Below are 56,721 nucleotides of genomic sequence, written 5' to 3'. Positions count from 1 at the left end.
ACATGGACCTGCAATTTGGCAGCGTGACCCATTACCTGGACGTGGCGCAGTCCCACAGCCATCTGGAAGTGCTGCAGCAGATCGATGACATGGACAGCGTCGCGCTGCGGGGTTTTTGCAGCCACTTCAGCCCGACCCTGCACGTACTGGGTGGCCGGGCTGGCGAATTGTGCCTGCCCCAGGACGCCCAACCGGAACAGCTCGACGCCCTGTTGCAACTGGCCCGCGCCAGTTATGACTGGGTGGTGGTGGACCTGCCGCGGCAGATCGATCACCTCACCGGTTCGGTGCTGGAACAGGTGGACCGGGTGTACGTGGTGGTGCAACAGAGTGTCAGCCACCTGCGCGACGCCAGTGCCCTGGTGCGCATCCTTCGCGAAGACCTGGGCGTGCGCGGGGATCAGTTGCAGATCGTGATCAACCGCTATGACAAAAACGCCGCCGTCAGCCTCAAGGACATCGGCGAGGCCCTGCGTTGCACGAACCTGTCGAAATTGCCCAATGACTTCAACCTGGTCAGCCAGAGTCAGAACACTGGCGTGCCGTTGGGGCTGCATGCGCCGAAGGCGGCAATCACCGCCGCCCTGCGCGATTTGACCGAAGACCTGGTCGGTCACCAGATGGCCACAGACAAGGGCCTGCTTAAACGTGCCTTCAACCGTTTTTTCGGGGGATGACCCATGATCAGCGACTTTCGTAACCGCTTGCGCAAACAGCCCATCAAACCTGGCGCTTCAGCCGACGCCCAGCCCGGCGACGGCCAGCCGGACCCGACAGCCGCGTTGATGGCCTGGGAGCAGGCCATCCCTGACGTACTGTACGAAACCCGCAGCCAGGTCACGCCGGTGGAGGCCGAGTGGCGGGAAAAGATCTACCAGCAATTGCTCAAGGTCATGGACCTGTCGTTGCTCGATGCCCTGGAACAAGTCGAGGCCGCGCGGCAGATACGCGATATCTGCCAGCGTCTGCTCGAGGAACATTCGGCACCGGTGAGTACCGTCAGCCGTCAGCTGATCATCAAGCAGATCACCGACGAAGTGCTCGGCCTCGGGCCGCTGGAACCGCTGTTGGCCGACCATAGCGTGTCCGACATCCTGGTCAACGGGTTTGCCTCGGTCTATGTCGAGCGCTTCGGCAAGCTGCAGCGCACCGACGTGCGTTTTCGCGATGACCAGCATTTGCTGAACATCATCGACCGCATCGTTTCCAGCTTGGGGCGACGTATCGACGAGTCCTCGCCCTTGGTGGACGCCCGGCTCAAGGACGGTTCGCGGGTCAACGCGATCATTCCACCGCTGGCCATCGACGGTCCGAGCATGTCGATCCGGCGCTTCGCCGTGGACCTGCTCAACACCGACAGCCTGATCCAGGTCGGCACCATGACCCCGGCCATTGCCTTGCTGCTCAAGGCCATCGTTCGCGGGCGCCTGAACGTGCTGATCTCCGGCGGGACCGGCAGCGGCAAGACCACCATGCTCAACGTGCTGTCCAGTTTCATTCCCCACAACGAACGCATCGTCACCATCGAGGATTCGGCCGAGTTGCAACTGCAGCAACCCCACGTGGTACGCCTGGAAACCCGCCCTTCGAACATCGAGGGACGCGGCGAGGTGAGCCAGCGGGAGTTGGTGCGCAACAGCCTGCGGATGCGTCCGGACCGCATTGTCATTGGCGAGGTGCGCGGCGCCGAGGCGCTGGACATGCTCACGGCGATGAACACCGGCCACGACGGCTCCCTGACCACCATTCACGCCAACACCGCACGGGATGCGTTGGGGCGAATCGAGAACATGGTGTCGATGACCGGGGCGACGTTTCCGATCAAGGCCATGCGTCAACAAATTGCCTCGGCCATCGGTGTAGTGATCCAACTGGAGCGTCAAGAAGACGGCAAGCGACGCGTGGTGAGCATGCAAGAGATCAACGGGATGGAAGGGGAGATCATCACCATGACCGAGATTTTCTCCTTCGTGCGCCAGGGCATCGGCGAGCACGGCGAGGTGCTTGGGGAGTATCGGCCCAGTGGCATGATCCCGGCCTTCCGCGATGTGCTCGCCAAGCGCGGCATCGAATTACCGCTGGCCCTGTTTCGCCCTGAGTGGATGGAGGGCCGCACGTCATGAGCAATATCCCCAGTGAGTTCATTCTGATTTTCCTTGGCATGGTATTCATCGCCGTGTTCCTGCTGTCCCAAGGCGTGGTAGTGCCGGTGTTCGGCGAGGCCGGGAAAATGCGCAAGCGCATTCGCGGGCGCCTGCATGTGCTGGAGAAGGCCAACCACTTGCCCAACATGCAGACCGTGTTGCGGCAGAAATACCTGACGCGCCTGTCCCCCTTGGAAGCCCGCCTGGAACAGCTGCCGTTCATGGCCAACCTGACCCAACTGATCGAGCAGGCCGGGCACGAGTACCGGGCTTATCGGGTGATGCTGCTCGGTCTGATCCTGGGGGGGGCGGCCGGTGCCTTGGTACTGATGCTCTCGCAGGTCTGGTGGCTGGCGCTGCTGGCGGCATTTGCGCTGACCTGGCTGCCGGTGCTGAAAATCCTGCGTGACCGCAACAAGCGTTTCGCCGCGTTCGAGGAAGGTTTGCCAGATGCACTGGACGCCATGTGCCGGGCCTTGCGTGCCGGGCATCCGTTCAACGAAACCCTGCGTCTGGTCGCCGAGGAGCACAAGGGGCCGGTCGCCCAGGAGTTCGGCATGACGTTTTCCGACATCAACTATGGCAACGATGTGCGCCGGGCCATGCTCGGCCTGCTGGAGCGCATGCCGAGCATGACGGTGATGATGCTGGTGACCTCGATCCTGATCCACCGCGAGACCGGCGGCAACCTGACCGAAGTGCTGGAGCGCCTGAGTCGCTTGATTCGCGGGCGTTTCCGTTTCCAGCGCAAGATCAGGACGCTGTCGGCGGAAGGGCGCATGTCGGCCTGGGTGCTGGTGGCGATCCCGTTCGTGCTGGCGATCGCCATCGTACTCACCAGCCCTAGCTACATGCCGGTGCTGATCAATGACCCCATAGGGCACAAGCTGATCATCGGCGCGTTCTGCGCCATGTTGATCGGGATTTTCTGGATAAAAAAAATCATCCGGATCCAGGTATAAGCGCTGTTGCGCCGAGAGGTTTGAGTCATGGACTTTTTGCTCGGATTGTTGAGTCGGTTTACCGGCAACGAAGAGCTGGCACGCCTGTTGTTCGTCACCGTGGTCGGCGTCAGTACGGTGTTGGCGGTCGTCGCGCTCATGCTATTGATGCTGGGCCTGCAGGATCCGGTGCAGCGGCGCCTGGCGCTGATCAAGCGCGGTTACGCGGGCAACACTGTGGGACAGGAGGCGCCCAGTAACCTGCAGCTCTTGCTGGAACGGGTTGGTCAGCGCTTTGCCTCGACCGATCAGGCCCACACGTCCGCCACCCAGACCTTGCTGACCCATGCCGGTTACCGGTCTGCCTCGGCGGTGCAGATGTATTGGGCGGTGCGCCTGATGTTGCCGTTGTTGATGGTTGGCGTTGCGTTGTTGCTGCTGCCGATGGTCAAGGTTTCAGTGGCCATCGGCCTGCTGGCGGTGACCCTCGTGGCGGGCATTGGCTGGTTGCTGCCGGCGATCTACGTCGGCAAACGCAAGCAGGCACGGCAAGGCCGGCTGCGTGCCGCGTTCCCGGATGCACTGGACTTGATGGTGGTTTGCGTCGAGTCGGGCCTGGCCCTGCCCACGACGATCGAGCGGGTGGCCGAAGAGATGTCGGTCAGCCAGGTTGAACTGGCCGAGGAGCTGGCGCTGGTCAATGCGCAGATCCGGGCGGGCATCACCAGCACCGAAGCGCTCAAGCAACTGGCCGTGCGTACCGGACTGGAGGATATCCAGGGTTTGGTCAGCCTGCTGGCGCAGAGTATCCGTTTCGGTACCAGCGTGGCCGATACCCTGCGGATCTACGCCGATGAGTTTCGTGACCGGCGTACCCAGGCTGCGGAAGAAATGGGGGCCAAGATTGGCACCAAGCTGATCTTTCCGCTGATTTTCTGCCTGTGGCCGAGCTTCTTCCTGGTTGCCATTGGTCCGGCCATGATCGGTGTGTTCAGGGCTTTCGGGAATATGTAGATCGGTGGTCTTATGTTCACCACAGTCCCATTGTGGGAGCGAGCTTGCTCGCGATGGCGGCCTGACGGCTGGCCTTGCTCTTGTTGACCGGGGGCCGGGTACATATCCATTCCTGCGGTAACGGCTGCTTAGGGTTCCGCCCTGACGGCGGCTCACTTTTGAGAAGCCCGGAAGCCGGCCCAGTCAAAAGTAAGCAAAACGCTCTTGCCCCACCACTCGGCACCTCGCCTAGGCTCGGTGTGCCCTCTCTCCGGCATTGCTCCGTGGGCCGCCGCGAAGGGCCATCCATGGCCGCGGCTATCCCGGCATCCATGCCGGGATGCCCACTACGCAATGCCTACGTTCGGCGATCGTGGTTAACGGGGCGCCCGAGATCAACGTCCACCCCGAGGCGGCCTAGTAGCCGACCTGGCTCTCCCGGTCGTACACCCATCAGCTCTGTTTGAGCAGGACCTGTGGGAGCAAAGCTTGCTCGCGAGGCGGCCTGACAGCCGACCTGGCTCTCCCGGTCGTACCCCGATCCCATTGTGGGAGCGAGCCTGCTCGCGAAAGCGGTGGGTCAGTTTGCATGGATGTTGGAGATGAAGGCCGCTTCGCGAGCAAGCTCGCTCCCACAGGTGATCTTGGGTGTCCATGAGTCTTGTGTTCACCCCAGGTCCATTGTGGGAGCGAGCCTGCTCGCGATAGCAGTGGGTCAGTTGCATGAGTGTTGGGGGCCCCAGGTATTTCCGGCGGTCAGCCAAAAGACCGCAGCCCCCGGCAGTTCCTACATCGGATCAAATGTAGGCGCTGTCGAGGGCTGCGGTCTTTGCGTTTCCAGCATGCTTCATTTGCTGCTGGTGATTTCTCCTGCCGAGTCCTGGTCAAAGAATTCCGGGATCGGATAGTTGAAGCTGTTGAGCCAACGCTGCATGGCCATCTCGCGTTCGGCGGCCGAGGCGGTTTGCAGGTTGGTGGAGGCCACCACGCCGCGAATCTGCAGTTGCATCCAGCTCTCGGTGCCTTGCTGTGCGGGCGAAGAGGGGCCTGGGTCAATGGCCCAGGCGCTGCTGGAAAGGCTCACCATGCAGGCGATCATCAATTGTTTGGTCATCATTTCTTGGACTCCTCGTAACGCTCTACTTGACCGCGCCGGTTGAGGCGTCGACAACCTCGGTCAGGCGGTTGGCTTGTGACGTCACTGCGTTAGCGGCCGAACCCCTGATTTTTTCCGCACGGGCTTGGGCATCTGCCACTTGTTGGGGGCTCAGCTTGGCCATGTTCGCGAGCTCGGCGGCCTGCTTCCAGTTGTCCTGGTAGATCAGCAGGGTCACCATGTTGAGCGCTGCCAGCGTGTCTGACTGCTGGAGCTCCATCGCGGTCATGAACTCGAAGCGGGCTTCTGAAATGCGTCGTTGATTGAGGTAGACGACCCCCAGATCGTTGCGGATCTTGCCTTCGGTCGGAGCCATTTTCGCTGCGCGCTCGAGGTATTGCGTAGCGGTCGCATTGTCATTTCTTGCGGCCGCCAACTGGCCAAGGCCATGTTCGCCGTCTGCGGCCAGGCATGTCCCGAGCAGGCTTTTGTACAACGGTTCGGCCTCGTTGCGGCCCATCAGGCGCAGCACCCGAGCCTTGCGCAGGCGGACCTGGACCAAGTCCTCGGGCAAGCGTTCGAGGTTCGCCAGGCTGGCGTACAAACGACCTTCGTTGGCCATGTCTTCAGCCATGTTCAGAGCCAGTTCCTGATCGGATTCGGGCTTGGCGCACTGAGTCGAGCGTGAAGCCACTACGCCGTTGCTGGCACAACCGGCGAGCATCAAGGTCGCCGCTATTGCGATCACTGCTTTCATTGAATGCCCCTTGGCAAGCCGTTGGACAATAGGTGCTTCGCACATCTGGCGCCGGCTCATTGGGAAAGCCCGCTGCGGTTGTCGAACTCGCCATGTTCGAGGAAGTACATACGGTAGAAATTCGGGTCGTAATTACGCAGTTGCTCGCCCGGCAACGTCGGCAGTTGCGCGTCGGCGGCCAACGGTTGGACCAGGTGCGGCGTGACGATCATCAGCAGCTCGCGCTCTTCGCGGTTGATGGAGTTGTCGCGAAAGAACGCGCCGAGAATCGGTATATCGCCCAGTCCTGGAAACTTGTTCACCTGGGAGCTGTTGCGGGTGCTGATCAGGCCGCTGATGACGAAGCTTTCTCCATCGGCCAGGGCGATGCTGGTGTCGGTACGACGTACCGTGAGCGCTGGCACCAGTGTCCCGGCGATGTTCACCGCGTTGGTGAAGTCCAGCTCACTGACTTCCGGTGCCACCTTCAGTGCGATGCGATTCTTGCCGATGACGGTGGGGGTCAGGGTCAGGCGAATACCGAATTCCTTGTACTCGATGGACACGTTGTCGCTGCCGGCACTGGGCACCGGTATCGGTACTTCGCCGCCGGCCAGGAAGCTCGCGCTCTGCCCGCTGAGGGCCACCAGGCTCGGCCGCGCCAGGGTATAGGCGAAACCGCTGCCTTCCAGTGCGTTGATCATCAACAGCGTTTTACCGGTGGCAAAAGACAGGTTGAACATGTCGTTATTGACCGGCAATGAAGGCCGGACAATACCGCCGACGGTGGGCAAGGTCCTCGGCGAACCGAACAGGAAGTTGCCACGGGTGCCGAAAATCGAAGTCGAGGCTTCCTTGAGTTTGGTCCGGCTGACTTCAACGAAACGAATGTCGGTCTGCACCTGGGCGAGCAGCATCGGATCTTCGGACGGTATGCTCGCAGCGCCGGTCAGCGCCTCGGTGGCCCGGCCTTTGACAAAGACCATGCTCTGGCGCGGTATCTTCGAACAGTCGGTCCAGACCATCAGGCTGGTGGCGCCTGGCGCCAGGCCCGTGAGAATAAACGCATCGTTGCCACTGGGCTGCACATCGGCAATTTTCGGGTCGCCGACTGCCAACTTCGTCACGGGGGCGAGGATGCGCAGTTCGCTCTGGAGCCCTTGGCCGACCTCGAAGGTTGCCGGCAAATTGTCCAGTTGCGAACAATTTGCCGCTGCGGCCTGGGCCGCATCCAAGCCAAGACCCATCCAGAACAGGCCATGAATGAAATGTTTTAGAACGGGAGCAGTACGATGGGTCATGAAGTGATCCTCGATGAAGAGACCATCCCTAGGCTTAACTATTTGCCTCGGATCACTTAAGAGGCCCGGGCTACCCCTTTCCATCTCACCTGACGGTCCATTGGGTCCGGTTTCAGGCCTCGTTGCTACCAGCAAACGGGCGCATTTCACCGGCCTGACTGAACGACAGGCTGCTTGCAAACGACTTTTCGGTACCCGGGGGCTCCGGGATTTTCGAAGGCAACGACGGTGTCGATCAAATCGCTTCAGGAGCGTTTTGCCGACCCTGTCATCGCTTCTGTTTGACGGTAGTTCAAGCATGGCAAAGCGCCACGCCTTGAATAAAAAAAATGACTAAAAAGTGACGGAAGGGAAAAACTCGCGCAAGCGTGCGTCAATAATCTGTCTTTTTGTGTTGTGAAGGAGATTTGCAGGAGCCAGATCCGACAGGGGGAGGCGAGGCCTGCGAGCCATTGCTGGTCGCAGGGGCTGGCGGATATCAGGCCACGTGGTAGTGCACTGACAGTGTTCCTTTCTTCTGCGAAAGCGAGGCGATGGTGACTGTTCCCAGGTCTTGCAGGCGCTGCACGTGAGTGCCGCCGCAACCGTAGGCGGCAAGCTCACCGAAACCGACTTCGCGCAGGCCTTCGCGTAACGTGATCAGGCGCGGCAGGTCGTTGGCAATCCATTCGTCGATGCCTTGCTGAATGATCGAGATGTCCAGTTCCTGAGGATTTCCCCCCGGCTGGAACTGCACGCGGCTTTCACCGGGCCAATGGTGGGCCTTGATCGGTGTCCAGCCACGGGTTTCGGCGAAATGGCCGATCAGATGCCCAGCCGAGTGCAGGCGCGCATTCAGCTGCCGACGCTGCGCATCCACGCTGATCGCAGCCGTGCCCAAGGCCACCGGACGGTCGACGTAATGGACGATCTGTGGCCCTTCCTGGACCACGCGCAGCACCTGGCTTTCACCGATCCATCCGGTGTCGCAGGGCTGACCGCCACCCTGGGGGTGGAACAGCGTGGCGTGCAGCACCACGGCAAACTCATGGTCCCGGGGGCTGCAATCCAGGACTTCCGCGTTGGCCTTGAGGTCATCGCTATGGAAAAAGAGGCGAAGCGTCATGTGCCATACCCACATCAGAAATTGTGACGGGATTATAGATAGAGCGTAAAAGGGTGATAATCCGTTCAAATTTCAATGGACTGTTGCGCCATGAGCACAAATCTACCGTTGCCGTTGCTGGCCGAAATGGCCATCTTCGTCAAGGTCGTGGAGACCGGCAGCTTCTCCGAGGCGGCCCGCCAGTCAGGTTCATCACCGTCGGCCATCAGCCGCAGTATTTCTCGCCTGGAGAAAGCCCTGGCAACCCGTTTGTTGCAACGCACCACCCGCAAGTTGCGTTTGAGCGATGGCGGGGAAGAGGTGTTCAAGCGCTGTCAGGAAATGGTTGCCGCCGCTCGGTCAGTGATGGAAATCAGCGGGCAGTTCACCCAGGAGGCTGAAGGCCGCATCCGCGTCAGCGTACCCAAGGCGGTGGGGCGTTTCGTGATTCATCCGCACATGCCCGAATTCTTGCGTCGTTATCCGAAGGTCGATGTGGAGCTGTTCCTGGAGGATAGGCAGGTTGACCTGATCGACGATCATGTCGACCTGGCCATCCGGATTACCGATCAACCTCCGGTCGGGCTGGTGGGGCGTCAGTTGCTGACCATCGATCACCTGCTTTGCGCCACGCCGCAATACCTGGCCGAACATGGGACGCCCACACATCCTCATGACCTGTTGGAACACAGTTGCATTTACCTGGGGGTGACCCCGAACGACGCGCGGTGGAAATTCAAGAAAGGCAGCAAGTCCGTCACCGTCGGCGTGCACGGGCGCTACGCGGCCAATCACACGGGTGTGCGGTTGGGGGCCGTCTTGCAGCACATCGGCATTGGCAGCCTGCCGTACTTCACCGCCCGCCATGCCTTGGAGCAAGGCTTGATCGTGCAGGTATTGGCCGACTGGACGTTCCTGGCTTCCTATCACGGTGGCTTGTGGTTGCTGCATTCCCCGACTCGCTACCTGCCGCCCAAGCTGCGGGTGTTCATTGATTATCTGGTGGTGTGCCTGGAGAAAGAGCCGACCTTGAGCACGGTGGGCGGCGGGAGTGGCCCTAGCAAGGTCGTGACGGGTTATGAGTTGCCGGAGAGTGATGGATTGTTTTGACCGGCCTCATCGCGAGCAAGCTCCCACAGGTGAGCGATGGTGAGCTGCGGCTTCTGTGGGAGCGAGCTTGCTCGCGATGGGGCCCGTCCAGGCAAAACACTTTGGCAAGGCAAAAAAAAGCCCGCCGGGTTAATCGTGCGGGCATTTGCATGACGGATCGCAATCAGTGCTTGCTGTCCTGGTCCGACATCGCCAGCAATTGCTTTTCCTGGTTCCAGTCGAAAGGCTCGTCGTTTTGCTCGGCTTCGAAACGACGCTCCTCCAGGGCCTGGTACAGGGCGATTTCTTCGTCGGGCATGTAGTGCAGGCAGTCACCGGCGAAGTACCAGAGCAGGTCGCGAGGCACCAGGTGGGCGATCTGTGGGTAACGGACGATCACTTGGCACAGGAGGTCCTGGCCCAGGTACTGGCTTTCGATCGGGTCGACGGGCAGTTGCGCGCGCAACTCGTCGAAGCGCTCCAGAAACAGGGCATGGCTTTCTTCGGGCACCTGTTCGGCCTCACCCACGGCGACCAGGATGCTGCGCAAGTGGTCAAGCAAGACAAGGTGATCGGCAACGACATTGGACACGAGATAAGTCCTCAAGAGCAAAACGGGCGCAGGAGTATAAAGCCCTTGCGCCCGCTTTTATAGATGAGGAGCGTAGCTGGCCGTCAGGATCAACGGACCTTGTCCTGCGCCAGCCTCAACTCGTCCTTATCGAAGTCATCCACATCGATGACCTTGCGCCGCGCCGCCTCGGCCGCGCGCAAGGTCTGCGCTTCACCGGCTTGCAACACACCCGCTTCCAGGGCCGCATCGATGAGGGGTTCGCCCGGCGCTGGGTTGAGTTGACCCTGCTTGAGCGCCACGTGCAGTTTCTTGTGCAGCGGATGGGCGGCGGCCAGCAGGTCGGCGGCGTGTTGCAGGGCGCCCACCGGATCATCGGCGGATTGTGGGCGATAGCAGCCCTGCAGCAACTCTTCGAGGGTCGGGTCACCCTTGGGCCGACCGATGACCGCCGCCACCTCGGCGTCGAGCCTGTCGCTCGGGCCCTTGTGACGACGACCGAAGGGGAACACCACCAGGCGCAACAGGCAACCCAGCACCCGGTTCGGGAAGTTGCTCAGCAGTTCATCCAGCGCACGTTCCGACTGGCCCAGGCTTTCCTCCATGGCCCAGGTGAACAGCGGTGTCATGTGGTCCGGCGAGTCCAGGTCGTGATAGCGCTTGAGTGCGGCGGACGCCAGGTACAGGTTGCTCAATACGTCGCCCAGGCGGGCCGACAAGCGTTCCCGGCGTTTGAGTTCACCCCCCAGCAGCATCATGCTCAGGTCCGCCAGCAGGGCGAAGGCCGCAGCCTGCCGGTTGAGGGCGCGGAAATAACCTTGGCTCAAGGCATTGCCGGGAGCCTTCTCGAAATGCCCCAGGCCGAGGTTGAGCACCAGGGTGCTGGCGGCGTTGCTCACGGCAAAACCAATGTGCTTGAGCAGCAAGGCGTCGAATTCGACCAGCGCCTGGTCCTTGTCTTCACGGCTTGCCAGGGCCATTTCCTTGAGCACGAACGGATGGCAGCGAATGGCGCCCTGGCCAAAGATCATCAGGTTGCGTGACAGGATGTTCGCGCCTTCGACCGTGATGAAGATCGGCGCACCTTGCCAGCTGCGACCCAGGTAATTGTTCGGGCCCATGATGATGCCCTTGCCACCATGCACGTCCATGGCGTGGCTGATGCACTCGCGGCCGCGTTCGGTCAGGTGGTACTTGAGAATGGCCGACAGCACCGAAGGCTTTTCCCCCAGGTCCACGGCGTTGGCGGTCAGCATGCGTGCAGCATCCATCATCCAGGCGTTGCCACCGATGCGCGCCATGGCTTCCTGGATACCTTCGAACGCCGACAACGGTACGTTGAATTGCTCGCGCACCTGTGCGTACTGGCCCGTTACCAGGCTGGTGAACTTTGCAGCACCGGTGCCCACAGCCGGCAGGGAAATCGAGCGCCCGACCGACAGGCAGTTCATCAGCATCATCCAGCCCTTGCCGAGCATGGCCTGGCCGCCAATGAGGAAGTCCAGCGGGATGAACACGTCCTTGCCCCAGTTCGGCCCATTCATGAACGCGGCGCCAAGGGGCAGGTGACGTCGGCCGATATGCACGCCAGGGGTGTCGGTGGGAATCAAGGCGAGGCTGATGCCCAGGTCTTCTTCGTCACCCAGCAGGTGGTCGGGGTCATACGCCTTGAAGGCCAGGCCCAGGAGGGTGGCCACCGGGCCGAGGGTGATGTAGCGCTTTTCCCAGTTCAGGCGCAGGCCCAATGTTTCCTGGCCTTCCCATTCACCCTTGCAGATGACGCCGGTGTCGGGCATCGCCCCGGCGTCGGAGCCGGCCAGTGGCCCGGTCAGGGCGAAGCAGGGAATATCGTCGCCACGGGCCAGTCGCGGCAGGTAATGGTCGCGTTGTTCATCGGTGCCGTAGTGCAGCAGCAGTTCCGCCGGGCCGAGGGAGTTGGGGACCATCACGGTGGAAGCCAGGTCGCCGCTGCGCGTGGCCAGTTTCATCGCCACCTGGGAGTGGGCATAGGCGGAGAACCCCTTGCCGCCGTATTCCTTGGGGATGATCAGTGCGAAGAACCCGTGCTCCTTGATATGGGCCCAGGCTTCAGGCGGCAGGTCCATGGCCTGGCCGATCTGCCAGTCGCTGACCATTGCGCAGAGGGCTTCGGTGGGGCCGTCGAGGAACGCTTGCTCCTCCTCGGTCAGTTGCACCTCGGGGTAGGCCAGCAGCAAGTCCCAATCCGGGCGGCCGCTGAACAGTTCGCCGTCCCACCACACCGTGCCGGCGTCGATGGCGTCGCGCTCGGTCTCGGACATGGGCGGCAGGGTTTTCTGGAACCAGTCGAACATCGGCGCACTGAAATACCGACGGCGCAGGTCCGGTAGCAGCAGCGGGGCCGCGACAGCTGCGAGTACTACCCAGAGGATCAGCAGCAGCCAGCCGGGCGCATGGCTGAAAATGCCCATGGCCAACAGGTAGACCGCGACGATACCCAGCGCGGGCAGCGGGGCGATGCGCCGGTGCGCCAGCCAGGCGATCCCGACGACCAGGACCAGTATCCACAACAACAGCATATGTAATCCTCCGTGAACCAAGGCAAAACCGACCTTCAGAGCTTAGACGGCATCTGCAAAACCGGCGGTCAGCGCAATGTGATTGATTTCGTGGGAAACCCTGGGTGCATGGCGCCAGTCTGGTTGGCAACAGCCGTGGGAAATCGTTCGTTAACAAGGTGAGAAAACGCCATTGTTTGGCCGGAATGCCGTTATCGCTGGCCGGGGGGCTGTGGATAAACTCGAGGCAAGCGGTGATGTTTCCCGAGAGGTCTTCCTTTTATGCAGCAATACCTGAACCCCGGCCCCTTCATCGACAGCGATCACCCCGCGGTCATCGACTTCACCGAAGCCCACCGCGGCGCCGATCGCGACCCGCTGGCGCAAGCGGTCAGCCTGTATTACGCCGTGCGCGAGGCGGTGCGCTACAACCCCTACACCTTCAGTCGCGACCCGGCGACCCTGCGCGGCAGTTACGCGCTGGCTGCCGGCGAAAGCTATTGCGTGCCCAAGGCTACCTTGCTGGCCGGCTGCGCCCGGCATTGCGACATCCCGGCGCGCATCGGCCTGGCGGATGTCCGCAATCACTTGTCCACGCCGCGCTTGCTGGAATTGCTCAGGAGCGACGTGTTCGCCATGCACGGTTATACCGAGCTGTACCTGAACGACCGCTGGGTCAAGGCCACGCCGGCATTCAACCAAGGGCTGTGCGAGTTGTTCGACGTGGCCCCGCTGGAATTCGACGGTCGCCACGACAGCGTTTTCCACCCGTTCAACCGGCGGGGGGCGAAGCTGATGGAATATGTCACCGACCACGGCCAGTTCGCCGATGTGCCCGAAGCGTTCTTCTTCGAACACCTGGAAAAATGCTACCCGCACCTGTTCGGCGCGCAGGTGCCGCTCTTGCTCGGCGACATGCAGGATGATTTGAGTCGCGCCTGATCCGGCGTATGCTGCTGCGGCATTTATCCATCGAGGGACGCCGTGATGCTGAAGATATGGGGCCGGAAGAATTCATCGAATGTGCGCAAGGCGTTGTGGTGCGCAGAAGAGTTGGGGCTGGCCTACGAGGCCATTGATGCGGGCGGGGCATTCGGTGTGGTGGACACGCCCGAGTACCGTGCGAAAAACCCCAATGGTCGGGTGCCAATGATCGAAGACGACGGCTTCGTGCTCTGGGAATCCAACACTATCGTGCGTTACCTGGCTGCTCGCCATGCGTCGGGTTCGGCCTGGTACCCCGCTGACATACAGGCACGGGCCCAGGCTGAAAAATGGATGGACTGGACCACCTCCAGCTTTGCCGCACCGTTTCGCACGGTGTTCTGGGGCGTATTGCGCACCCCGGTCGAGCAACAGGACTGGGTGGCCATCAACGCGGCGATCAAAGAGTGCGACGACTTGCTGGCGATGGTCGAGCAGACCTTGAGTGAGCAGCCCTACCTGTCGGGTGCTGAAATCGGCATGGGCGACATTCCCCTGGGCAGTTTCATTTATGCCTGGTTCGAGATGCCCATCCAGCGCGCTGCGCTACCTAACGTGCAGGCCTGGTATGCGCGGTTGCAGCAGCGTCCGGCCTACCGCAAGGCTGTCATGACCGCGTTGACTTAATACTTACTATCGACACACTTGACTGTACTTGTGCGGCGACGCCGAGCACCATTGCCTTCGTGCGCCGTGGTTGCATTGCTCGCCGCCCGCCCTTATCTATTCTTTTCCTCCCTCCCTTCTTGGTGCGTAATCCGATATGAGTTCCGCTCTGTCCATCCGGCAGCTAACCAAAACCTACGGCAACGGTTTCCAGGCCTTGAGTGGTATCGATCTGGATGTCGCCGAAGGTGATTTCTTCGCCTTGCTCGGCCCCAATGGTGCTGGCAAATCCACCACCATCGGCATTCTTTCCACGTTGGTGAACAAGACCAGCGGCACGGTGAACGTCTTTGGTCATGACCTGGACCGCGAGCCCGCCGCCCTCAAGCGCTGCATCGGCGTGGTGCCCCAGGAATTCAATTTCAACCAGTTCGAGAAGACCTTCGACATCGTCGTGACCCAGGCCGGTTACTACGGCATTCCGCCGAAGATCGCCAACGAGCGCGCCGAGCAGTACCTGACCCAACTAGGCCTGTGGGACAAGCGCGACGTGCCGTCCCGTTCATTGTCCGGCGGCATGAAGCGGCGCCTGATGATTGCCCGCGCGCTGGTGCATGAACCGCGTCTGCTGATCCTCGACGAACCGACCGCCGGCGTGGACATCGAACTGCGTCGTTCGATGTGGACCTTCCTCACCGAGCTGAACCAGAAAGGCATCACCATCATCCTCACCACCCATTACCTGGAAGAGGCTGAACAGTTGTGCCGCAACATCGGCATCATCGACCACGGCACCATCGTCGAGAACACCAGCATGCGCCAGTTGCTCAGCCAACTGCATGTGGAAACCTTCCTGCTGGACCTGAAAAACGACCTGACGACGGCGCCCCGGCTCATGGGTTATCCGGCCCGTCTGGTGGACGGCCACACCCTGGAAGTCCAGGTGGACAAAGCCGTGGGTATCACCGGGCTGTTCGCCCAACTGGCCCTGCAAAACATTGAAGTGCAGAGCCTGCGCAACAAAACCAATCGCCTCGAGGAGTTGTTCGTGTCCCTGGTGGAGAAAAATCTGGCGAAGGTGGCGGTATGAGCATGAGTTCCGAACTGCGCCCCAACCTCATCGCCCTCAATACCATCGTTTACCGTGAGGTTCGGCGTTTCATGCGGATCTGGCCGCAGACGCTGCTGCCGCCCGCCATCACCATGGTCTTGTACTTCGTGATCTTCGGTAACCTGATCGGCCGGCAGATCGGCGACATGGGCGGCTTCACGTACATGGACTACATCGTGCCGGGGCTGATCATGATGTCGGTGATCACCAACTCCTATGGCAACGTGGTGTCGAGTTTCTTCGGCAGCAAGTTCCAGCGTTCGATCGAAGAGCTGATGGTCTCGCCGGTGTCGCCCCATACGATCCTCATCGGCTATACCCTGGGCGGTGTGCTGCGCGGCCTGGCGGTGGGCTTGATCGTGACCCTGCTGTCGTTGTTCTTCACCCATTTGCAGGTGCATCACCTGGGGGTGACGGTATTGGTGGTGGTGCTCACGGCCACGATCTTTTCGCTGCTGGGTTTCATCAATGCCGTGTTTGCGCGCAACTTCGATGACATCTCCATCATCCCGACGTTCGTGCTCACGCCGCTGACCTACCTGGGCGGAGTGTTCTATTCGATTTCCCTGCTGCCACCGTTCTGGCAGACCGTGTCCCTGGCCAACCCGGTGCTGCACATGGTCAACGCCTTTCGCTACGGCATCCTCGGGGTATCGGACATCAAGATCAGCATCGCCATTACCTTCATGCTGGTGGCTACCTTGGTGCTTTACATCGGTTGTGCGCGGTTGCTGGTCAGCGGGCGCGGGATGCGTACCTAACCTTCCTGTGGGAGCGAGCTTGCTCGCGATGGCGTCAGATGAACGCCAAAAAAAGGCCTCCATTCCCAGGAGGCCTTTTTGCATTTCACATCCGGCTTTTCTTGCGCCGCTTCCACTGTCGGGCCACCCACCAGCGCCAGTAACTCATGGTGACGAAGTAGGCGAGGGCGCCGAGTACCAGTCCGGTCACCACCGAGCCGAGCAGGAACGGCTGCCACAAGGTGGACAACTGGCCGCTGATCCATTCCCAGGTCAGCTCTTCGGGCAGCGTCCGGGCGGGCACGTCCATCAGCCAGGCGCCGGTCTGGTAAGTGCAGAAGAACACCGCCGGCATGGTGATCGGATTGGTCAGCCACACCAGGCTCACCGCAATCGGCATGTTGCCGCGCACCGTGATGGCCAGTGCGGCGGCCAGCAACATTTGCAACGGGATCGGCAAGAAGGCGGCAAACAGGCCTACAGCCATCGCCCGGGCGACAGAGTGCCGATTGAGGTGCCAAAGGTTGGGGTCGTGCAGCAGGGTGCCGAGAAAACGTAAGGATTTATGTTCCCGAATGCTCTCTGGGTCTGGCATGTAACGTTTGAAAAGGCGCCGGGGCATAAGGCTTCTCGGTCGGTTCAACGCATTAAGGCCGCAAGTATGTCCGGATTCTACGGCTGACAGATTCAGACTTTGTGACAATTGATAACGCCAGCGGTGCCGTGAACCGTCTATGCCTGAAGAGGGCACTCTCAAGGACGGGTTATGCGCACAGGGTTAGTCGCGCTCGCGCTGGGGCTGTTGGCCCCGATTTTTTTGCCGGTACTGCCGCCGATATGGCTGATTACAGCCATGCCGGTGCTGGCGCTGATGGTGTTGCCGTTTCGAACCTACCCGCTGGGTTTTTTCCTGTTCGGGCTGGCCTGGGCCTGTCTGTCGGCGCAGTGTGCGCTGGATGACCGGTTACCCATCGCGCTCGACGGCGAAACCCGCTGGGTCGAGGGGCGTGTGGTCGGTTTGCCGCAACAGGGCGAAGGCGTGATGCGCTTCGAACTGGCCGATGTCCATTCACGCCGTACCCGTCTACCGACGGCGATGCGCCTCGCCTGGTTCGGTGGTCCGCCGGTCAACAGCGGCGAACGATGGCGATTGGCGGTGAAGCTCAAGCGGCCCAGTGGGCTGCTGAACCCGCACGGCTTCGACTATGCCGCCTGGTTGCTGAGCCGCGGCATCGGCGCGACCGGTACCATCAAGGATGGCCATCTCCTGCAAGCGGCCCGGGGGGCCTGGCGCGACGAGGTGCGCCAGGCCCTGGCACAGGTCGATGCCCATGGCCGCTCCGGTGCGCTGGCGGCTCTGGTCCTGGGCGACGGCGGCGGGTTGAGTCGCGAGGATTGGCAGATGCTGCAAGACACCGGCACCGTCCACTTGCTGGTGATCTCCGGGCAACACATTGGCCTGCTCGCGGGCCTGGTGTACTTGTTGGTGGCCGGTGCGGCGCGTTATGGCCTGTGGCCGGTGGGGCTGGCCTGGTTGCCTTGGGCCTGTGGGCTGGCCTTTTGTGCCGCCCTGGGCTACGGCTTGCTCGCCGGCTTCGAGGTGCCGGTGCGGCGGGCCTGCGCGATGATCGGCCTGGTGTTGCTGTGGCGCTTGCGTTTCAAACAGCCAGATCCGTGGTGGGCATGGCTGCTGGCCTTCGTCGGGGTGCTGGTGTTCGACCCGCTTGCCAGCTTGCGGCCGGGGTTCTGGTTGTCGTTTGCGGCCGTCGCCATCTTGATGTTCACCTTTGGCGCTCGTCTGGGGCCCTGGCGCTGGTGGCAAACCTGGACCCGTGCCCAATGGCTGGTCGCGCTTGGCCTTTGTCCGTTGTTGTTGATCGTGGGCTTGCCGGTCAGCCTCAGCGGGCCGTTGGTGAACCTGCTCGCGGTGCCCTGGATCAGCCTGTTGGTATTGCCGCTGGCGCTGCTTGGCACGGCATTGTTGCCGGTGCCGCTCATGGGCGAAGGCCTGCTGTGGATTGCCGGTGGGCTGCTCGATCTGCTGTTCAAGGGGCTGGCACTGGTTGCCGGACGAATGCCGGCCTGGGTTCCTGCCGCAGTCCCGCCCTGGGCCTTGGGCATCGCCGCCTTCGGTGCTTTTTTGCTGCTGTTGCCCAAAGGTGTGCCGCTACGTGTACTGGGGTGGCCGATGGTGTTGCTGATGGTTTTTCCACCGCAAGAACACCTGCCGCAAGGGCACGCCGAGATCTGGCAACTGGACGTGGGCCAAGGGCTGGCGGTGCTGGTGCGGACCCGGCGGCACGCCCTGCTTTACGACGCCGGGCCGCGCTTTGGCGAGGCTGACGCGGGCGAGCGGGTCGTCCTGCCGACCTTGCGCAAACTGGGTGTGCGCCGCTTGGACCTGATGTTGCTCAGCCATGCCGACGCCGATCACGCTGGCGGTGCCCGCGCCGTGCGCAATGGGCTGCCGACGCTGGAAGTGATCAGCGGCGATCCAGACGCGCTGCCCGCCGAGCTGCTGGCCGGGCCTTGCGACAGTGGCAGGCGCTGGGAATGGGACGGGGTCGGGTTCGAACTGTGGCGGTGGGCCTCTGCCGTCGAGAGCAACCAGAAGTCCTGCGTCTTGCTGGTGGAGGCCGGCGGTGAACGCCTGCTGCTGACCGGCGATATCGACACCCCTGCCGAGCGCGCCTTGCTCGACGAGGCCCTGGCCGTGCCGATCCAGTGGCTGGCCGCGCCGCATCACGGCAGTCGCAGTTCGTCGTCGATGGCGTTGCTGTCGCGTCTCAAGCCGCATTCGGTATTGATCTCTCGAGGGCAGGGCAATGCGTTCGGCCACCCTCATCCCCAGGTGATGGCCCGGTATCGGCGCTCGGGCCTGGCGATCTACGACAGTGCCGAGCAGGGCGCCATTCGTCTGCTACTGGGGGCTTTCGAGGTGCCGCACACCGAGGCCGGGCACCGCCGCTACTGGCGTGATCCGCCCGCAGTCGGGCCACCGGGGCAATATTGATCCAGCGCAATCGGCTGACGCGCTTATCGGTGGGGGCGGGTCTGCAAGGCGAGTCTGTGTGATAAAGTGGCGCACTTTTTCGAGGGGGCAGTCACTGTGTGGGAATTGGTCAAATCCGGCGGCTGGATGATGTTGCCGATCATTCTGAGTTCCATCGCGGCACTGGGTATCGTTGCCGAACGCCTGTGGACCCTGCGGGCCAGCCGCGTGACCCCGGAGCATCTGCTCGGGCAGGTCTGGGTCTGGATCAAGGACAAGCAGCTGAACAAGGACAAGCTCAAGGAGCTGCGAGCCAGTTCGCCCTTGGGGGAAGTCCTCGCCGCCGGCCTGGCGAACTCCAAGCATGGTCGCGAGATCATGAAGGAGTGCATCGAGGAAGCCGCCGCCCGGGTCATCCATGAACTGGAGCGCTACATCAATACCCTGGGCACCATCGCCGCCATGTCCCCGCTGCTGGGCCTGCTGGGTACGGTGCTGGGCATGATCGACATCTTCAGTGCGTTCACCGGCTCCGGCATGACCACTAACGCCGCGGTGCTGGCGGGGGGGATCTCCAAGGCTTTGATCACCACCGCTGCTGGCCTGATGGTCGGTATCCCTTCGGTGTTCTTCCACAGGTTCCTGCAACGCCGCGTCGACGAGTTGGTGGTGGGCATGGAGCAGGAAGCCATCAAGCTGGTCGAGGTGGTGCAGGGGGACCGTGACGTGGACCTGGCTGGGGGCAAGAAGTGAAATTCCGCCGCAAGCCACGGGAAAACATCGAGATCAACCTCGCGTCGCTGATCGACGTGGTGTTCATCCTGCTGCTGTTTTTCGTCGTGACCACCACGTTCACCCGGGAAACCCAGCTCAAGGTTGAATTGCCACAGGCCGTCAGCGGCTCGCCGGCCGAAGACCAGCAACTGAAGAACCTGGAAATCACCATCAGCGCCGAAGGGGCGTTCTCGGTGAACAACCAATTACTGCCCAAGAGCGACCTGGCGAGCCTGATCGAGGCCCTGCAGAAAGAGTCTGGCGGCGACACCAACCTGCCGCTGTCCATCAGCGCCGACGGCAAGACCCCTCACCAATCGGTGATCACCGCCATGGACGCGGCTGGCAAGCTCGGTTTCAGCCATCTGCGCATGACCACGGTCGAGGCGGCCCCCGCACCCTGATGGCCATGTCCGATCGATTGCTTGCCGCGTGGTATGAAGGTCACCCGGCCCTGACCCTGCTACGGCCGCTGGAGTGGTTGTACCGACGGGTGGTGGTGGGCAAGCGCGAGCGTTTCCTGGCGGGTGAAGGCCAGATCTACCAGCCCCCCGTGCCGTTGGTCGTGGTGGGCAATATCACCGTTGGCGGCACCGGCAAGACGCCGTTGATCCTGTGGATGATCCAGCACTGCCAGCGCAGTGGCCTGCGGGTCGGCGTGGTCAGCCGGGGTTACGGCGCCAAGCCGCCGCAACTGCCTTGGCGGGTCGCGGCCGAGCAGGGCGCCGACGTCGCGGGTGACGAGCCGCTGTTGATTGTCCAGCGCACCGGTGTGCCGTTGATGATCGACCCTGATCGCAGTCGCGCCATCCAGGCACTGCTGGAGGCCGAACCGCTGGACCTGATCCTGTCCGACGACGGCATGCAGCATTATCGGATGGCCCGCGACCTGGAGCTGGTGTTGATCGACAACGCCCGTGGCCTGGGCAACCGACGTTGCCTGCCTGCAGGGCCGTTGCGCGAGCCGGTCGAGCGCCTGCAATCGGTCGACGCCGTGCTGTACAACGGCGCCAGTGCCGACCGCGAAGACGGTTTCGCCTTCCAATTGCGTCCCACCGCGCTGGTGAACCTGGCCAGTGGCGAGCGGTGCTCCCTTGAGCATTTTCCACCCGGCCAGGCCCTGCATGCCGTGGCCGGCATCGGCAATCCCCAGCGTTTCTTCAAGACCCTCGAAACGCTACACTGGCGGCCAATACCGCATGGGTTTGCCGACCACGCCGAATACAGCGCCCAGGGCTTGAGTTTCACGCCATCGCTGCCGGTGGTCATGACGGAAAAGGACGCAGTCAAATGCCGTGCCTTCGCCGCACCCGACTGGTGGTACCTGGCGGTAGACGCCGCGCCGTCGCCGGCCTTCGCGGCCTGGTTCGATACGCAGTTGATGCGCCTGTTGCCGGATCGGCTTTTGCCTTAAAACCTTTTATCCAGGGGAATTCCATGGACACCAAACTGCTCGACATTCTGGCCTGCCCGGTCTGCAAAGGCCCACTCAAGCTCAGCGCCGACAAGACCGAACTGATCAGCAAGGGCGCCGGCCTGGCCTACCCGATTCGCGACGGCATCCCGGTGATGCTCGAAAGCGAAGCCCGTACCCTGACCACCGACGAGCGCCTGGATAAATGACTGCAGCCTTTACCGTTGTCATTCCGTCGCGTTTCGCTTCGACGCGCCTGCCCGGCAAGCCGTTGCTGTCGATTGCCGGCAAGCCGATGATCCAGCATGTCTGGGAGCAGGCTTGCAAAAGCAGCGCCCAGCGTGTGGTGGTGGCGACTGACGATGCGCGCATCGTCGAGGCCTGCAAAGGCTTTGGCGCCGAAGTCGTGCTGACCCGTGAAGACCATAATTCGGGCACTGACCGCCTGGCGGAGGTCGCGGCGAAACTCGGTCTTGCCGCCGACGCTATCGTGGTCAATGTGCAGGGTGACGAGCCGTTGATCCCGCCGAGCGTGATCGATCAGGTCGCCGCCAACCTCGCGGCCCACACCGAGGCGCGCATGGCCACCCTGGCTGAGCCGATCGAGGATGTGCAGACCCTGTTCAACCCCAATGTGGTCAAGGTGGTCAGTGACCTCAATGGCCTGGCGTTGACCTTCAGCCGCGCGACATTGCCCTGGGCGCGGGACGCATTCGCCCAAAGCCGTGACGTGATGCCGGAGGGCGTGCCGTACCGCCGCCATATCGGCATCTATGCCTACCGCGCCGGCTTTCTCCAGGACTTCGTCGCCTGGGGCCCGTGCTGGCTGGAAAACACTGAATCCCTGGAGCAGCTGCGTGCCCTGTGGCACGGCGTGCGGATCCACGTCGCCGATGCGCTGATCGCCCCGCCGACCGGTGTCGACACCGCCGAAGACCTCGAGCGCGTTCGTCGCCTGCTGGAGGCTTGATGCGGGTCCTGTTCGTCTGCCTCGGCAATATCTGCCGCTCACCCACCGCCGAAGGCATCCTGCGCCACAAGTTGCGTGAGGCCGGGCTGGCCGGGCAGGTGGAAGTCGCTTCCGCCGGCACCGGTGACTGGCACGTCGGCAAAGCGCCGGACAAGCGCAGCCAGGCGGCGGCCCTGAAGCGTGGCTACGACTTGTCGGCCCAGCGCGCGCAACAGGTGACCCGCGCCGACTTCGCCGCCTACGACCTGATCCTGGCGATGGACAGCAGCAATCTGCGTAATCTCAAGGCTCTGCAACCGGCTAATGGCAAGGCCGAGCTGGATCTGTTCCTGCGCCGCTACGAGGCTGAACTCGACGATGTGCCGGACCCGTACTACGACGGCGAACAAGGCTTCGAACAAGTGCTGGACCTGATCGAACGCGCTACCGATCGCCTGGTGATCGAATTGAAGGGGCGGTTATGACCTTGCAGGTTCGGGCGGGCGTCAGCCTCAAGCCCTTCAACAGTTTTGGTGTGGACGTCACTGCCCGGTTGTTCGCCGAAGCCCACAGCGATGACGATGTTCGCCAGGCGTTGGCTTATGCCACCGAACATGCCGTGCCATTGCTGGTCATCGGCGGCGGCAGCAACCTGCTGCTGACCGGCGACATCGATGCATTGGTGCTGCGCATGGCCAGCCACGGTATTCGCCTGCTCAGCGATGACGGCGAACGGGTGGTGGTCGAAGCCGAAGCAGGGGAGCCGTGGCATCCTTTCGTCCAGCACACCCTGGCGCAAGGTTGGGCGGGATTGGAGAACCTCAGCCTGATTCCCGGCACCGTGGGCGCGGCACCGATGCAAAACATCGGCGCCTACGGTGTGGAGATCAAGGACGTCTTCGCCGGCCTCACCGCGCTCGATCGCCAGACCGGCGAACTGCGCGATTTCAGCCTTGAAGACTGTCGGTTCGCTTATCGCGACAGCCTGTTCAAGCAGCAAGCGGGTCGCTGGTTGATCCTGCGGGTGCGTTTTGCCCTCAGCCGCGCCGCGCACTTGCATCTGGAATACGGCCCGGTGCGTCAGCGATTGACCGAGCAGGGCATCGAGCAGGCAACACCCACCGATGTGAGCCGGGCCATTTGCAGCATCCGCAGCGAAAAACTCCCGGACCCGGCGGTGCTGGGCAATGCCGGCAGCTTCTTCAAGAACCCGCTGGTGCCGGCCGCGCACGTGGCGCACTTAAAGCTGCAATACCCTGACCTGGTGGCTTATCCACAGCCTGAGGGGCAGATGAAAGTCGCTGCCGGCTGGATGATCGAGCGCGCCGGCTGGAAGGGCTTTCGCGAAGGTGATGCCGGGGTGCACAAGTTGCAGGCGTTGGTGCTGGTCAACTACGGCAGCGCCACGGGCCCGCAACTTCTGGACCTGGCCCTGCGCATCCAGAAAGACATTGCCGAACGTTTCCAGGTCGAGCTGGAAATGGAACCCAATCGGTACTGAACCGCGCTTTGCGACCGCCTGAAAAAACGCCCTGCACACCCCGCACACAAGCATTTGTGCAGGATTGTGCAGGGCGTTTTGCGTGATCCTGGGTTAATTTAGCTTCCTAACGATGCGACCATCGCATCCTAAAGGCCCGATGCAGACGCCTGCGTGCGCCGGCATAAGAGAGCCCGATCAGCCTGAGCCAGTCTGCGACAACCGAACCGTCAACCCGGCGGCAGATTGCTCGACCCCATAACTCGATAACTATGCGGGCGTGCCCATGATTACCCTGAAACTCAATGGAAAAGACCATCAACTGGATGTGACCGAGGACATGCCGCTGCTGTGGGCTATTCGGGATGTAGCCGGTTACAACGGCACCAAATTCGGCTGCGGCATGGGCCTGTGCGGCGCGTGCACCATCCACATCGACGGCGCCCCGGCGCGCAGCTGCATTACGCCAATCGGTTCTGTGAATGGGCAAAATGTCAGCACCATCGACGAACTTCATGTCGATCCGGTCGGACAAATCGTCCAGAAGGCCTGGCTCGACACGGCGGTGGCCCAGTGCGGTTACTGCCAGGGTGGGCAGATCATGTCGGCGACCGCCTTGCTCAAGACCAACCCCAACCCGAGTGACGAGCAGATCGAAGAAACCATGGTCGGCAACATCTGCCGCTGCGGCACCTACAACCGGATCAAGACCGCGATCCGCCTGGCCTCCACTCACCTGAAGGAGGCCAAGGCATGAGCCGCTTGCCCGATGATTTTGTCCTGAGCAACCTCAGCCGTCGCGGCTTCCTCAAAGGCGCGAGCGCCACCGGTGTGCTGGTGCTGGCGGCCACGTGGGGCCTGCCGGAGGCCTTTGCCGAGGAAAAGAAATTCGGTGCCGAGGGCATGCCCCATGGCGCGGTCGACGACCCGAAGGTGTACGTCAGCATTGCCGCTGATGGCAGCGTGACCGTGATCTGCAACCGTTCGGAAATGGGCCAGGGTGTGCGCACCAGCCTGAGCATGGTCGTGGCCGATGAGCTGGAGGCCGACTGGGCGCGTGTGAAGGTGCAGCAGGCGCCGGCCGATGAGGCGCGCTTCGGTAACCAGGATACCGACGGCTCGCGTAGCATGCGTCATTGGTATGAGCCGATGCGCCGTTGCGGTGCTGCCGCCCGGACCATGCTGGAACAGGCCGCCGCTGCGCAGTGGAAGGTGCCGGTGGGTGAATGCCATGCCCAACTGCACAAAGTGCTGCACCAGCCTTCGGGGCGTGAACTGGGCTATGGCGAATTGGCCGCTGCGGCCAGTGCCTTGCCGGTGCCGGGGCGTGACAGCTTGCGCCTCAAGCAGCCATCGGAGTTCCGCTACATCGGCAAGGAGGCGAGCCGGGCCATTGATGGTGCGGACATCGTCAACGGTCGTGCCGTGTTTGGTGCCGATGTGCATTTCGACGGCATGCTCTATGCCGTCATCGCGCGTCCGCCGGTCTATGGTGGCAAGGTCAAGAGCGTGGACAGCAGCGCGGCGCTGAAAGTACCGGGCGTGATCAAGGTGGTGCAGATCGAAGGGCGCCCGCTGCCCTCGGAATTCCAACCGTTGGGCGGCGTGGCGGTGGTGGCGAAGAACACCTGGGCGGCGATCAAGGGCCGCGAAGCGTTGAAAATCCAGTGGGACGACGGCCCGAATGCCGGGTATGACTCCATTGCCTATCGCAAGGAACTGGAAGCGGCGGCCCTCAAGCCCGGAAAAGTCGTGCGCAGCAGCGGCGACCTCGACGACGCGTTGGCCAAGGCCGACTCGACCCTGGAAGCGGCGTATTACTTGCCGCACCTGTCCCAATCACCGATGGAGCCGATGGTTGCCGTTGCCCGGTTCAAGGACGGTCAATGCGAGGCCTGGGCACCGAGCCAGGCCCCGCAGGTGACCCGTGAACGTGTCGCCGAACGCCTGGGCATTCCTTTCGATAAGGTCACGGTGAACATCACGTTGCTGGGCGGTGGTTTCGGACGCAAGTCCAAACCCGATTTCGTCGTCGAAGCAGCGGTGCTTGCCAAGGAGTTTCCAGGCCAGCCGATACGGGTGCAATGGACCCGCGAGGACGACATCCATCACTCGTATTTCCACACTGTATCGGCCGAATACCTCAAGGCCGGCCTGAACCAGGACGGTATGCCGTCCGGCTGGTTGCACCGCACCGTGGCCCCGAGCATCACCGCACTGTTTGCGCCGGGCATGACCCACGAGGCGCCGTTCGAAATAGGCATGGGCGTGACCAACATGGCCTACGCCATCCCGAACCTGCGCCTGGAGAACCCCGAAGCCACGGCTCACACCCGGGTGGGCTGGTACCGTTCGGTGTCGAACATCCCCCATGGTTTCGCGATCCAGAGTTTCATCGACGAATTGGCCCACAAGGCCGGCCAGGATCCGCTGAAGTACCAGGTCAAATTGCTCGGGCCGGACCGCAAGATCGATCCGCGTACCTTGAGCGAAGAATGGAACTATGGCGAATCCCCCGAGCGTTATCCGATTGATACCGCGCGGATTCGCACGGTGCTGGAAACCGCTGCGAAGGCCGCCGGTTGGGGCCGGGAGCTGCCGAAGGGCCGTGGCCTGGGGTTGGCGGTGCATTACAGCTTCGTCACTTACGTGGCGGCGGTGATCGAGGTGGAGGTCAAGGACGATGGCACGGTGATCGTGCACAAGGCGGACATCGCCGTGGATTGCGGTCCGCAGATCAACCCCGAGCGCATCCGTTCCCAGTTCGAGGGCGCCTGCGTCATGGGCCTGGGCAATGCCATGGTAGGGGAAATCAGCTTCAAGGACGGCAAGGTGCAGCAGGACAATTTCCATATGTACGAAGTGGCGCGCATGTCCCTGGCGCCCAAGGAAGTGGCGGTGCATCTGGTCACGCCGCCGGGTGAGGTGCCGTTGGGCGGTGTCGGCGAGCCGGGTGTGCCGCCGATTGCGCCTGCGCTGTGCAACGCGATTTTCGCTGCCACTGGCAAGCGTATTCGTAGCCTGCCTGTGCGCTATCAGCTGCAGGGCTGGCAGCAGGCGAAGGCCTGATGGACAGCGTTGATCTGAACGTCCTGCGCAGCGTGCTTGAGTGGCGCCGCGCCGGGCAGCGGGTGGTGCTGTTCACTGTGGTCCAGACCTGGGGTACCGCGCCAAGGCCGCCGGGGGCGATGCTGGCCCTGCGCGAAGATGGCGTGGTGATTGGTTCGGTGTCGGGCGGTTGTGTCGAGGATGACCTGATCGCCCGGTTGCACGACGGTCGCATTCCGGCGGACGGTCCGCCGGTGCAACTGATCACCTATGGCGTCACCCGCGAAGAAGCGGCGCGCTTCGGCCTGCCGTGCGGCGGCACCCTGCGCCTGACCGAAGAGCGGGTGGGCGACCCATACTGGGTCGCGCAGTTGCTGGAACGTTGCGAAGCCCATGAGATTGTCGCCCGCGAGCTGACAGTCGCCAGCGGCAACGTGGTCCTGACCCCGGCCAGCAAGACCGACGCCCTGGTGTTCGATGGGCAGGTCCTGCGGGCCATATACGGTCCGCGTTGGCGGCTGCTGCTGATTGGCGCAGGGCAACTGTCGCGCTACGTGGCGGAAATGGCCCGGCTGCTGGACTTTGAAGTGCTGATTTGCGATCCGCGCAAGGAGTTTGTCTATGGTTGGGAAGAGCAGCATGGCCGCTTCGTCTCGGGGATGCCCGACGAAGCGGTGTTGAGCATCCAGACCGACGAACGCACCGCCATTGTGGCCTTGACCCATGACCCACGCCTGGACGACATGGCGCTGCTTACGGCCCTGGACTCCAAGGCTTTTTATGTCGGCGCCCTGGGCTCGCGAGTCAACAGCCAGAAGCGCCGGGATAACCTGGCTCAGCTAGGCTTGTCAGCAGAGGCCATTGAACGCTTGCATGGACCCATCGGCTTGCACATCGGCAGCCACACCCCGGCGGAAATCGCCTTGTCGCTGCTGGCCGAAATCGTGGCCATCAAGAATGGCGTTGAACTGCGGCAGAAAAAGCCGCTGTAAGCCGTGGGCAAGGAGGGCGTATGAGCGAGTCGATTGGCGTGATCATTCTGGCGGCCGGATCGGGCAGCCGTTTCCGCCGTATTGCAGGCCCGGACAAAGATAAATTGCTGGCTGATTGCACCGGGCGTGACGGCGCCGTGCGGTCGGTGATCGAGCAGGTGCTGGTGAATCTACCTGCCGCCCTGGAAAAGCGCCTGCTGGTGACGAGCAGGGATCGGCCGCAAGCCGTTCGCATGGCCCAGGCCTATGACTGCGATTTCGTGGAGCTGGACTCGCCCGGCCTGGGCGACAGCATTGCCGCAGGCGTCCAGGCCTGCCCGGACCTTGATGGCTGGCTGATAGTGCTGGGCGACATGCCCTTCATCCTGCCGTCGAGCATCGAACAGGTGGTGGCAGGGATCCGCACGGACGGCATCAGCGTGCCGGTTCTTGCAGGTGAGTACGGGCATCCGGTGGGATTCGGTCGTGGGTTTGGACCGAAACTGATGGCATTGACCGGTGATCGGGGGGCCAAGGTATTGTTTGCCGGGGCGCAAGTGGTCGAAGTGCCGGTGGATGACCCGGGCGTAACGTGGGATGTAGATGTGCCAGAGGCACTGGCCTTCAAATAAAAGACGACGCAGAAGCCTGTGGAAGCGAGCTGACATTCAGTATTGATGCAAGCTGACCGACGCCATCGCGAGCAGGCTCCCTCCCACATTGGATCTTCAGTGGGCATAAATCTTGTGCCCGACCCCCAGATCCCTGTGGGAGCGAGCCTGCTCGCGAAAGCGGTCTGGCATTCAGCATTGATGCAAGCTGACCCGGCGCCATCGCGAGCAGGCTCGGCTCCCACATTGGATCTTCAGGGGGCATAAATCTTGTGCCCGACCCCCAGATCCCTGTGCGAGCTTGCTCGCGAAAGCGGTCTGGCATTCAGCATTGATGCAAGCTGACCCGGCGCCATCGCGAGCAAGCTCGGCTCCCACATTGGATCTTCAGTGGGCATAAGTCTTGTGCCCGCCCCCTGACCCCCTGTGGGAGCGAGCTTGCTCGCGAAAGCGGTCTGGCATTCAGCATTGATGCAAGCTGACCCGGCGCCATCGCGAGCAGGCTCGGCTCCCACATTGGATCTTCAGGGGGCATAAATCTTGTGCCTGGTCCCAGACCCACTGTGGATAAGTATGAAGGCATAAAAAAGCCCCGCCTGGCATGACCAGGCGGGGCTTTTTACTGGGCGGTGGAATCAGGCGTGAGGTTTAGGCTCGTGCTCTTTTTCCAGGGCTTCAGTGTGACGCGGCACGACTTCTTCAGCAGTGTGCTGAGGTTCGTCGAACGTTGGAGCCGATTCAGCCGGGGTCTCGGCGACCGGGGCAGGGGCTGCCTCGGCGACTTCTTCCACGACTGGAGCTGGTTCGACAGCAGGCGCTTGAGCGGCAGCAGCGGCAGCTTGTTCGGCTTCCTTCTGCAGACGCTCGGCTTCACGCTTGCGACGACGCACTTCACGCGGATCGTTCGGCGCGCGGCCATTTGCGGTCAGGGCGCTGGCAGGTGCTGGCTCTTCAACCGGGGCCGGTGCTTCGACAACCACGGGTGCTTCGACCACTGGAGCAGGCTCGACCACTTCTGGCTCGACCGCTTTCACGGGTTCTGGTGTCGGTTCTGGCTCGACAACAGGTGCCGGTGCAACTGGCTCGGCGGTCCAGTTGAACGCAGTCTGCTCCTCGCGGGCAGGCTCTGGGGCCTTTTCCTCGGCCGGTGCTTCGAAGGCCGGCTCAGCGGCTACCACTGGCTGCTCGACGACCGGTGCAGGCTCGGCGACCACTTCAGTTTCAGCAACCTGGGCTTCATGGGCCGGGGCGACTTCCACTTCTGGCGAAGCAGTGGTTTCTACCGGAGTAGTGGCTTCGACTACCGGGGCTTCAGCAACTGGCGCGCTTTCCACGACAGCGGTAGCGCGTTCGGCTTGTTCGTGAGCCTGGGCTTCGGCCGGGGCGCTGATTGCGCTGCTGGCAACGGCGGCAGTCACGGCCAGGCCGGCGGCCAGGTCGGCAGCGCTTGGCGCTTCAGCGTTCTCGGTGGACTCGGACTCTTCCGAACCTTCGATCACGTTGCCGTTGGCGTCACGCTGACGTTCACGACGGTTGCTGCGACGACGCTGGCCACGGGAGCGGCGGCGTGGACGATCGCCTTCGGCGGTGTCCTGGCCGTCTTCCTGCAACTGCTCTTCGGTGTTCAGCACTTCTTCTTCGCTGGCAGCGGCGGCTGCCTGCTCGGCGCGTGGCTGGCGCTCTTCACGTGGCGGACGCGGTGCACGTTCTTCACGAGGCTGGCGGGCCGGACGCTCTTCAGCGGTGGCGGCGGCAGCGACCGGGGCGGCATCCAGTGGCTCGCGCAATTCGCGAACACGTTCTTCACGCTCGCCACGTGGCTTGCGATCTTCACGCGGTGCGCGCGGCTGGCGTTCTTCACGCGGCGGACGCGGTGCACGCTCTTCGCGGGCTACGGCTGGCGCTTCCTCACGGGCTTCGCGCGGCTGACGCTCTTCACGCGGCTCACGTGGCGCGCGTTCTTCACGCGGTGCACGCTCTTCGCGAGGCTTGCGTTCTTCGTCACGACGACCGTTGCGGTTGCGGGTCTGCTGGCGACCGTTACGGCGTTCATCGTTGCGGGCAGGACGCTCGGTCGTGGCAGGCTTGGCGACGACGGCCGGGGCAGCAGGTTCTTCCTTGGTGGCGAACAGGCTGACCAGCGACTTCACCAGGCCTTTGAACAGGCTTGGCTCTGGTGCAGCGGCCGGGGCGGCAACCGGAGCGGCCACTTCGGTCGGAACCGGAGCGTTGGCGCGGGCCGGAGCGGTCTTGACCGCGGCTTCCTGGCGAACCAGGGTGCGAGTGGCGGCGGCCGGCTGGACTTCTTCCACTTCGGCAGCGGCAGCAGCGATTTCGTAGCTGGACTGGTTGGTGTGGGCTTCCGGGCTGTCATCGCGCAGGCGCTGCACTTCGAAGTGCGGCGTCTCGAGGTGATCGTTCGGCAGGATGACGATACGGGCGCGGGTACGCAGTTCGATCTTGGTGATCGAGTTGCGTTTTTCGTTGAGCAGGAACGCGGCCACCGGGATCGGCACCTGGGCGCGAACTTCGGCGGTGCGGTCTTTCAGGGCTTCTTCTTCGATCAGGCGCAGGATCGCCAGGGACAGCGACTCGACGTCACGGATGATGCCCGTGCCGTTGCAACGCGGGCAAACGATGCCGCTGCTTTCGCCCAGGGACGGACGCAGGCGCTGACGGGACATTTCCAGCAGGCCGAAGCGCGAGATGCGACCGACCTGTACGCGGGCGCGGTCGGCTTCCAGGCATTCACGGACCTTTTCTTCCACGGCGCGCTGGTTCTTGGCCGGGGTCATGTCGATGAAGTCGATGACGATCAGGCCGCCGATGTCGCGCAGGCGCAACTGACGGGCGATTTCCTCGGCCGCTTCAAGGTTGGTCTGCAGGGCGGTTTCTTCGATGTCGCTGCCTTTGGTGGCGCGGGCCGAGTTGATGTCGATGGACACCAGGGCTTCGGTCGGGTCGATGACGATGGAGCCGCCGGACGGCAGTTCGACGACGCGCTGGAAGGCGGTCTCGATCTGGCTTTCGATCTGGAAACGGTTGAACAGCGGAACGCTGTCTTCGTAGAGCTTGATCTTGCTGGCGTACTGCGGCATCACCTGGCGAATGAAGGTCAGGGCTTCGTCCTGGGCTTCGACGCTGTCGATCAGCACTTCGCCGATGTCCTGGCGCAGGTAATCGCGGATGGCGCGGATGATCACGTTGCTTTCCTGGTAGATCAGGAACGGCGCGGAGCGATCCAGCGAGGCTTCTTTGATGGCGGTCCACAGTTGCAGCAGGTAGTCGAGGTCCCACTGCATTTCTTCGCTGCTGCGGCCCAGGCCGGCAGTGCGCACGATCAGGCCCATGTCCGCCGGGGCAACCAGGCCGTTCAGGGCTTCACGCAGTTCGTTGCGCTCTTCGCCTTCGATGCGGCGGGAGATGCCACCGGCGCGAGGGTTGTTCGGCATCAGGACCAGGTAACGGCCGGCCAGGCTGATGAAGGTGGTCAGGGCGGCGCCCTTGTTGCCACGTTCTTCTTTTTCGACCTGGACGATGACTTCCTGGCCTTCGCTCAGGACGTCCTTGATGTTGACGCGGCCTTCAGGGGCCTTCTTGAAGTATTCGCGGGAGATTTCTTTGAGGGGCAGGAAGCCGTGGCGCTCGGAGCCGAAATCGACAAAGGCAGCCTCAAGGCTTGGTTCGATGCGAGTAATCCGGCCTTTATAGATGTTGGCCTTCTTCTGCTCGCGTGCACCGGATTCGATATCCAGGTCGTAGAGGCGCTGGCCGTCTACCAGTGCAACACGCAACTCTTCGGGTTGAGTTGCGTTAATCAGCATTCTTTTCATGTAGTACCGTCGGTTTCCGGGCTGCCGGAAACGGCGTTCGGCACACACGACTTCTCACGGTCGGTGTCAGGTGCGTCCTGGAGATGGCAAGGCCACTCCAGTGTCCAGCGAGTTCGACCCAATGATGGCGAAGTCGCGACGGACGCGTCCTGCTTGCTGGTACTCAAGCACTCAGTCAGGAGGAGGAATCAACCGGCGCCTGTGGACGAGATGAAGCGTCTAAATATAAGCCTAGTGCTACACAGTCCGACGGTTGTACATCTCCACCCTACACGTATCCCTGATAATTCGGGTGCGGCCGCGCGCAGAATCCGCAGCGGGTTGGCATTTACCGTGAGCTCCGGAAGGGGAGGTCACGCATCATGGCTAATTTAGGCGTTGTTTCCGAAGCATTCGCTCGGGGTCGTCCGCAGCTGACTGCACTTTGTGAACTGGCCGTGAATGTGGCGCGCAAGGCGAGTCAAAACTCTGCTTTGCGGCGTATTTCAGGCCTCATGTCACCTGCGCTCGTTACACCTGAAAACTCTACCGTTACGTAGCGAAAGCCCCGTAGGACGGCCTCTCGTCCTCGTGAATTGCGTTGGTCAGGGCCGGTTTTTGACCGTTAGTCCACTGTCCAGCCACTTTTGGCGGCGTTCGCGACTATAGCAGCAATGATTAAGTGCTTCAATTCCATAAAAAATTGTTATGATCGCCGCCATGACAACTACTGCCCCTTCGACCCCTGGCGTTCAACTGCTCGAGGTCTCGCCGGAATATGCCGGCCAACGAATCGATAACTTCCTGCTGGCCCGGCTCAAAGGCGTGCCCAAGACCTTGATCTACCGCATATTGCGCAAAGGCGAAGTGCGGGTGAACAAAGGTCGGATCAAGCCCGAGTACAAGCTCCAGGCTGGTGACATCGTGCGCGTGCCGCCGGTTCGCGTGCCCGAGCGCGATGAGCCGGTGCCCCTGGCCCAGGGGCTGCTGCAGCGCCTTGAAGCCTCGATTATCTTTGAAGACAAAGCCCTGATCGTGATCAACAAGCCCGCGGGCATTGCGGTTCACGGCGGCAGCGGCCTGAATTTCGGTGTGATCGAAGCCTTTCGTCAGTTGCGTCCGGACGCCAAGGAGCTGGAACTGGTCCATCGCCTCGACCGCGACACCTCCGGCTTGCTGATGATCGCCAAGAAACGCAGCATGTTGCGCCACCTGCACGAGCAGTTGCGCGGCGACGGCGTCGACAAGCGCTACATGGCGCTGGTGCGTGGCCGCTGGGAAACCTCCATCAAGCAGGTCCGTGCGCCGTTGCTCAAGAGCAACCTGCGTTCCGGCGAGCGCATGGTCGAAGTCAATGAGGAGGGCAAGGAGGCGCTGACGGTGTTCAAGGTGCTGCGCCGCTTCGACGACTTTGCCACCCTGATCGAGGCCAAGCCCGTGACCGGGCGTACTCACCAGATCCGTGTCCACACCTTGCATGCCGGGCATTGCATTGCTGGCGACAGCAAATACGGCGATGACGATTTCACCAAGGAAATTCGCGATCTGGGCGGCAAGCGCCTGTTTCTCCATGCTTACATGCTGACCGTGCCGCTGCCCGATGGTGGCGAGCTGAAATTGCAGGCCCCGGTGGATGACATGTGGGCCAAGACCGTGGAGCGGTTGAGTGCATCCTGACTACAAACTGCTGATCTTCGATTGGGACGGCACTCTGGCCAACTCCATTGGTCGGATCGTGGAGGCGATGCATGTCGCCTCGGACCGTATGGCGTTTGCCCGATGCGACGACTTGGCGGTGAAAGGCATCATCGGTCTCGGGTTGCCAGAAGCCATTCGCAGCCTGTATCCGGAAATTGACGACAATGAGCTGGTGGTTTTTCGCCAGCATTACGCCGATCACTATATCGCGCTGGACGCCGAGCCTTCACCATTGTTCGATGGCGTGGCGGGTACGCTGGAGGCTCTGCGTACCGAGGGCTATCACCTGGCTGTCGCGACCGGCAAGGCTCGTCGCGGGCTGGATCGAGTGCTCAAGTCCCATGGCTGGGAGGATTATTTCGATATCACCCGTGCCGCGGATGAAACCGCCAGCAAGCCGCATCCGCTGATGCTCGAGCAGATCCTGGCGCATTGCAACGTGCGGCCGGATGAGGCGCTGATGGTGGGGGATTCGTCATTCGACCTGCAGATGGCGCGCAACGCCGGCATGGGCTCGGTGGCGGTCAGCTACGGCGCTCAAACGATCGAGGCACTGCGGGCATTCGAGCCGCGACTGGCCATTGATCATTTTCCTGAGTTGCACGCCTGGCTGAGCCAGCGGGCTCTTTAAGTTTTGCTGGGGATTCACGCATGACCGATGAATGGAAAGCACCTGTCAAGGCGAGCGCCGAGAGCGGGGATGACAAAAGCTGGAAGCTGTTGGAAACAACCTTGCTCGCCAGCGTGCAGGAACAGCGTCGCTCCCGTCGCTGGGGTATTTTCTTCAAATTGCTGACCTTTACTTATCTCTTTGTTGCATTGGCGCTGTTCACGCCGCTGATGGACATGGAGAAAAGCGCTGTCGCCGGCCCGGCGTATACCGCTTTGATCAATATCGAGGGCATGATCGCCGACAAAGAGCCTGCCAGCGCCGACAACATCGTCGGTAGCCTGCGGGCCGCCTTCGAGGACTCGAAGGTCAAGGGCGTGGTGCTGCGCATCAACAGTCCCGGCGGTAGTCCGGTGCAATCGGGATACGTCTACGACGAGATCGTGCGGTTGCGCGCATTGCACCCGGAGATCAAGGTGTATGCGGTCATTTCCGATCTCGGTGCTTCCGGTGCCTATTACATTGCCAGTGCGGCGGACCAGATCTATGCCGACAAGGCCAGCCTGGTGGGCTCCATTGGTGTGACAGCGGCCGGCTATGGCTTTGTCGGGACCATGGAGAAACTGGGCGTGGAGCGTCGTGTGTATACCTCCGGCGAGCATAAATCCTTCCTTGATCCGTTCCAGCCGCAAAAGCCTGAAGAAACCGCTTTTTGGCAGAGCGTGCTCGACACCACTCACAAGCAATTCATTGCCAGCGTCAAGAAGGGCCGAGGCGAGCGCCTGAAGGACAAGGAGCATCCGGAGCTGTTCTCCGGGCTGGTCTGGTCGGGGGAGCAGGCATTGCCGCTGGGCCTGATCGACGGCTTGGGCAGTGCCAGTTCGGTGGCGCGGGATGTGATCGGTCAGAAGGACCTGGTGGACTTCACGATCGAAGAGTCACCGTTCGATCGCTTCTCGAAAAAGCTGGGGGCAAGCATCGCCGAGCATCTGGCGATGTGGATGGGCTTCCAGGGGCCGACGTTGCGCTAGCTCCTCGTTTCGCGCGATCTTCTGTGGTGAGGAGATTGCCGTGGGAGCAAAGCTTGCTCGCGATGAGCGATAACTCGGCAGGCCTGTATCATCACGGGCCTGCATCGCGGGCAAGCCTTGCTCCCACAAACGAATTCATTCGCCACACATTGTATGTTGGATCAGGGAACCTGCACGCCCTCGGCCAGCAACATATCCACAAGACGAATCAGTGGCAGGCCGATCAGGCTGGTGGCGTCTGGCCCTTCGGTGCTCTGGAACAGGCTCACGCCAAGTCCTTCGGCCTTGAAGCTGCCGGCGCAGTCGTAAGGCTGCTCGGCCCGCAGGTAGCGTTCGACGCGCTCTGGGTCCAGGGTGCGCATGGTGACGGTAAACGGAATGCAGTCGACCTGGCAGGTGCCGGTCTGGCTGTTGAGCAGTGCCAGGCCGGTCAGGAACGTGACCTTGGTGCCGCTGGCAGCCAGCAGTTGCTCGCGAGCGTTCTCGAAGGTGTGAGGCTTGCCCAGGATGCGTTCGCCGAGCACGGCGACCTGGTCTGAACCGATGATCAGGTGCGCCGGGTGGCTGTCGGCCAGTGCCAGGGCTTTTTCCCGGGCCAGGCGCTTGACCAGTTCAAGGGCGGGCTCGCCGGGGCGATGGCTTTCATCGATGTCGGGTGAGCAGCAGACGAACGGCAGTCCCAGGCGGGCAAGCAATTCCCGGCGATAGACCGAGCTTGAGGCAAGTAATAAAGGCAGCATGGGCGGCTCCAAAAGGCAGGGCTGAATTCTAGCGAGGCGCGCAAGTGACGGACAGGGCTGAATTTCCTTTGACATGGCCGGGGGCATCCCTATAATGCTGCGCCTATGTTGAATGACCCGATTCCACCTCACGTTGACCCGCGCAAATTGGCTGACCGTGGCACCACCCTTCAAGGTGAACTGCTGCTGGCCGATTTGAAGAGACTCTGCGACCCGCTTTCCGACGATGTCGGTACGGTCCAGGCCAAATTCGTTTTTGAACGAGATGAACGTAAATCTGTGGTTATCCACAGCTTTATCGACACTGAAGTCAAAATGGTTTGCCAGCGTTGTCTTGAGCTGGTCACCCTGCCGATCCACAGCGAGTGCAGTTACGCCGTGGTGAAGGAGGGTGCGAATACCCAGTCGTTGCCGAAAGGTTATGACGTGCTGGAACTGGGCGAAGATCCATTGGATCTGCAGTCACTGATCGAGGAGGAGCTTCTGCTCGCCTTGCCCATTGTGCCTGCTCATCATCCGGAAGAATGCCAGCAGCCGGCGGGAGCAGATGAGCCCGAACCGAGCGAGGACGAGGTAACGCGGTCCAACCCGTTCAGTGTATTGGCGCAGTTAAAGCGTGACCCAAACGTTTAGGAGTTAATCAATTATGGCTGTTCAGCAGAACAAAAAATCCCGCTCTGCCCGTGACATGCGCCGTTCGCACGACGCTCTCGAGGCTAGCACCCTGTCCGTAGAAAAAACCACTGGTGAAGTTCACCTGCGTCACCACGTATCGCCAGAAGGCGTATACCGTGGTCGTAAAGTGATCGACAAGGGCGCTGACGAGTAATCACTTGTCCGCTCAAGTCATCGCGATTGACGCAATGGGCGGGGACTTCGGTCCCCGCAGCATTGTTCAGGCCAGCCTCGCTTGTCTGAATGCTACACCCTCGCTGCACCTGACCCTCGTCGGTCAACCCTCCCTCCTGGAAGAAATGCTCAGCGGCCAATCGGCTGTCGATCGCGCGCGCCTGACTATTGCCCCAGCGTCCGAAATCATCACTATGGACGAAAAGCCGGCCCGGGCCCTGCGCGGCAAGCCCGACGCCTCGATGAGGGTGGCCCTTGAGCTGCTGCGCGATGGCAAGGTCCAGGCATGCGTCAGCGCTGGCAATACCGGTGCGCTGATGGCGCTGTCTCGCTACGTGCTCAAGACCTTGCCGGGTATCGACCGGCCTGCGATGGTGGCGGCGATCCCGACCCAGCGTGGGTTCTGTCAGTTGCTCGACCTGGGGGCCAACGTCGATTGCAGTGCCGAGCATTTGCTGCAATTTGCGGTGATGGGCTCGGTCGCGGCGGAAACCCTGGGCATCGTGCGCCCGCGTGTGGCGTTGCTGAACATCGGCACTGAAGACATCAAGGGTAACCAGCAGGTCAAACTGGCGGCCACGCTGCTACAGGGCGCGCGCGGCATCAACTACATCGGCTTCGTCGAAGGCGATGGCTTGTACCGTGGCGAGGCCGATGTGGTGGTGTGCGATGGCTTCGTCGGCAATATCCTGCTCAAGTCCAGCGAAGGCCTGGCCACCATGATCGGCCAGCGCATCGAGACCTTGTTCAAGCAAAGTCTGGCCTCGCGGGTAGTCGGCGCCCTGGCGCTGCCGTTGATGCGTCGGTTGCAGGCTGACCTGGCGCCGGCGCGGCACAACGGTGCGAGTTTCCTCGGGTTGCAGGGGATCGTGATCAAGAGCCATGGTTCGGCGGGCGTGCAGGGTTTCCAGAGCGCGATCAACCGGGCAGTGATCGAGATCCAGGAAAACCTGCCGGAGCGCCTGCATGGTCGCCTCGAGGATTTGTTAACTTAGGCGTTTTCGTCCGACAATGCTTAAATGTGACCGGTCGGTTCAAGCCGCCATCCAACTCTCAGTTTCCTAGCGCCCCCAGGGGCGTCAATTTTTGACGACAAGATCATTAGGGGCTTTGTTTTCATGTCTGCTTCCCTCGCATTCGTCTTTCCAGGACAGGGCTCGCAGTCCCTCGGCATGCTGGCCGAGCTGGGCGCGCAATACCCGCTGATCCTCGAAACATTCAAAGAAGCTTCCGATGCGCTCGGCTATGACCTCTGGGCACTGACCCAGCAAGGGCCGGAAGAGCGCCTCAATCAAACCGATAAAACCCAACCAGCCATCCTGACTGCCTCGATCGCGTTGTGGCGCCTGTGGCTGGCTGAAGGCGGCGCGCGTCCGGCATTCGTCGCCGGTCACAGCCTGGGCGAATACAGCGCCCTCGTAGCCGCTGGCAGCCTGAGCCTGGGCGACGCGGTGAAGCTGGTGGAGCGTCGTGGCCAGTTGATGCAGGAAGCGGTTCCGGCCGGGCAGGGCGGCATGGCCGCGATCCTCGGCCTGGAAGACGCCGATGTGCTGGCCGCCTGTGCCGAAGCGGCGCAAGGCGATGTAGTCAGTGCGGTGAACTTCAACTCCCCGGGCCAAGTGGTTATCGCCGGTGCCAAGGCCGCTGTCGAGCGCGCCATCGAGGGTTGCAAGGCCCGTGGTGCCAAGCGCGCCATGCCACTGCCGGTCAGCGTGCCGTCGCACTGCGAACTGATGCGTCCGGCTGCCGAGCGCTTTGCCGAATCCATCGCCGCCATCGACTGGCAGGCCCCGCAGATTCCCGTGGTGCAGAACGTCAGCGCCAACGTGGCGCCGGATCTCGAGACCCTCAAGCGTGATCTGCTGGAGCAACTCTACAAGCCGGTTCGCTGGGTCGAATCGGTGCAGACCCTGGCGGCCAAGGGCGCGACCGAGCTGGTCGAATGCGGCCCTGGCAAAGTGCTGGCAGGCCTGAACAAACGCTGCGCCGAAGGCGTGTCGACTTCCAACCTCAACACCCCAGACGCCTTCGCTGCCGCCCGTGCAGCGCAGGCCTGAACAGGAGAAGCTTGCATGAGTCTGCAAGGTAAAGTTGCACTGGTGACCGGTGCAAGCCGTGGCATCGGCCAGGCCATCGCCCTGGAACTGGGTCGTCAAGGCGCCATCGTTATCGGCACTGCGACTTCCGCTTCGGGCGCCGAGCGTATCGCTGCGACCCTGAAGGAAAACGGCATCCAAGGCACCGGCCTGGAGCTGAACGTCACCAGCGACGAATCCGTTGCGGCGGTGTTGGCAAGCATTCAGGAGCAGTTCGGTGCGCCGGCGATCCTGGTCAATAATGCCGGTATCACCCGCGATAACCTGATGATGCGCATGAAAGATGACGAATGGTTCGACGTGATCGACACCAACTTGAACAGTCTGTACCGGCTGTCCAAGGGCGTTTTGCGTGGCATGACCAAGGCTCGCTGGGGTCGAATTATCAGTATCGGTTCGGTTGTGGGTGCCATGGGCAACGCAGGCCAAGTAAACTATGCTGCGGCGAAGGCCGGTCTGGAAGGTTTCAGTCGTGCGCTGGCGCGTGAAGTGGGTTCGCGCTCGATTACGGTAAACTCGGTTGCACCGGGTTTCATCGACACCGACATGACCCGTGAACTGCCAGAAGCACAGCGTGAAGCCTTGTTGACGCAGATTCCGCTGGGTCGTCTGGGGCAAGCTCAAGAAATCGCGTCCGTGGTCGCTTTTCTTGCGTCGGACGGTGCGGCATACGTGACCGGGGCTACAATCCCGGTAAACGGCGGGATGTACATGAGTTAAATGTGACGGATTGCTTCAAAAAAATGTCATACGAGCTGTCTAAAATCCGTTATAAAGCTGCAATCAATTTATAGACGGCGGGCCGCAGGGTTTGAGGAGTGAAGCTTTCGGTTGAAAAACCGAAAAGTTCTTCTATACACTTACCCACCGGCCAGCTGCCTGAATTTGTCCATTAGGAGTGAAAACAAGGTATGAGCACCATCGAAGAGCGCGTCAAGAAAATCGTTGCCGAGCAACTGGGCGTTAAAGAAGAAGAAGTTGTGAACACCGCTTCCTTCGTTGAAGACCTGGGTGCCGACTCCCTTGACACTGTTGAGCTGGTGATGGCTCTGGAAGAGGAATTCGAGACCGAGATTCCTGACGAAGAAGCTGAGAAGATCACTACTGTACAAGCTGCTATCGACTACGTTACCAGCCACCAGGCGTAATCGTTTTTAGTCGTCGCTAGCTGTCATGGAAAAACCGCACTGCCATCACGGCGTGCGGTTTTTTCTTTAGGCCTGATGCAAAGTCGTCATTAGAAAAAGGAGAGTGCTGTGTCGCGTAGACGCGTCGTAGTCACCGGTATGGGTATGTTGTCGCCACTGGGCACGGATGTGCCGAGCAGTTGGCAGGGCATTCTGGCTGGCCGCAGTGGCATTGGTCTGATCGAACACACCGACCTTTCTGCCTATTCCACCCGTTTTGGCGGCTCGGTAAAGGGCTTCAATGTCGAGGAATACCTGTCGGTCAAGGAAGCTCGCAAGCTTGACCTGTTCATTCAATACGGCTTGGCAGCCGGTTTCCAGGCAGTGCGCAACGCCGGGCTGGAAGTCACCGACGCCAACCGTGAACGCATCGGCGTGGCCATGGGTTCGGGTATTGGCGGCTTGACCAATATCGAAGAAACCAGCCGCACGCTGCACGAGTCGGGGCCGCGACGGATTTCTCCGTTCTTCGTGCCGGGCTCGATCATCAACATGATTTCCGGTTTCCTGTCCATCCACCTGGGTGCCCAGGGACCCAACTACGCCATTGCCACGGCGTGCACCACCGGTACCCACTGCATCGGCATGGCCGCGCGCAACATCATGTACGACGAAGCCGACGTGATGATTGCCGGTGGCGCCGAGATGGCGGCTTGCGGCCTGGGCATGGGTGGCTTTGGCGCTTCCCGTGCGCTGTCGACCCGCAACGACGAGCCCGCCCGTGCGAGCCGGCCGTGGGACAAGGGCCGCGATGGCTTCGTGCTGTCCGACGGTGCCGGTGCGCTGGTGCTCGAGGAACTGGAGCACGCCAAGGCGCGCGGCGCGACCATCTACGCCGAACTGATCGGCTTTGGCACCAGTGGCGATGCGTACCACATGACGTCGCCACCGGCCGATGGCGCCGGTGCTGCCCGGTGCATCGCCAACGCCTTGCGTGATGCGAAGCTCAATGGCGAGCAGGTGCAATACATCAACGCCCACGGCACTTCGACCCCGGCCGGCGACCTGGCCGAAGCCCAGGCGATCAAGACCGTGTTCGGCGAGCACGCCTACAAGCTGGCGGTCAGCTCGACCAAGTCCATGACCGGTCACCTGCTGGGTGCGGCAGGGGCGGTGGAAGCGATCTTCAGCGTCCTGGCGATCAACAGCCAGACAGCGCCGCCGACCATCAACCTCGATGAGCCGGACGAAGGTTGCGACCTGGACTTCGTGCCGCACACTGCCCGCGGCATGGACATCGATGTGGTGCTGTCCAACTCCTTCGGCTTTGGCGGGACCAACGGTTCGCTGGTGTTCCGCCGGTTCGCCGGTTGATGGAAAGCTGGGTCGACGGTCAGCCGGCCGACGTCCTGTCGCTGAAAGATCGTGGCCTGGCTTACGGCGATGGGTTGTTCGAAACCCTCGCCGTGCACGCTGGCGGGCCAGTGTTGCTGGACCGTCACCTGCAACGCCTGGAAGCCGGTTGCCGGCGGTTGGCGCTCAACGTTGACATGAGCGCGTTGAGCACCGAGCTGAATGCCTATGCCCGGTGCCTGGGCAACGGCGTGCTGAAGTTGATCGTGACCCGTGGCGACAGTCTGCGCGGTTATGCCGCAGATCCCTTGGCCCCGGCCCGACGCATCCTGCAAGGGAACCCGCCAGCCGCTTATCCTGCCGCCCATGCCGAACAAGGCGTTCTTCTGTTTCCCTGCAGCGTGCGGTTGTCCGAGCAGCCCTTGCTCGCTGGTCTCAAGCACCTCAATCGCCTGGAACAAGTGCTGGCTCGTGCCGAATGGAGCGACGGGCAGTATGCCGAGGGCTTGATGCTGGATACGTCCGGGCGGGTGATCGAAGGTGTGTTCAGCAACCTGTTCCTGGTGCGCGATGGCGTGTTGTTCACGGCCGACCTGAGCCGTTGCGGCGTGGCCGGCGTGATGCGCGCAGAATTATTGTTTCAAGCCAAGTCCCAAGGCATCGCCACGCAAATCACGGATATCAGTCTCGAACAGTTGCACCAGGCTGATGAAGTCTTCGTCTGCAACAGCGTTTATGGCGTGTGGCCGGTACGCGGATGCGGTTCGGCGCGCTGGTCGGTTGGCCCGCTCACCCGTAAACTGCAAACCCTTGCCCGTGCGCTATTGGATGTTTGATTCGTGAGACGTAAATTCTTGCTGCTGCTGGAGACCGGACTGGTTCTGGCAGGGCTGTTGTTGGGCGCTTCGGCCTGGAAGATTCATTCGGCGCTGCAACAGCCGCTGAACATCACCCAGGAAGAATTGCTGGACGTGCCCAACGGGACCACCCCGACCGGAACCCTCAAGCGCCTCGAAGCCGATGGCCTGATCAAGGACGCCTTCTGGCTGCGGATCTATTGGCGCTTCAATCTCGCCGACCAGCCACTGCATTCCGGTGAATATCGGATGGTGCCGGGCATGACCATGGAAGGCCTGATCGGTGTCTGGAAGCGCGGCGAAGTGGTGCAGTACAGCGTGACGCTGGTGGAGGGCTGGAATTTCCGTCAGGTGCGCGCGGCGCTGACCAAGGATGAAAAACTCCAGCAGACTCTCACCGGCCTGAGCGACGCCCAGGTCATGGACCGTCTTGGTCACTCCGGGATATTTCCCGAAGGCCGGTTCTTCCCGGATACCTATCGCTTCGTGCGCGGCACCTCGGATGTCGACCTGCTGAAAAAAGCCTACGACCGCCTGGAAGACGTGCTCGCCAAGGAGTGGGCACAGCGTGCCGCCGATGTGCCTTACACCCAGCCGTATCAAGCGCTGATCATGGCGTCCCTGGTGGAGAAGGAAACCGGTGTGCCCCAGGAGCGCGGGCAGATTGCCGGCGTCTTTGTGCGGCGCATGCGCCTGGGCATGCTGCTGCAGACCGACCCCACGGTGATCTATGGTCTGGGCGAGCGCTACACCGGCAAACTCACCCGCGCCCATCTGAAAGAAGAAAACCCCTATAACACCTACCTGATCCCGGGCTTGCCGCCGACGCCGATTGCGATGGTGGGGCGCGAAGCGATTCATGCGGCATTGAACCCGGCGTCGGGCAATAGCCTTTACTTCGTCGCGCGTGGTGACGGCAGCCACGTGTTTTCCGATGACCTGGAGTCGCACAACAACGCGGTGCGCGAATTCCAACTCAAGCGCCGTGCCGATTACCGCTCCAGCCCGGCTCCGGCAACATCGGACGAGCAGGCACCGATTCCCGCGGCATCACCCGACACGGCGCCCGACGCTGTACCCCAGGTGCCGCCCCAAGTACCTGCTCCCGAACCGGATGCCAGCGAGCCGCCGAGCCCGCAATGACTTTGATTAAGGATCGCCTGTGACTGGCTTGTTTATAACGCTGGAAGGCCCGGAAGGCGCCGGCAAGAGCACTAATCGCGAATACCTGGCCGAACGCCTGCAGGCCGCTGGCATCGAGGTGGTGTTGACCCGTGAGCCGGGCGGTACGCCGCTGGCCGAGCGAATTCGCGAGGTGCTGCTGGCGCCCATTGAAGAGGTCATGAACCCCGACACCGAGCTGTTGCTGGTGTTCGCCGCCAGGGCACAGCATCTGGCCGAGGTGATTCGCCCGGCGCTGGCCCGTGGCGCGGTGGTGCTCTGCGATCGTTTTACCGATTCGACCTATGCCTACCAGGGCGGCGGCCGGGGCTTGTCCGTGGAGCGCATCGCCGCGTTGGAAGCCTTCGTCCAGGGTGACCTGCGGCCAGACCTGACCCTGGTGTTCGACCTGCCGGTGGAAATCGGCCTGGCCCGCGCCAGTGCCCGTGGCCGCCTGGATCGTTTCGAGCTTGAGGGCCAGGCTTTCTTCAATGCCGTGCGCAATGCCTTCCTGAGTCGCGCCAAGGCCGATCCGGCGCGTTACCTGCTGATCGATGCCGCGCAACCGCTGACCCAGGTCCAACAGTCCCTGGACGGCTTGCTGCCGCGTTTGCTGGAGCGTGTCCGTGGCTGAAGCCTATCCCTGGCAAGACGGCCTCTGGCAGCAACTGGCCGGTCGTGCCCAGCATGCCCATGCCTATCTGTTGCACGGCCCGGCCGGCATCGGCAAGCGGGCACTGGCCGAGCGCCTGATGGCCAGCCTGCTGTGCCAGCGCCCGGGTGTCTCGAATGCCTGCGGCGAGTGCAAGTCCTGCCTGCTGCTCAAGGCGGGCAGCCATCCCGATAATTACGTGCTGGAACCGGAAGAGGCGGACAAGGCGATCAAGGTCGACCAGGTTCGGGACCTGGTCAGCTTCGTGGTCCAGACCTCGCAGATGGGCGGGCGCAAGGTGGTGCTGATCGAGCCGGTCGAGTCGATGAACATCAACGCCGCCAACGCCTTGCTCAAAAGTCTTGAAGAGCCTTCCGGCGACACCGTGTTGCTACTGGTCAGCCACCAGCCGAGTCGCTTGCTGCCGACCATCAAGAGTCGCTGCGTGCAACAGGCCTGCCCGCTGCCGAGCGAGGCGATGAGCTTACAGTGGCTGGCCCAGGCCTTGCCCGACAGCAGCGACGAAGAGCGTGTCGAGTTGCTGACCCTGGCGGCCGGCTCGCCCCTGGCGGCTGTCAGCCTTCAGGCCCAGGGCGTGCGGGAGCAGCGGGCCTTGGTGGTGGAGGGGGTCAAGAAACTGCTCAAGCAGCAGCAATCCCCCACGCAACTGGCCGAGGGTTGGAACGCGATCCCGTTGCTCTTGCTGTTTGACTGGTTCTGCGACTGGTCGAGCCTGATCCTGCGTTACCAATTGACCGAGGATGAGGCTGGCCTGGGGTTGGCGGACATGCGCAAGGTGATCCAGTACCTGGCGCAAAAAAGCAGCCAGGATAAAATCTTGAACATTCAGGACTGGATTCTTGCCCAACGTCAGAAGGTGCTGGGCAAAGCGAACCTCAATCGGGTGCTGTTGCTCGAGGCGCTGTTGGTGCAGTGGGCGAGTTTGCCTGGTCGAAACTGACAGACACGGCCTAGTGTCCTGTGATACAGGACACTAAACTCAGCTCAATCGCAGCGGAGATCAGCATGAACGAACCTGTCAGTCCCGGGCCACGCAACGGTATCCTGTCCCTGACCATCAAGGACAAGTCGGTGCTCTACGCCGCCTACATGCCCTTCATCAAGAACGGCGGCCTGTTCATTCCGACCAACAAGAATTATCGCTTGGGCGATGAAGTGTTCATGCTCTTGAGCCTGATGGATGAAGCGGAAAAGATCCCGGTCGCCGGCAAGGTGATCTGGATGACGCCCAAAGGCGCCCAGGGCAATCGGGCCGCCGGCGTCGGTGTGCAATTCAGCGACGGCGACAATTCCGCCCGCAATCAGATCGAAACCCACTTGGCCGGCTCCCTGAAGTCCGACCGTCCCACCCATACGATGTAGCCCGGCCTTTTATGCTTGTAGATTCCCATTGTCACCTTGACCGTCTCGACCTCGCTGCCCATGGCGGCTCCCTGGATGCTGCGCTGGACGCGGCCCGTGAACGGGGTGTCGGTCATTTCCTGTGCATCGGCGTCAGCGCCGACAACGCCGCCGACGTCAAGGCCCTGGCCGAACGTTATGCCGATGTCGATTGTTCGGTCGGTGTTCATCCGCTGGATGTCCAGCCCGACGCTGCGCCGGCGCTCGATTGGTTGTTGCGTGAGCTGGACCATCCACGGGTGGTCGCCATCGGCGAAACCGGCCTGGACTATCACTACGAACCGCAAGCCGCTGACGTGCAGCAGGCGTCATTCCGGCTGCACCTGGAGGCCGCCCGACAAACCGGCAAGCCGGTGATCATCCACACCCGTGGCGCCCGGGCCGACACCCTGGCCTTGCTGCGTGACGCCGCGCTGCCCCAGGCCGGGGTGCTGCATTGCTTCACCGAAGACTGGGACATGGCCAAGGCCGCCCTGGACATGGGCTATTACATTTCCTTGTCCGGGATTGTCACGTTCCGCAATGCCGATGCATTGCGCGACGTTGCCAGCAAAGTGCCGGCTGATCGGCTGTTGGTGGAGACCGACTCGCCTTACCTGGCGCCCATTCCCTATCGTGGCAAGCCGAACCTTCCGCAATACGTACGGGAAGTGGCAGAGTTCCTGGCGATGCTGCGCGGTGAGTCCTACGAGCGGTTTGCCGAGCAGACGACGGAGAATTTTAAGCAATTGTTTCCGCTGGCTCATGTGCGGGCGGCGCAAGCCTGAATTCCATGCAAAAAAAACCCGGGTTCTGGGGGGTGAATCCGGGTTAAGACCATTAGGAGTAAAACAAAGGTACGCGGTCCGTTGGTACCTTCATCAGCGCGTCACTTGGGGGAGATGTCGCGCCGACAGTTCAAGTATTGATCAGTATGCCAACCCGTCCAGTCTGGCCGGGGCGGTTTTTAAACAAATTTGGAATACGCTCGCTTCGGATAAGTTCTCACTGTCGCCAAAGCTCGCAGGCACGGCGCATTGGCGTGAGAAACGGTGAGCCGGGTGTGTACGGTTTTGTGAAGAACAGTGGCCGAGAACGGATGATCCGTGCATTTTTGCGTAAGTTAGGCATAATACCCGGCTTCGAATTTTGACCCTTCAGACCTTTTTCTTATGCACAAAGAACCCCGTAAGGTCCGTGAGTTTCGCCGCCGCGAGCAGGAAATTCTCGACACCGCGCTCAAGTTGTTCCTCGATCAGGGTGAAGACAGTGTCACCGTCGAGATGATTGCGGATGCCGTGGGTATCGGCAAAGGCACGATTTATAAACATTTCAAATCCAAGGCGGAGATCTACCTGCGCCTGATGCTCGACTACGAGCGCGATTTGAACGAGCTGCTGCACTCGGCCGATGTGGACAAGGACAAGGAGGCCCTGTCCCGGGCCTACTTCGAGTTCCGCATGCGCGACCCGCAGCGCTACCGCTTGTTCGATCGCCTGGAAGAGAAGGTGGTCAAGGGCAACCAGGTGCCGGAGATGGTCGAGGAGTTGCACAAGATCCGCGCCTCGAACTTCGAACGCCTGACCCTGCTGATCAAGGGCCGGATCAGCGAAGGCAAGCTTGAAGACGTGCCGCCTTATTTCCATTACTGTGCTGCCTGGGCGCTGGTGCACGGTGCGGTGGCGCTGTATCACTCGCCGTTCTGGAGCAACGTGCTGGAAGATCAGGAAGGTTTCTTCCAGTTCCTGATGGACATCGGCGTGCGCATGGGCAACAAGCGCAAGCGCGATACCGACGTCCCTAGCAGCTAAGGCCGCACGGGCCAAGACATTCAGCTGCCTTATTGCGCCATGTCCGCTTACATGGCGCAGTGTCCCAGTAATATACTCAGGCTTGGGTCTTGCGAAATCTTGATTTCTAGGTCAATTTTCGCGAGTCCGATTTTTCTTGTGCCGGAGTGATCCATGATCGTTGACCGTCAAGGCAGGCGTTTCCGTAATCTGCGGATCAGCCTGACCTCAGCCTGCAATTACGCCTGTACCTATTGCGTGCCTGATGGCAAGCGGTTGGTGGCTGCGCAGGATGAACTGTCGGCCGAGGCCATGGCGCGTGGTGTGGCCTATCTGATCGAGGCCGCCGGCATCGAGCGGCTGCGCATCACTGGCGGCGAACCGTTGGTCAGCCCCAAGCTCGAGCGTTTCATGACGGCGGTGGGGCAGATGGGCCTGGAGGACATCAGCCTGACCACCAATGGCCAGTTGCTGGCGAAAAAACTGCCGTTGCTGGTAGACGCCGGTATCCGTCGCATCAACGTTTCCCTCGACACCCTGGACCCCGCCGCGTTTCGCAGTATCGCCCGTGGCGGCGACCTGGCGACCGTGCTCGGCGGCATGGAACAGGCTCGGGCCGTCGGGATGAAGATCAAGGTCAACATGGTGCCGTTGCGCGGGCAGAATCTGGACCAGGTGATGCCTTTGCTCGAATACTGCCTGGAACGTGGCTATGAGTTGCGTTTCATCGAGTTGATGCGCATGGGACACCTGGCCAGCGACTCCAACGCCTTCCTGCAGCAGTTCGTCAGCCTCCAGCAATTGCTCAGCCTGATCGGCGATCAGTACGAATACCTGCAAGCCGATGCGCCGGTGGATGCCACTGCGGTGCGCTATGAGATACCGGGGTTGGGTCACTTTGGCGTGATCGCCAACGAAAGCGTGCCTTTCTGCCGTACCTGCTCACGGTTGCGGTTGTCTTCCACTGGGTGGCTGCATGGCTGCCTGTCGTCGAGCAACCGTCACTTCGTCGGCGACCTGCTGGACAAGCCCCGTCACCAGGCATTGCCGGCGCTTCAGCGCTTGTTGGTCAAGGCGTTGGGGGACAAGCAGGAAGTGGCATTCTCCGGCGGCGCGACCATCATGAAAATCATCGGCGGCTGATCTATTGCTATCGCGGGCAAGCCTTGCTCCCACATGATAAGCGTCGTACTTGTGGGAGCAAGGCTTGCCCGCGATAGCAATTTTCCATTCACTTGGATACATCTGACCCCCATCTCGATGAGCTGGCGCAAAAGCTGCATCCCACGACCATTCGCCGGTTTTCCGACACCGGTTTTTTGGAGGGTAGGATGCGTAGCCTGGTTTTGCTGCTGGCCGTTTTGGCGCTTGGTGGCTGCATGAATGTCAGCGACATGGGAGAGGGCGTTCGTTATCACATGAGCGACGCCGGCCTGCTGGACCATAGCGACAGCCGTCGTGTGAACAACCTGCGTATTCAGCCCGACTCGTTCATCTACATCGCCCAGGGCGCCTTTGCTCCGCCAGGCAGTGCTTACCCGCGTCCCAACGTCGTGGCCGAAGAGGCCTTCAATGGCTTCATCGAATATTTCCCCATGGTCCGTCGCGCCCGCGTTCCCGAGGGCCTCGACCAGGCCATGGGTGAAGCCCGCTCCGCCGGTGCCCATTATTTGCTGTACACCCGCTTCGCCAAGGCTGACAACCGCATCGGCAACACTGACGAATGGCAGGATGAAGAAGCCTTGGATCGCCTGGGTGTCGATACCAGCGTGATTCAAATCATGTTGATCGAGACCAGCACCCAGTATTTGATTGATACTGCACGGATCAAGAGTCGTGGCGGTTTACTGACGTTGCACGACAAGCAGCCACAAGACCTCATCGCCACGCCTTTGCGTGAATATGCCCGCAGCCTGCTGGGGATGAGCGACGAATAAATAATCAGGAGTCACCATGAGCGGACCGCAAAAAGCCAATGATTTGCTGGGGCAGATCCCCAAGACCAAAGGCCTGCCGCCGGTCCACTTGTGGAATCCCGACTTCTGCGGCGACATTGACATGCGCATCGCCCGGGACGGCACCTGGTACTACCTGGGTACGCCCATCGGGCGAAAGCCGATGGTCAAGTTGTTCTCTACCATCATCCGCCGCGACGGCGATGATTACTTCCTGATTACCCCTGTGGAAAAAGTCGGCATCAAGGTCGATGACGCGCCGTTCGTGGCCGTGACCCTTGAGGTCGAAGGGCAGGGGGAAGGGCAGTTGTTGCGCTTCACCACCAATGTCGAGGAAACCACCGAGGCCGGTGCCGAGCATCCGCTGCGGGTGGTGATCGATCCCCAGACCCAGGAACCCGCGCCCTACGTGCATGTGCGCAGCAATCTCGAAGCACTGATCCATCGCAATGTGTTTTACCAACTGGTGGAGCTGGCGGTCAGCCGCGAGATCGACGGGCAGCGCTGGTTGGGCGTGTGGAGCGGCGGCGAGTTCTTCCCTATCGGCCTGGAACCGTAAACCCTGTGGGAGCGAGCTTGCTCGCGAAGGCGCCGGCGCATCCAACCTCATTCTCCACTGACCCACCGCTATCGCGAGCAGGCTCGCTCCCACAGTGGCCAAGTAAAATTCAAATTGACACCCAATCATATGATGATTAGCGTGGGCCTCCAATAAGAGTGGCCCGCGGGGTTTTCATGTCCAGCAGTTTTCATGCATCGACCGTCGATTGGCTGGGGGGCTGGATAGCCGCCGGCCAGGTCAAGCCTGGGCAAACCATCAAGGTCGAAGCGGACTTGGGCGAGCAACTGGGCGTCAGTCGCACAGTGATTCGCGAGGCGATCAAGACCCTGGTGGCCAAAGGCATGCTGGAAGTCGGACCGAAAGTCGGCACGCGGGTACTGCCGGTGCGGCGCTGGAATCTGTTCGACCCCCAAGTGGTTGGCTGGCTGTCACGCAGCGGCCTGCCGGAAAATTTTGTCGATGACTTGCTGGACCTGCGTCGCACCATCGAGCCGATGGCGGTGCGCTGGGCCTGCGAGCGGGCCACGGCCGATCAGGTGCAGGCGATCCGCCTGGCCTACCATGCGCTGGAGCGAGCCGTGGACAGCGGTGCCGATTACAACCGTGCCGACCAGTTTTTCCATGAGTGCATCCTGGCCGCCAGCCATAATCAGTTCATCGAGCAAATGGTCCCGGCCCTCGGTGCGCTGCTGGCGGTGTCGTTCGAAGTATCGGCGGCCGACCCGGATGAACTGCGCCGCACCTTGCCCATCCACAAGGACATCGCCGACGCCATCGCCGCTCGTGACGCGGCGCGTGGCGTCTGGGCCTGCATGACCCTGATCGATAACGCTGACCTGGCCATCAAACGCTTTTACCCCAATGTCATGGCCGGTCGAACAGACGCTGCCGGACAAGCCGGGAACGGGAGGTTTCAATGAAGTGGACGGCTGTGACGGAACACCGGGCGAAGTTGGGCGAGGGGCCCTTCTGGGACGAGCCGACCCAGGCGTTGTATTGGGTCGATATCGCCGGCAAGCAGGCACTGCGGCTGATCGGCGCCAACGTACAGATCTGGCAGATGCCCGAGCATGTGTCCGCTTTCATTCCAACCCAGAGTGGCGACGCCCTGGTGACCCTGAGCAGTGGTGTCTACCGCCTCGATCTCGATTCTCCGGGCCTGGAACCGCGCCTGACGCTGCTGTGCATGGCCGATCCCCAGCCAGGCAATCGTCCCAACGAGGCCCGTTGCGATGGCCAGGGTCAACTGTGGCTCGGCACCATGCAGAACAATATCGGTGACGAAGGCGAGGACTTGCCGATCGAGCGGCGCTCCGGCGGGCTGTTTCGCGTCGCCGGTGATGGTCGGGTCATGCCCTTGCTGCGCGGGCTGGGCATTCCGAACACCTTGCTCTGGAGCCCCGATGGCACCACGGTGTATTTCGGCGATAGCCTGGATGGCACGTTGTATCGGCACTTTATCTACCCTGAGGGCAACCTGGCGCCTGCCGAAGTCTGGTTCGGCCCCCATCCCCGTGGCGGCCCGGATGGCTCGGCGATGGATGCCCGGGGCTATATCTGGAACGCCCGCTGGGACGGCAGTTGCCTGCTGCGGCTGAGCCCGGACGGCCAGGTCGATCGGGTGATCGAACTGCCTGTCAGCCGCCCGACCAGTTGTGTGTTCGGCGGCGAAGACCTCAAGACGTTGTACATCACCAGCGCGGCGAGCCCATCGGGTCATCCGCTCGATGGTGCCGTGCTGTCGATGCGTGTCGATGTGCCTGGCGTGGCGTGTACAAGGTTTGCAGGTTGAATCCCAAAATATGGGATGTAAATATATATATTGAGATTATTTGGCAGGCGGGTTTATAGTCGGCTCCATCGGCAATACGCACTCACACTAAAAAAACAAAACAGGTGAAGTGATGCAACGATCTTTCCCCGTACGCCCCGGCGGCGTACGCCGGCCACTGTTCTTTCAAGCGCCTTTGCGCCGGTCATCCGTGGATGCCCGGTTTTTGTCGTGCCCGCGCGCAGGAGGCTTGAACCATGGCTGAGCCTTTGGTCTTGCCACCCGTGCCAGAGCCACCGAAGGGCGAGCGCCTGAAAGACAAGGTCGTGCTGTTGACCGGTGCCGCCCAAGGCATTGGCGAGGCCATCGTCGCGGCGTTCGCGTCGCAACAGGCCCGGTTGGTGATCAGTGATATCCAGGCGCAGAAGGTCGAGGCGGTGGCCGCCCACTGGCGTGAACGTGGGGCCGACGTGCAAGCGCTGCAGGCCGATGTGTCGAAGCCGCAGGACTTGCAGGCCATGGCCCGGCGCGCCGTCGAGCTGCACGGTCGCATCGATGTGTTGGTCAACTGCGCCGGCGTCAATGTCTTCCGCGACCCGCTGGAAATGACCGAAGAGGACTGGCGCCGCTGCTTCGCCATCGACCTGGATGGCGCCTGGTACGGTTGCAAGGCGGTGTTGCCACAGATGATCGAGCAGGGCGTGGGCAGCATCATCAACATTGCCTCGGTCCATTCGTCCCACATCATTCCCGGCTGTTTCCCTTACCCGGTGGCCAAGCATGGCCTGCTTGGCCTGACTCGCGCCCTGGGCATCGAATACGCGCCCAAAGGGGTACGCGTCAACGCCATCGCCCCGGGTTATATCGAAACCCAACTGAACGTCGACTACTGGAACGGCTTTGCCGATCCCCATGCCGAACGCCAGCGTGCGCTGGATCTGCACCCGCCACGGCGTGTCGGGCAACCGATCGAAGTGGCAATGACGGCCGTGTTCCTGGCCAGTGACGAAGCACCGTTTATCAATGCCTCATGCATCACCATCGATGGGGGACGTTCGGTCATGTACCACGACTGAATATTCCTGGATTGCAGTGGGAAACTTCGCCTGTAATCCAATCATCATACGATATGACTATTCAGGCCTATGCTGTGTAGCAACTTGCTGTAACCGCCCAGCCTGCGCATTTCCACCGACGGTGGAGCAGAAACCTGGACGTTTGGCTTTCAATAAAAAAAACAAGGAGTCAACTATGAAACATCGTCGTGGGATCCGTTCCCTGTGTCGCGCCGCCCTGGCGGTTACCGCGGTCAGCCTCAGCAGCCACTTGCTGGCGGCCGATGCGGTAAAAATTGGTTTCCTGGTCAAGCAGGCCGAGGAGCCTTGGTTCCAGACCGAATGGGCGTTTGCCGAGAAGGCGGCCAAGGATAAAGGCTTCCAGTTGATCAAGATCGCCGTGCCCGACGGCGAGAAAACCCTTTCGGCCATCGACAGCCTTGCCGCCAACGGGGCCAAGGGCTTCGTGATCTGCCCGCCGGACGTATCCCTCGGCCCGGCCATCATGGCCAAGGCCAAGCTCAACGATCTCAAGGTGATTGCCGTGGACGACCGTTTCGTCGACGCCAGCGGCAAGTTCATGGAAGACGTGCCGTACCTGGGCATGGCCGCATTCGAGGTGGGCCAGAAACAGGGCGCCGCCATGGCTGCTGAAGCGAAAAAACGCGGCTGGGATTGGAAAGAAACCTATGCGGTGATCAACACCTACAACGAACTGGACACTGGCAAGAAGCGCACCGACGGTTCGGTCAAATCCCTTGAGGAGGCCGGTATCCCGAAAGACCACATCCTCTTCGCCGCCCTGAAAACCCTCGACGTACCCGGCAGCATGGACTCCACCAACTCGGCCCTGGTGAAACTGCCAAGCGCCGCGAAAAACCTGATCATCGGTGGCATGAATGACAACACCGTGCTGGGCGGCGTGCGCGCCACCGAAGCCGCCGGGTTCAAGGCGGCCAATGTGATCGGCATCGGCATCAACGGCACTGACGCTATCGGTGAGCTGAAAAAGCCTAACAGCGGCTTCTTCGGTTCGATGCTGCCAAGCCCGCACATCGAAGGCTACAAGACCGCCGAAATGATGTACGAGTGGATCACCACCGGCAAGGAGCCGCCGAAGTACACCGCCATGGACGAGGTGACGCTGATCACCCGGGAGAACTTCAAGCAAGAGCTGGAAAAAATCGGCCTGTGGAACTGACGGCCGGTTGATTCAAAAGCGGCCCTGGTCACATGAGTGGCGGGGTCGCTTGATCTCTGTAAGTTCGAGGTGGTTATGCAAGCGCAAACAGCGACACGGCAACACAACATCGGCGGCAGCTTGCGATTCAACGGGATCGGCAAGTCCTTTCCCGGCGTGCAGGCGCTGGCCAATATCAGTTTCGTTGCCCATCCGGGGCAGGTCCATGCCTTGATGGGTGAAAACGGCGCCGGCAAGTCCACGCTGCTCAAGATCCTGGGCGGTGCCTACATCCCGAGCAGCGGCGACTTGCAGATCGGCGAACAGACGATGGCGTTCAAAGGCACCGCTGACAGCATCGCCAGTGGTGTGGCAGTGATTCACCAGGAGCTGCACCTGGTGCCGGAAATGACCGTCGCTGAAAACCTGTTTCTCGGCCATTTGCCGGCGCGTTTCGGCCTGGTCAATCGTGGTGTGCTGCGCCAGCAGGCGCTGACGCTGCTCAAGGGCCTGGCCGACGAAATCGACCCGCAGGAAAAGGTCGGGCGCCTGTCCCTCGGTCAGCGCCAACTGGTGGAAATCGCCAAGGCCTTGTCCCGTGGCGCCCACGTCATTGCTTTCGACGAACCCACCAGTAGCCTGTCGGCCCGTGAAATCGACCGTTTGATGGCGATCATCAGTCGACTGCGGGACGAGGGCAAAGTGGTGCTCTACGTCAGCCACCGCATGGAGGAGGTGTTCCGCATCTGCAATGCGGTGACGGTGTTCAAGGACGGTCGTTACGTGCGGACCTTCGAGAACATGAGCGAGTTGACCCATGATCAACTCGTCACGTGCATGGTCGGTCGCGATATCCAGGACATCTATGATTACCGTCCTCGGGAGCGCGGCGATGTGGCGCTGCAAGTGAAGGGCCTGCTGGGGCCGGGCTTGCGCGAACCGGTGAGTTTCCAGGTGCACAAGGGCGAGATCCTCGGCTTGTTCGGGCTGGTCGGCGCCGGTCGTACGGAGCTTTTTCGCTTGCTCAGTGGCCTGGAGCGCCAGCGCGAGGGCAGCCTGGTCCTGCACGGTAAGGAGCTGAAACTACGTTCTCCACGGGATGCCATCGCCGCGGGCGTTCTGCTCTGCCCGGAGGATCGCAAGAAGGAAGGCATCATCCCGTTGGGCAGTGTGGGCGAGAACATCAACATCAGTGCGCGTCCGTCTCATTCCACACTTGGCTGCCTGTTGCGTGGCGACTGGGAGCGGGGTAATGCCGACAAACAGATCAAGTCGCTGAAAGTGAAGACGCCGGCGGCCAGCCAGAAAATCATGTACCTGTCCGGCGGGAACCAGCAGAAGGCGATTCTTGGTCGCTGGCTGTCGATGCCGATGAAAGTCCTGCTGCTGGACGAGCCTACTCGTGGCATCGACATCGGCGCCAAGGCGGAGATCTACCAGATTATCCACAACCTGGCGGCCGACGGTATCGCGGTGATTGTGGTGTCCAGCGACCTGATGGAAGTGATGGGCATTTCCGACCGAATCCTGGTGCTCTGCGAAGGGGCCATGCGCGGCGAGCTGCCGCGTGACCAGGCCAACGAATCCAATCTGCTGCAACTGGCGCTGCCGCGCCAACGCGTTGCCGACGCGGCGAACTGAGAGGTAAATCATGACCATTCAAAACAATGCACTGCCAACGGCACGCAAACCCCTGGACCTGCGCCGTTTCCTGGATGACTGGGTCATGCTGCTGGCGGCCATCGGCATCTTCGTGCTCTGCACCCTGATGATCGACAACTTCCTGTCGCCGCTGAACATGCGCGGGCTGGGCCTGGCGATTTCCACCACCGGCATCGCGGCCTGCACCATGTTGTATTGCCTGGCGTCCGGGCACTTCGACTTGTCGGTCGGTTCGGTGATTGCCTGTGCCGGCGTGGTCGCGGCGGTGGTGATGCGCGACACCAACAGCGTGTTCCTCGGCGTCAGTGCGGCGCTGGTGATGGGGCTGATCGTCGGCCTGATCAACGGCATCGTCATCGCCAAGCTGCGGGTCAACGCCTTGATCACCACACTGGCGACGATGCAGATCGTCCGCGGCCTGGCCTACATCTTTGCCAACGGCAAAGCGGTGGGGGTGTCGCAGGAATCGTTCTTCGTGTTCGGCAACGGCCAATTGTTCGGCGTACCGGTGCCGATCCTGATCACCATCGCCTGCTTCCTGTTTTTCGGTTGGCTGCTGAACTACACCACCTATGGGCGCAATACCATGGCCATCGGTGGCAACCAGGAAGCGGCGTTGTTGGCGGGGGTGAACGTTGATCGCACCAAGATCATCATCTTCGCCGTGCATGGCGTCATCGGCGCCCTGGCCGGGGTGATCCTGGCATCGCGCATGACCTCGGGCCAACCGATGATCGGCCAGGGCTTCGAACTGACCGTGATCTCGGCTTGCGTGCTAGGTGGGGTGTCGTTGAGCGGTGGCATCGGCATGATTCGCCACGTCATTGCAGGCGTGCTGATTTTGGCGATCATCGAAAACGCGATGAACCTGAAGAACATCGACACCTTCTACCAATACGTCATCCGCGGCTCGATCCTGCTGCTGGCGGTGGTGATCGACCGCTTGAAACAACGCTGAACAACGGCGAACACTGGCGACTGACCTACCGCCATCGCGAGCAAGCTCGCTCCCACAGGATTTTGTGCCAGGGCTCAGAACCCCGGCACAGCACAGAGCCAGTGTGGGAGCAACTGTCTTGGATGATTTATTTAGCCATCTTTTCCAGGGACAGCGAGGCTCCCACAGCTCTGGGCTATGCAAGTCTGAAGGGGATTCCCATAATCACAATTCAGGCGATGCGGCCCTT

Annotated in this window: 56 protein-coding genes (1 of these 56 only partly in view); 47 read left to right on the top strand and 9 right to left on the bottom strand. The window is 61.7% G+C overall.

Translation table 11 applies throughout. The annotated features are described in order from the left end of the window. The 4 genes in view from KGA89_RS03760 to KGA89_RS03745 are tightly spaced (at most 27 nt apart) and all read left to right on the top strand, a layout consistent with a single transcriptional unit that may run on beyond the window. On the top strand, positions 1–677 hold the 3' portion of the coding sequence (locus KGA89_RS03760; protein WP_003204325.1) for an AAA family ATPase. Its footprint begins 544 nt before the window's first position; the window shows 677 of its 1,221 coding nt (coding positions 545–1,221); its start codon lies off the left edge, out of view; the stop codon is at positions 675–677. Between the two features lie 3 nt (positions 678–680). Beyond that, positions 681–2,123 (top strand): CpaF family protein, encoded by a 1,443-nt coding sequence (locus KGA89_RS03755; protein WP_003204324.1) that lies wholly within the window; start codon positions 681–683, stop codon positions 2,121–2,123. Beyond that, the gene (locus tag KGA89_RS03750) at positions 2,120–3,106 is read left to right on the top strand and encodes a type II secretion system F family protein (protein WP_003204322.1); all 987 of its coding nucleotides are present in this window, start codon (positions 2,120–2,122) and stop codon (positions 3,104–3,106) included. Before KGA89_RS03755 ends, KGA89_RS03750 begins: the two co-directional genes overlap by 4 nt. Positions 3,107–3,133: 27 nt before the next feature. Continuing rightward, a complete protein-coding gene (locus KGA89_RS03745; RefSeq protein WP_003204320.1) occupies positions 3,134–4,099 on the top strand; it encodes a type II secretion system F family protein in 966 nt (321 codons plus the stop codon). 826 nt (positions 4,100–4,925) lie between these two features. Here KGA89_RS03745 and KGA89_RS03740 read toward each other — a convergent pair. The 4 genes from KGA89_RS03740 to KGA89_RS03725 all read right to left on the bottom strand — a co-directional run bounded on the left by KGA89_RS03740 (position 4,926) and on the right by KGA89_RS03725 (position 8,316). After that, positions 4,926–5,195, bottom strand: a complete 270-nt coding sequence (locus KGA89_RS03740; protein WP_013694011.1) for a DUF3613 domain-containing protein — start codon at positions 5,193–5,195, stop codon at positions 4,926–4,928. 22 nt (positions 5,196–5,217) lie between these two features. Beyond that, positions 5,218–5,931 (bottom strand): tetratricopeptide repeat protein, encoded by a 714-nt coding sequence (locus KGA89_RS03735; RefSeq protein ID WP_028237401.1) that lies wholly within the window; start codon positions 5,929–5,931, stop codon positions 5,218–5,220. Between the two features lie 56 nt (positions 5,932–5,987). Next, a complete protein-coding gene (locus KGA89_RS03730; RefSeq protein WP_013694009.1) occupies positions 5,988–7,211 on the bottom strand; it encodes a type II and III secretion system protein family protein in 1,224 nt (407 codons plus the stop codon). A gap of 478 nt (positions 7,212–7,689) precedes the next feature. Beyond that, positions 7,690–8,316, bottom strand: a complete 627-nt coding sequence (locus KGA89_RS03725) for a hypothetical protein (RefSeq protein WP_003204313.1) — start codon at positions 8,314–8,316, stop codon at positions 7,690–7,692. Between the two features lie 90 nt (positions 8,317–8,406). Here KGA89_RS03725 and KGA89_RS03720 point away from each other — a divergent pair, with 90 nt between their 5' ends. After that, entirely contained in the window at positions 8,407–9,405 is a 999-nt protein-coding gene (locus tag KGA89_RS03720; protein ID WP_223470640.1) for a LysR family transcriptional regulator, read from the top strand. Positions 9,406–9,568: 163 nt separating this feature from the next. Here the strand turns inward: KGA89_RS03720 and KGA89_RS03715 are convergent, their stop codons facing one another. Together KGA89_RS03715 and KGA89_RS03710 are read right to left on the bottom strand one after the other, a co-directional pair. After that, positions 9,569–9,976, bottom strand: a complete 408-nt coding sequence (locus tag KGA89_RS03715) for a PA2817 family protein (protein ID WP_003204309.1) — start codon at positions 9,974–9,976, stop codon at positions 9,569–9,571. An 89-nt stretch (positions 9,977–10,065) separates the two neighbouring features. Next, positions 10,066–12,513, bottom strand: a complete 2,448-nt coding sequence (locus KGA89_RS03710) for an acyl-CoA dehydrogenase (protein WP_223470639.1) — start codon at positions 12,511–12,513, stop codon at positions 10,066–10,068. A 261-nt stretch (positions 12,514–12,774) separates the two neighbouring features. Between KGA89_RS03710 and KGA89_RS03705 the strand changes: the two genes are divergently transcribed. The 4 genes from KGA89_RS03705 (at position 12,775) to KGA89_RS03690 (ending at position 15,954) form a co-directional block, all read left to right on the top strand. Beyond that, positions 12,775–13,434 (top strand): transglutaminase-like domain-containing protein, encoded by a 660-nt coding sequence (locus KGA89_RS03705; RefSeq protein WP_223470638.1) that lies wholly within the window; start codon positions 12,775–12,777, stop codon positions 13,432–13,434. A 45-nt stretch (positions 13,435–13,479) separates the two neighbouring features. Further along, on the top strand, positions 13,480–14,103 hold the full coding sequence (locus tag KGA89_RS03700; RefSeq protein ID WP_223470637.1) for a glutathione S-transferase family protein: 624 nt from the start codon (positions 13,480–13,482) through the stop codon (positions 14,101–14,103). A gap of 136 nt (positions 14,104–14,239) precedes the next feature. Then, a complete protein-coding gene (locus tag KGA89_RS03695) occupies positions 14,240–15,172 on the top strand; it encodes an ABC transporter ATP-binding protein (protein ID WP_123351092.1) in 933 nt (310 codons plus the stop codon). 2 nt (positions 15,173–15,174) lie between these two features. Then, the gene (locus tag KGA89_RS03690; RefSeq protein ID WP_003204300.1) at positions 15,175–15,954 is read left to right on the top strand and encodes an ABC transporter permease; all 780 of its coding nucleotides are present in this window, start codon (positions 15,175–15,177) and stop codon (positions 15,952–15,954) included. An 85-nt stretch (positions 15,955–16,039) separates the two neighbouring features. Here KGA89_RS03690 and KGA89_RS03685 read toward each other — a convergent pair whose 3' ends face one another. Continuing rightward, on the bottom strand, positions 16,040–16,555 hold the full coding sequence (locus KGA89_RS03685; RefSeq protein ID WP_003204298.1) for a DUF2062 domain-containing protein: 516 nt from the start codon (positions 16,553–16,555) through the stop codon (positions 16,040–16,042). A gap of 144 nt (positions 16,556–16,699) precedes the next feature. On the opposite strand from KGA89_RS03685, the gene KGA89_RS03680 reads away from it, so the two are divergent. The 12 genes from KGA89_RS03680 (at position 16,700) to KGA89_RS03625 (ending at position 28,193) form a co-directional block, all read left to right on the top strand. Continuing rightward, positions 16,700–18,946 (top strand): DNA internalization-related competence protein ComEC/Rec2, encoded by a 2,247-nt coding sequence (locus KGA89_RS03680; protein ID WP_223470636.1) that lies wholly within the window; start codon positions 16,700–16,702, stop codon positions 18,944–18,946. A 96-nt stretch (positions 18,947–19,042) separates the two neighbouring features. Next, positions 19,043–19,678 (top strand): MotA/TolQ/ExbB proton channel family protein, encoded by a 636-nt coding sequence (locus KGA89_RS03675; RefSeq protein ID WP_003204294.1) that lies wholly within the window; start codon positions 19,043–19,045, stop codon positions 19,676–19,678. Next, positions 19,675–20,103, top strand: coding sequence for an ExbD/TolR family protein (locus tag KGA89_RS03670; protein WP_013694002.1), 429 nt, complete (start codon positions 19,675–19,677; stop codon positions 20,101–20,103). The genes KGA89_RS03675 and KGA89_RS03670 overlap by 4 nt, the downstream gene beginning before the upstream one ends. After that, the gene (gene lpxK / locus KGA89_RS03665; RefSeq protein ID WP_223470635.1) at positions 20,103–21,113 is read left to right on the top strand and encodes a tetraacyldisaccharide 4'-kinase; all 1,011 of its coding nucleotides are present in this window, start codon (positions 20,103–20,105) and stop codon (positions 21,111–21,113) included. The genes KGA89_RS03670 and lpxK overlap by 1 nt, the downstream gene beginning before the upstream one ends. A 23-nt stretch (positions 21,114–21,136) precedes the next feature. Beyond that, positions 21,137–21,322, top strand: coding sequence for a Trm112 family protein (locus KGA89_RS03660; RefSeq protein WP_003179363.1), 186 nt, complete (start codon positions 21,137–21,139; stop codon positions 21,320–21,322). Then, positions 21,319–22,083, top strand: coding sequence for a 3-deoxy-manno-octulosonate cytidylyltransferase (gene kdsB, locus KGA89_RS03655; protein WP_003204286.1), 765 nt, complete (start codon positions 21,319–21,321; stop codon positions 22,081–22,083). The genes KGA89_RS03660 and kdsB overlap by 4 nt, the downstream gene beginning before the upstream one ends. Further along, the gene (locus KGA89_RS03650; protein ID WP_013694001.1) at positions 22,083–22,547 is read left to right on the top strand and encodes a low molecular weight protein-tyrosine-phosphatase; all 465 of its coding nucleotides are present in this window, start codon (positions 22,083–22,085) and stop codon (positions 22,545–22,547) included. The genes kdsB and KGA89_RS03650 overlap by 1 nt, the downstream gene beginning before the upstream one ends. Beyond that, positions 22,544–23,563, top strand: coding sequence for a UDP-N-acetylmuramate dehydrogenase (gene murB, locus KGA89_RS03645; RefSeq protein ID WP_223470633.1), 1,020 nt, complete (start codon positions 22,544–22,546; stop codon positions 23,561–23,563). Before KGA89_RS03650 ends, murB begins: the two co-directional genes overlap by 4 nt. 265 nt (positions 23,564–23,828) lie before the next feature. Further along, positions 23,829–24,299: a (2Fe-2S)-binding protein gene (locus KGA89_RS03640; protein ID WP_223470631.1), complete on the top strand. Its 471-nt coding sequence runs from the start codon at positions 23,829–23,831 to the stop codon at positions 24,297–24,299. After that, positions 24,296–26,611 carry a xanthine dehydrogenase family protein molybdopterin-binding subunit gene (locus KGA89_RS03635; RefSeq protein WP_003204278.1) on the top strand — a complete coding sequence of 772 codons (2,316 nt, stop codon included), beginning with the start codon at positions 24,296–24,298 and terminating at the stop codon, positions 26,609–26,611. The genes KGA89_RS03640 and KGA89_RS03635 overlap by 4 nt, the downstream gene beginning before the upstream one ends. Next, a complete protein-coding gene (locus KGA89_RS03630) occupies positions 26,611–27,582 on the top strand; it encodes an XdhC family protein (protein ID WP_028237407.1) in 972 nt (323 codons plus the stop codon). The genes KGA89_RS03635 and KGA89_RS03630 overlap by 1 nt, the downstream gene beginning before the upstream one ends. Before the next feature lie 20 nt (positions 27,583–27,602). Continuing rightward, positions 27,603–28,193, top strand: coding sequence for a nucleotidyltransferase family protein (locus KGA89_RS03625; RefSeq protein ID WP_223470629.1), 591 nt, complete (start codon positions 27,603–27,605; stop codon positions 28,191–28,193). Positions 28,194–28,807: 614 nt separating this feature from the next. Here KGA89_RS03625 and rne read toward each other — a convergent pair. Then, positions 28,808–32,005 (bottom strand): ribonuclease E, encoded by a 3,198-nt coding sequence (gene rne / locus KGA89_RS03620; protein WP_223470628.1) that lies wholly within the window; start codon positions 32,003–32,005, stop codon positions 28,808–28,810. 699 nt (positions 32,006–32,704) lie between these two features. Between rne and rluC the strand changes: the two genes are divergently transcribed. From rluC to sppA, 3 genes are read left to right on the top strand one after another with little or no spacing between them, the layout of a single operon-like run. Beyond that, on the top strand, positions 32,705–33,661 hold the full coding sequence (gene rluC / locus KGA89_RS03615; protein WP_223470627.1) for a 23S rRNA pseudouridine(955/2504/2580) synthase RluC: 957 nt from the start codon (positions 32,705–32,707) through the stop codon (positions 33,659–33,661). Next, positions 33,651–34,313 (top strand): HAD-IA family hydrolase, encoded by a 663-nt coding sequence (locus KGA89_RS03610; RefSeq protein ID WP_028237408.1) that lies wholly within the window; start codon positions 33,651–33,653, stop codon positions 34,311–34,313. The genes rluC and KGA89_RS03610 overlap by 11 nt, the downstream gene beginning before the upstream one ends. Before the next feature lie 20 nt (positions 34,314–34,333). Then, positions 34,334–35,323 (top strand): signal peptide peptidase SppA, encoded by a 990-nt coding sequence (gene sppA / locus KGA89_RS03605; RefSeq protein ID WP_223470626.1) that lies wholly within the window; start codon positions 34,334–34,336, stop codon positions 35,321–35,323. Between the two features lie 161 nt (positions 35,324–35,484). On the opposite strand, the gene KGA89_RS03600 is transcribed toward sppA, so the two are convergent. Beyond that, positions 35,485–36,063: a Maf family protein gene (locus KGA89_RS03600; protein ID WP_003204264.1), complete on the bottom strand. Its 579-nt coding sequence runs from the start codon at positions 36,061–36,063 to the stop codon at positions 35,485–35,487. A gap of 105 nt (positions 36,064–36,168) precedes the next feature. Between KGA89_RS03600 and KGA89_RS03595 the strand changes: the two genes are divergently transcribed. The 23 genes from KGA89_RS03595 to araH all read left to right on the top strand — a co-directional run bounded on the left by KGA89_RS03595 (position 36,169) and on the right by araH (position 56,492). Next, on the top strand, positions 36,169–36,696 hold the full coding sequence (locus tag KGA89_RS03595; RefSeq protein ID WP_003204262.1) for a YceD family protein: 528 nt from the start codon (positions 36,169–36,171) through the stop codon (positions 36,694–36,696). A 13-nt stretch (positions 36,697–36,709) separates the two neighbouring features. Then, positions 36,710–36,892, top strand: coding sequence for a 50S ribosomal protein L32 (gene rpmF, locus KGA89_RS03590; protein ID WP_003179396.1), 183 nt, complete (start codon positions 36,710–36,712; stop codon positions 36,890–36,892). Positions 36,893–36,896: 4 nt separating this feature from the next. Further along, the gene (plsX, locus tag KGA89_RS03585; RefSeq protein WP_263292827.1) at positions 36,897–37,907 is read left to right on the top strand and encodes a phosphate acyltransferase PlsX; all 1,011 of its coding nucleotides are present in this window, start codon (positions 36,897–36,899) and stop codon (positions 37,905–37,907) included. A 123-nt stretch (positions 37,908–38,030) separates the two neighbouring features. Continuing rightward, entirely contained in the window at positions 38,031–38,969 is a 939-nt protein-coding gene (fabD, locus tag KGA89_RS03580; protein WP_003204258.1) for an ACP S-malonyltransferase, read from the top strand. 15 nt (positions 38,970–38,984) lie between these two features. Continuing rightward, positions 38,985–39,728, top strand: a complete 744-nt coding sequence (gene fabG / locus KGA89_RS03575) for a 3-oxoacyl-ACP reductase FabG (RefSeq protein ID WP_003204256.1) — start codon at positions 38,985–38,987, stop codon at positions 39,726–39,728. Positions 39,729–39,919: 191 nt separating this feature from the next. Further along, on the top strand, positions 39,920–40,156 hold the full coding sequence (gene acpP, locus KGA89_RS03570; protein ID WP_003175607.1) for an acyl carrier protein: 237 nt from the start codon (positions 39,920–39,922) through the stop codon (positions 40,154–40,156). Positions 40,157–40,264: 108 nt separating this feature from the next. After that, positions 40,265–41,509 carry a beta-ketoacyl-ACP synthase II gene (gene fabF, locus KGA89_RS03565; RefSeq protein WP_003204255.1) on the top strand — a complete coding sequence of 415 codons (1,245 nt, stop codon included), beginning with the start codon at positions 40,265–40,267 and terminating at the stop codon, positions 41,507–41,509. Beyond that, positions 41,509–42,324, top strand: coding sequence for an aminodeoxychorismate lyase (gene pabC, locus KGA89_RS03560; RefSeq protein WP_003204252.1), 816 nt, complete (start codon positions 41,509–41,511; stop codon positions 42,322–42,324). The genes fabF and pabC overlap by 1 nt, the downstream gene beginning before the upstream one ends. A gap of 3 nt (positions 42,325–42,327) precedes the next feature. After that, on the top strand, positions 42,328–43,488 hold the full coding sequence (gene mltG / locus KGA89_RS03555) for an endolytic transglycosylase MltG (RefSeq protein WP_003204249.1): 1,161 nt from the start codon (positions 42,328–42,330) through the stop codon (positions 43,486–43,488). Positions 43,489–43,507: 19 nt separating this feature from the next. Further along, the gene (gene tmk / locus KGA89_RS03550; RefSeq protein ID WP_003204247.1) at positions 43,508–44,140 is read left to right on the top strand and encodes a dTMP kinase; all 633 of its coding nucleotides are present in this window, start codon (positions 43,508–43,510) and stop codon (positions 44,138–44,140) included. After that, on the top strand, positions 44,133–45,119 hold the full coding sequence (locus tag KGA89_RS03545) for a DNA polymerase III subunit delta' (protein WP_003204245.1): 987 nt from the start codon (positions 44,133–44,135) through the stop codon (positions 45,117–45,119). Before tmk ends, KGA89_RS03545 begins: the two co-directional genes overlap by 8 nt. A gap of 65 nt (positions 45,120–45,184) precedes the next feature. Beyond that, the gene (locus KGA89_RS03540) at positions 45,185–45,541 is read left to right on the top strand and encodes a PilZ domain-containing protein (RefSeq protein WP_003204243.1); all 357 of its coding nucleotides are present in this window, start codon (positions 45,185–45,187) and stop codon (positions 45,539–45,541) included. Positions 45,542–45,552: 11 nt separating this feature from the next. Further along, positions 45,553–46,347, top strand: a complete 795-nt coding sequence (locus tag KGA89_RS03535; protein WP_223470625.1) for a TatD family hydrolase — start codon at positions 45,553–45,555, stop codon at positions 46,345–46,347. A 384-nt stretch (positions 46,348–46,731) separates the two neighbouring features. After that, complete coding sequence (locus KGA89_RS03530) at positions 46,732–47,370, top strand: TetR/AcrR family transcriptional regulator (RefSeq protein WP_003204240.1); 639 nt, start codon at positions 46,732–46,734, stop codon at positions 47,368–47,370. Positions 47,371–47,523: 153 nt separating this feature from the next. Next, positions 47,524–48,492, top strand: coding sequence for a GTP 3',8-cyclase MoaA (locus KGA89_RS03525; RefSeq protein WP_223470624.1), 969 nt, complete (start codon positions 47,524–47,526; stop codon positions 48,490–48,492). 188 nt (positions 48,493–48,680) lie between these two features. Beyond that, the gene (locus tag KGA89_RS03520) at positions 48,681–49,286 is read left to right on the top strand and encodes a DUF4823 domain-containing protein (RefSeq protein ID WP_003204236.1); all 606 of its coding nucleotides are present in this window, start codon (positions 48,681–48,683) and stop codon (positions 49,284–49,286) included. Between the two features lie 16 nt (positions 49,287–49,302). Then, positions 49,303–49,863: a DUF1285 domain-containing protein gene (locus tag KGA89_RS03515; RefSeq protein ID WP_013693990.1), complete on the top strand. Its 561-nt coding sequence runs from the start codon at positions 49,303–49,305 to the stop codon at positions 49,861–49,863. Between the two features lie 176 nt (positions 49,864–50,039). Beyond that, positions 50,040–50,786 (top strand): FadR/GntR family transcriptional regulator, encoded by a 747-nt coding sequence (locus KGA89_RS03510; RefSeq protein WP_003204233.1) that lies wholly within the window; start codon positions 50,040–50,042, stop codon positions 50,784–50,786. Further along, positions 50,783–51,658 (top strand): SMP-30/gluconolactonase/LRE family protein, encoded by an 876-nt coding sequence (locus KGA89_RS03505; RefSeq protein ID WP_223470623.1) that lies wholly within the window; start codon positions 50,783–50,785, stop codon positions 51,656–51,658. Before KGA89_RS03510 ends, KGA89_RS03505 begins: the two co-directional genes overlap by 4 nt. Positions 51,659–51,894: 236 nt before the next feature. After that, entirely contained in the window at positions 51,895–52,713 is an 819-nt protein-coding gene (locus KGA89_RS03500; RefSeq protein WP_024616941.1) for an SDR family oxidoreductase, read from the top strand. Positions 52,714–52,888: 175 nt separating this feature from the next. Next, positions 52,889–53,893, top strand: coding sequence for a substrate-binding domain-containing protein (locus KGA89_RS03495; protein WP_003204227.1), 1,005 nt, complete (start codon positions 52,889–52,891; stop codon positions 53,891–53,893). A 75-nt stretch (positions 53,894–53,968) separates the two neighbouring features. Beyond that, the gene (araG, locus tag KGA89_RS03490; protein ID WP_003204225.1) at positions 53,969–55,513 is read left to right on the top strand and encodes an L-arabinose ABC transporter ATP-binding protein AraG; all 1,545 of its coding nucleotides are present in this window, start codon (positions 53,969–53,971) and stop codon (positions 55,511–55,513) included. A gap of 10 nt (positions 55,514–55,523) precedes the next feature. Then, positions 55,524–56,492 carry an L-arabinose ABC transporter permease AraH gene (gene araH / locus KGA89_RS03485; protein ID WP_003204223.1) on the top strand — a complete coding sequence of 323 codons (969 nt, stop codon included), beginning with the start codon at positions 55,524–55,526 and terminating at the stop codon, positions 56,490–56,492. Positions 56,493–56,721: the final 229 nt, after the last annotated feature.

Source organism: Pseudomonas sp. A-RE-22 (assembly GCF_019956035.1).
GTDB lineage: Bacteria > Pseudomonadota > Gammaproteobacteria > Pseudomonadales > Pseudomonadaceae > Aquipseudomonas > Aquipseudomonas brassicacearum.
The sequence above is the reverse complement of the archived record's forward strand: the minus strand, read 5'-3'. Positions and strand labels throughout refer to the sequence as shown.

Bases quoted from the DNA above. Each gene is read 5' to 3' on its own strand.
- araG (WP_003204225.1), top strand. From the start codon at position 53,969: ATGCAAGCGCAAACAGCGACACGGCAACACAACATCGGCGGCAGCTTG.
- KGA89_RS03745 (WP_003204320.1), top strand. From the start codon at position 3,134: ATGGACTTTTTGCTCGGATTGTTGAGTCGGTTTACCGGCAACGAAGAG.
- KGA89_RS03510 (WP_003204233.1), top strand. From the start codon at position 50,040: ATGTCCAGCAGTTTTCATGCATCGACCGTCGATTGGCTGGGGGGCTGG.
- KGA89_RS03750 (WP_003204322.1), top strand. From the start codon at position 2,120: ATGAGCAATATCCCCAGTGAGTTCATTCTGATTTTCCTTGGCATGGTA.
- pabC (WP_003204252.1), top strand. From the start codon at position 41,509: ATGGAAAGCTGGGTCGACGGTCAGCCGGCCGACGTCCTGTCGCTGAAA.
- rluC (WP_223470627.1), top strand. From the start codon at position 32,705: ATGACAACTACTGCCCCTTCGACCCCTGGCGTTCAACTGCTCGAGGTC.
- KGA89_RS03520 (WP_003204236.1), top strand. From the start codon at position 48,681: ATGCGTAGCCTGGTTTTGCTGCTGGCCGTTTTGGCGCTTGGTGGCTGC.
- kdsB (WP_003204286.1), top strand. From the start codon at position 21,319: ATGACTGCAGCCTTTACCGTTGTCATTCCGTCGCGTTTCGCTTCGACG.
- KGA89_RS03735 (WP_028237401.1), bottom strand. From the start codon at position 5,931: ATGAAAGCAGTGATCGCAATAGCGGCGACCTTGATGCTCGCCGGTTGT.
- KGA89_RS03630 (WP_028237407.1), top strand. From the start codon at position 26,611: ATGGACAGCGTTGATCTGAACGTCCTGCGCAGCGTGCTTGAGTGGCGC.
- KGA89_RS03705 (WP_223470638.1), top strand. From the start codon at position 12,775: ATGCAGCAATACCTGAACCCCGGCCCCTTCATCGACAGCGATCACCCC.
- acpP (WP_003175607.1), top strand. From the start codon at position 39,920: ATGAGCACCATCGAAGAGCGCGTCAAGAAAATCGTTGCCGAGCAACTG.
- rne (WP_223470628.1), bottom strand. From the start codon at position 32,005: ATGAAAAGAATGCTGATTAACGCAACTCAACCCGAAGAGTTGCGTGTT.
- KGA89_RS03730 (WP_013694009.1), bottom strand. From the start codon at position 7,211: ATGACCCATCGTACTGCTCCCGTTCTAAAACATTTCATTCATGGCCTG.
- KGA89_RS03635 (WP_003204278.1), top strand. From the start codon at position 24,296: ATGAGCCGCTTGCCCGATGATTTTGTCCTGAGCAACCTCAGCCGTCGC.
- KGA89_RS03595 (WP_003204262.1), top strand. From the start codon at position 36,169: ATGTTGAATGACCCGATTCCACCTCACGTTGACCCGCGCAAATTGGCT.
- KGA89_RS03650 (WP_013694001.1), top strand. From the start codon at position 22,083: ATGCGGGTCCTGTTCGTCTGCCTCGGCAATATCTGCCGCTCACCCACC.
- KGA89_RS03600 (WP_003204264.1), bottom strand. From the start codon at position 36,063: ATGCTGCCTTTATTACTTGCCTCAAGCTCGGTCTATCGCCGGGAATTG.
- lpxK (WP_223470635.1), top strand. From the start codon at position 20,103: ATGGCCATGTCCGATCGATTGCTTGCCGCGTGGTATGAAGGTCACCCG.
- KGA89_RS03690 (WP_003204300.1), top strand. From the start codon at position 15,175: ATGAGTTCCGAACTGCGCCCCAACCTCATCGCCCTCAATACCATCGTT.
- KGA89_RS03680 (WP_223470636.1), top strand. From the start codon at position 16,700: ATGCGCACAGGGTTAGTCGCGCTCGCGCTGGGGCTGTTGGCCCCGATT.
- KGA89_RS03720 (WP_223470640.1), top strand. From the start codon at position 8,407: ATGAGCACAAATCTACCGTTGCCGTTGCTGGCCGAAATGGCCATCTTC.
- araH (WP_003204223.1), top strand. From the start codon at position 55,524: ATGACCATTCAAAACAATGCACTGCCAACGGCACGCAAACCCCTGGAC.
- KGA89_RS03660 (WP_003179363.1), top strand. From the start codon at position 21,137: ATGGACACCAAACTGCTCGACATTCTGGCCTGCCCGGTCTGCAAAGGC.
- KGA89_RS03695 (WP_123351092.1), top strand. From the start codon at position 14,240: ATGAGTTCCGCTCTGTCCATCCGGCAGCTAACCAAAACCTACGGCAAC.
- KGA89_RS03515 (WP_013693990.1), top strand. From the start codon at position 49,303: ATGAGCGGACCGCAAAAAGCCAATGATTTGCTGGGGCAGATCCCCAAG.
- KGA89_RS03740 (WP_013694011.1), bottom strand. From the start codon at position 5,195: ATGATGACCAAACAATTGATGATCGCCTGCATGGTGAGCCTTTCCAGC.
- KGA89_RS03625 (WP_223470629.1), top strand. From the start codon at position 27,603: ATGAGCGAGTCGATTGGCGTGATCATTCTGGCGGCCGGATCGGGCAGC.
- KGA89_RS03535 (WP_223470625.1), top strand. From the start codon at position 45,553: ATGCTTGTAGATTCCCATTGTCACCTTGACCGTCTCGACCTCGCTGCC.
- KGA89_RS03540 (WP_003204243.1), top strand. From the start codon at position 45,185: ATGAACGAACCTGTCAGTCCCGGGCCACGCAACGGTATCCTGTCCCTG.
- rpmF (WP_003179396.1), top strand. From the start codon at position 36,710: ATGGCTGTTCAGCAGAACAAAAAATCCCGCTCTGCCCGTGACATGCGC.
- KGA89_RS03500 (WP_024616941.1), top strand. From the start codon at position 51,895: ATGGCTGAGCCTTTGGTCTTGCCACCCGTGCCAGAGCCACCGAAGGGC.
- KGA89_RS03525 (WP_223470624.1), top strand. From the start codon at position 47,524: ATGATCGTTGACCGTCAAGGCAGGCGTTTCCGTAATCTGCGGATCAGC.
- KGA89_RS03530 (WP_003204240.1), top strand. From the start codon at position 46,732: ATGCACAAAGAACCCCGTAAGGTCCGTGAGTTTCGCCGCCGCGAGCAG.
- fabG (WP_003204256.1), top strand. From the start codon at position 38,985: ATGAGTCTGCAAGGTAAAGTTGCACTGGTGACCGGTGCAAGCCGTGGC.
- KGA89_RS03755 (WP_003204324.1), top strand. From the start codon at position 681: ATGATCAGCGACTTTCGTAACCGCTTGCGCAAACAGCCCATCAAACCT.
- murB (WP_223470633.1), top strand. From the start codon at position 22,544: ATGACCTTGCAGGTTCGGGCGGGCGTCAGCCTCAAGCCCTTCAACAGT.
- KGA89_RS03710 (WP_223470639.1), bottom strand. From the start codon at position 12,513: ATGCTGTTGTTGTGGATACTGGTCCTGGTCGTCGGGATCGCCTGGCTG.
- KGA89_RS03700 (WP_223470637.1), top strand. From the start codon at position 13,480: ATGCTGAAGATATGGGGCCGGAAGAATTCATCGAATGTGCGCAAGGCG.
- KGA89_RS03495 (WP_003204227.1), top strand. From the start codon at position 52,889: ATGAAACATCGTCGTGGGATCCGTTCCCTGTGTCGCGCCGCCCTGGCG.
- KGA89_RS03505 (WP_223470623.1), top strand. From the start codon at position 50,783: ATGAAGTGGACGGCTGTGACGGAACACCGGGCGAAGTTGGGCGAGGGG.
- KGA89_RS03640 (WP_223470631.1), top strand. From the start codon at position 23,829: ATGATTACCCTGAAACTCAATGGAAAAGACCATCAACTGGATGTGACC.
- KGA89_RS03725 (WP_003204313.1), bottom strand. From the start codon at position 8,316: ATGACGCTTCGCCTCTTTTTCCATAGCGATGACCTCAAGGCCAACGCG.
- sppA (WP_223470626.1), top strand. From the start codon at position 34,334: ATGACCGATGAATGGAAAGCACCTGTCAAGGCGAGCGCCGAGAGCGGG.
- fabD (WP_003204258.1), top strand. From the start codon at position 38,031: ATGTCTGCTTCCCTCGCATTCGTCTTTCCAGGACAGGGCTCGCAGTCC.
- KGA89_RS03685 (WP_003204298.1), bottom strand. From the start codon at position 16,555: ATGCCCCGGCGCCTTTTCAAACGTTACATGCCAGACCCAGAGAGCATT.